Origin of the sequence: Roseburia sp. AF22-2LB, from assembly GCF_003461125.1 — a bacterium.
GTDB classification, from domain to species: Bacteria; Bacillota; Clostridia; order Lachnospirales; family Lachnospiraceae; genus Roseburia_C; species Roseburia_C amylophila.
The window spans coordinates 1-42789 of sequence record NZ_QTWM01000013.1 but is presented as its reverse complement, the minus strand read 5'-3'; the positions used below and the strand labels follow the sequence as shown (position 1 = coordinate 42789).

The 42789-nt window shown below is 38.8% G+C and carries 46 protein-coding genes, 2 tRNA genes and 2 pseudogenes; 14 read left to right on the top strand and 36 right to left on the bottom strand.

The window, feature by feature from the left end:
* Positions 1–222: 222 nt before the first annotated feature.
* From DWX96_RS13695 to DWX96_RS13645, 12 genes are all read right to left on the bottom strand, one after another.
* Positions 223–768, bottom strand: a complete 546-nt coding sequence (locus DWX96_RS13695; protein WP_118057764.1) for a hypothetical protein — start codon at positions 766–768, stop codon at positions 223–225.
* A gap of 156 nt (positions 769–924) precedes the next feature.
* Positions 925–1308 (bottom strand): hypothetical protein, encoded by a 384-nt coding sequence (locus DWX96_RS13690; protein WP_242986232.1) that lies wholly within the window; start codon positions 1306–1308, stop codon positions 925–927.
* Positions 1268–1915 carry a hypothetical protein gene (locus DWX96_RS13685; protein ID WP_117698920.1) on the bottom strand — a complete coding sequence of 216 codons (648 nt, stop codon included), beginning with the start codon at positions 1913–1915 and terminating at the stop codon, positions 1268–1270. The genes DWX96_RS13690 and DWX96_RS13685 overlap by 41 nt, the downstream gene beginning before the upstream one ends.
* Before the next feature lie 120 nt (positions 1916–2035).
* Positions 2036–2413 (bottom strand): hypothetical protein, encoded by a 378-nt coding sequence (locus tag DWX96_RS13680; protein ID WP_117698921.1) that lies wholly within the window; start codon positions 2411–2413, stop codon positions 2036–2038.
* Between the two features lie 66 nt (positions 2414–2479).
* Complete coding sequence (locus DWX96_RS13675) at positions 2480–3307, bottom strand: hypothetical protein (protein ID WP_118057765.1); 828 nt, start codon at positions 3305–3307, stop codon at positions 2480–2482.
* Between the two features lie 16 nt (positions 3308–3323).
* On the bottom strand, positions 3324–3482 hold the full coding sequence (locus DWX96_RS14315) for a hypothetical protein (RefSeq protein ID WP_154267374.1): 159 nt from the start codon (positions 3480–3482) through the stop codon (positions 3324–3326).
* An 85-nt stretch (positions 3483–3567) separates the two neighbouring features.
* Positions 3568–3684: an AgrD family cyclic lactone autoinducer peptide gene (locus DWX96_RS14925; protein WP_243142571.1), complete on the bottom strand. Its 117-nt coding sequence runs from the start codon at positions 3682–3684 to the stop codon at positions 3568–3570.
* A 47-nt stretch (positions 3685–3731) separates the two neighbouring features.
* Entirely contained in the window at positions 3732–4280 is a 549-nt protein-coding gene (locus DWX96_RS13665) for a hypothetical protein (protein WP_117698923.1), read from the bottom strand.
* 45 nt (positions 4281–4325) lie between these two features.
* Positions 4326–5099 carry a hypothetical protein gene (locus DWX96_RS13660; protein ID WP_117698924.1) on the bottom strand — a complete coding sequence of 258 codons (774 nt, stop codon included), beginning with the start codon at positions 5097–5099 and terminating at the stop codon, positions 4326–4328.
* 95 nt (positions 5100–5194) lie between these two features.
* Positions 5195–6451: a sensor histidine kinase gene (locus DWX96_RS13655; protein WP_118083016.1), complete on the bottom strand. Its 1257-nt coding sequence runs from the start codon at positions 6449–6451 to the stop codon at positions 5195–5197.
* Position 6452: 1 nt separating this feature from the next.
* Positions 6453–7160, bottom strand: a complete 708-nt coding sequence (locus tag DWX96_RS13650; protein ID WP_242986234.1) for a LytR/AlgR family response regulator transcription factor — start codon at positions 7158–7160, stop codon at positions 6453–6455.
* Between the two features lie 394 nt (positions 7161–7554).
* The gene (locus DWX96_RS13645) at positions 7555–8073 is read right to left on the bottom strand and encodes a nitroreductase family protein (RefSeq protein WP_118057767.1); all 519 of its coding nucleotides are present in this window, start codon (positions 8071–8073) and stop codon (positions 7555–7557) included.
* Between the two features lie 161 nt (positions 8074–8234).
* Between DWX96_RS13645 and DWX96_RS13640 the strand changes: the two are divergent.
* Positions 8235–8474: pseudogene (locus DWX96_RS13640) on the top strand (winged helix-turn-helix transcriptional regulator); the annotation flags it as partial.
* A gap of 21 nt (positions 8475–8495) precedes the next feature.
* On the opposite strand, the gene DWX96_RS14990 reads toward DWX96_RS13640, so the two are convergent.
* The 16 genes and pseudogenes from DWX96_RS14990 to DWX96_RS13555 all read right to left on the bottom strand — a co-directional run bounded on the left by DWX96_RS14990 (position 8496) and on the right by DWX96_RS13555 (position 21852).
* On the bottom strand, positions 8496–8618 hold the full coding sequence (locus DWX96_RS14990; RefSeq protein WP_118612385.1) for a transposon-encoded TnpW family protein: 123 nt from the start codon (positions 8616–8618) through the stop codon (positions 8496–8498).
* A gap of 200 nt (positions 8619–8818) precedes the next feature.
* Positions 8819–10696: an AAA family ATPase gene (locus tag DWX96_RS13630; RefSeq protein ID WP_118057768.1), complete on the bottom strand. Its 1878-nt coding sequence runs from the start codon at positions 10694–10696 to the stop codon at positions 8819–8821.
* 16 nt (positions 10697–10712) lie between these two features.
* Positions 10713–12227 (bottom strand): MobQ family relaxase, encoded by a 1515-nt coding sequence (gene mobQ / locus DWX96_RS13625; protein WP_117465448.1) that lies wholly within the window; start codon positions 12225–12227, stop codon positions 10713–10715.
* Between the two features lie 231 nt (positions 12228–12458).
* Entirely contained in the window at positions 12459–12755 is a 297-nt protein-coding gene (locus tag DWX96_RS13620; RefSeq protein ID WP_117465423.1) for a DUF3847 domain-containing protein, read from the bottom strand.
* 82 nt (positions 12756–12837) lie between these two features.
* On the bottom strand, positions 12838–13668 hold the full coding sequence (locus DWX96_RS14675; protein WP_227194785.1) for a hypothetical protein: 831 nt from the start codon (positions 13666–13668) through the stop codon (positions 12838–12840).
* A 105-nt stretch (positions 13669–13773) separates the two neighbouring features.
* The gene (locus DWX96_RS13610) at positions 13774–14148 is read right to left on the bottom strand and encodes a hypothetical protein (RefSeq protein ID WP_330416213.1); all 375 of its coding nucleotides are present in this window, start codon (positions 14146–14148) and stop codon (positions 13774–13776) included.
* Positions 14141–14467, bottom strand: coding sequence for a TnpV protein (locus tag DWX96_RS13605; RefSeq protein WP_118057769.1), 327 nt, complete (start codon positions 14465–14467; stop codon positions 14141–14143). The genes DWX96_RS13610 and DWX96_RS13605 overlap by 8 nt, the downstream gene beginning before the upstream one ends.
* A 2-nt stretch (positions 14468–14469) precedes the next feature.
* A pseudogene (locus DWX96_RS13600) lies at positions 14470–14889 on the bottom strand (ParA family protein); the annotation flags it as partial.
* 14 nt (positions 14890–14903) lie between these two features.
* Positions 14904–15770 carry a ParB/RepB/Spo0J family partition protein gene (locus tag DWX96_RS13595; RefSeq protein ID WP_118057770.1) on the bottom strand — a complete coding sequence of 289 codons (867 nt, stop codon included), beginning with the start codon at positions 15768–15770 and terminating at the stop codon, positions 14904–14906.
* A gap of 335 nt (positions 15771–16105) precedes the next feature.
* Positions 16106–16177, bottom strand: a tRNA-Arg gene (locus DWX96_RS13590).
* A gap of 441 nt (positions 16178–16618) precedes the next feature.
* Positions 16619–17491 (bottom strand): DUF3881 family protein, encoded by an 873-nt coding sequence (locus DWX96_RS13580; RefSeq protein ID WP_118057771.1) that lies wholly within the window; start codon positions 17489–17491, stop codon positions 16619–16621.
* A gap of 114 nt (positions 17492–17605) precedes the next feature.
* On the bottom strand, positions 17606–18106 hold the full coding sequence (locus DWX96_RS13575; RefSeq protein WP_117699147.1) for a DUF4446 family protein: 501 nt from the start codon (positions 18104–18106) through the stop codon (positions 17606–17608).
* A 39-nt stretch (positions 18107–18145) separates the two neighbouring features.
* The gene (locus DWX96_RS13570) at positions 18146–19033 is read right to left on the bottom strand and encodes a ParB/RepB/Spo0J family partition protein (protein WP_117699143.1); all 888 of its coding nucleotides are present in this window, start codon (positions 19031–19033) and stop codon (positions 18146–18148) included.
* Entirely contained in the window at positions 19034–19801 is a 768-nt protein-coding gene (locus DWX96_RS13565) for a ParA family protein (protein WP_022242306.1), read from the bottom strand.
* A 382-nt stretch (positions 19802–20183) separates the two neighbouring features.
* The gene (locus DWX96_RS13560; RefSeq protein WP_118057772.1) at positions 20184–20837 is read right to left on the bottom strand and encodes a response regulator; all 654 of its coding nucleotides are present in this window, start codon (positions 20835–20837) and stop codon (positions 20184–20186) included.
* Positions 20830–21852: a sensor histidine kinase gene (locus DWX96_RS13555; RefSeq protein WP_118057773.1), complete on the bottom strand. Its 1023-nt coding sequence runs from the start codon at positions 21850–21852 to the stop codon at positions 20830–20832. Before DWX96_RS13555 ends, DWX96_RS13560 begins: the two co-directional genes overlap by 8 nt.
* A 152-nt stretch (positions 21853–22004) precedes the next feature.
* On the opposite strand from DWX96_RS13555, the gene DWX96_RS13550 reads away from it, so the two are divergent.
* Positions 22005–22949, top strand: a complete 945-nt coding sequence (locus DWX96_RS13550; protein WP_118057774.1) for an alpha/beta fold hydrolase — start codon at positions 22005–22007, stop codon at positions 22947–22949.
* 150 nt (positions 22950–23099) lie between these two features.
* Here the strand turns inward: DWX96_RS13550 and rsmG are convergent, their stop codons facing one another.
* From rsmG to rpmH, 8 genes are all read right to left on the bottom strand, one after another.
* Positions 23100–23822 (bottom strand): 16S rRNA (guanine(527)-N(7))-methyltransferase RsmG, encoded by a 723-nt coding sequence (rsmG, locus tag DWX96_RS13545; RefSeq protein ID WP_118057775.1) that lies wholly within the window; start codon positions 23820–23822, stop codon positions 23100–23102.
* 30 nt (positions 23823–23852) lie between these two features.
* Positions 23853–25730: a tRNA uridine-5-carboxymethylaminomethyl(34) synthesis enzyme MnmG gene (gene mnmG, locus DWX96_RS13540; protein ID WP_118057776.1), complete on the bottom strand. Its 1878-nt coding sequence runs from the start codon at positions 25728–25730 to the stop codon at positions 23853–23855.
* Positions 25731–25760: 30 nt separating this feature from the next.
* Positions 25761–27146, bottom strand: a complete 1386-nt coding sequence (mnmE, locus tag DWX96_RS13535; protein WP_118057777.1) for a tRNA uridine-5-carboxymethylaminomethyl(34) synthesis GTPase MnmE — start codon at positions 27144–27146, stop codon at positions 25761–25763.
* 119 nt (positions 27147–27265) lie between these two features.
* Positions 27266–27889: an RNA-binding cell elongation regulator Jag/EloR gene (gene jag / locus DWX96_RS13530; RefSeq protein ID WP_022242299.1), complete on the bottom strand. Its 624-nt coding sequence runs from the start codon at positions 27887–27889 to the stop codon at positions 27266–27268.
* Between the two features lie 15 nt (positions 27890–27904).
* Positions 27905–29176 (bottom strand): YidC/Oxa1 family membrane protein insertase, encoded by a 1272-nt coding sequence (locus DWX96_RS13525; RefSeq protein ID WP_199534384.1) that lies wholly within the window; start codon positions 29174–29176, stop codon positions 27905–27907.
* Between the two features lie 16 nt (positions 29177–29192).
* A complete protein-coding gene (gene yidD / locus DWX96_RS13520; RefSeq protein WP_022242297.1) occupies positions 29193–29408 on the bottom strand; it encodes a membrane protein insertion efficiency factor YidD in 216 nt (71 codons plus the stop codon).
* 24 nt (positions 29409–29432) lie between these two features.
* Complete coding sequence (gene rnpA, locus DWX96_RS13515; protein WP_022242296.1) at positions 29433–29756, bottom strand: ribonuclease P protein component; 324 nt, start codon at positions 29754–29756, stop codon at positions 29433–29435.
* Between the two features lie 57 nt (positions 29757–29813).
* Complete coding sequence (rpmH, locus tag DWX96_RS13510; protein WP_022242295.1) at positions 29814–29957, bottom strand: 50S ribosomal protein L34; 144 nt, start codon at positions 29955–29957, stop codon at positions 29814–29816.
* Positions 29958–30435: 478 nt separating this feature from the next.
* Between rpmH and dnaA the strand changes: the two genes are divergently transcribed.
* The 12 genes from dnaA to DWX96_RS13450 all read left to right on the top strand — a co-directional run bounded on the left by dnaA (position 30436) and on the right by DWX96_RS13450 (position 42636).
* On the top strand, positions 30436–31785 hold the full coding sequence (gene dnaA, locus DWX96_RS13505) for a chromosomal replication initiator protein DnaA (RefSeq protein WP_117699376.1): 1350 nt from the start codon (positions 30436–30438) through the stop codon (positions 31783–31785).
* A 272-nt stretch (positions 31786–32057) separates the two neighbouring features.
* Entirely contained in the window at positions 32058–33170 is a 1113-nt protein-coding gene (dnaN, locus tag DWX96_RS13500) for a DNA polymerase III subunit beta (RefSeq protein ID WP_117699187.1), read from the top strand.
* A 29-nt stretch (positions 33171–33199) separates the two neighbouring features.
* The gene (locus DWX96_RS13495) at positions 33200–33409 is read left to right on the top strand and encodes an RNA-binding S4 domain-containing protein (RefSeq protein WP_022242292.1); all 210 of its coding nucleotides are present in this window, start codon (positions 33200–33202) and stop codon (positions 33407–33409) included.
* Entirely contained in the window at positions 33406–34497 is a 1092-nt protein-coding gene (gene recF / locus DWX96_RS13490; protein WP_118057778.1) for a DNA replication/repair protein RecF, read from the top strand. Before DWX96_RS13495 ends, recF begins: the two co-directional genes overlap by 4 nt.
* A gap of 27 nt (positions 34498–34524) precedes the next feature.
* Positions 34525–36441 (top strand): DNA topoisomerase (ATP-hydrolyzing) subunit B, encoded by a 1917-nt coding sequence (gene gyrB / locus DWX96_RS13485; protein WP_118057779.1) that lies wholly within the window; start codon positions 34525–34527, stop codon positions 36439–36441.
* A gap of 12 nt (positions 36442–36453) precedes the next feature.
* A complete protein-coding gene (gene gyrA, locus DWX96_RS13480) occupies positions 36454–39048 on the top strand; it encodes a DNA gyrase subunit A (RefSeq protein ID WP_118057780.1) in 2595 nt (864 codons plus the stop codon).
* A 74-nt stretch (positions 39049–39122) separates the two neighbouring features.
* The gene (locus DWX96_RS13475) at positions 39123–39926 is read left to right on the top strand and encodes a putative ABC transporter permease (protein ID WP_118057781.1); all 804 of its coding nucleotides are present in this window, start codon (positions 39123–39125) and stop codon (positions 39924–39926) included.
* A 42-nt stretch (positions 39927–39968) separates the two neighbouring features.
* Entirely contained in the window at positions 39969–40433 is a 465-nt protein-coding gene (locus DWX96_RS13470; RefSeq protein WP_147404729.1) for a hypothetical protein, read from the top strand.
* A gap of 11 nt (positions 40434–40444) precedes the next feature.
* Positions 40445–41290, top strand: a complete 846-nt coding sequence (locus DWX96_RS13465) for a fumarate hydratase (RefSeq protein ID WP_118057783.1) — start codon at positions 40445–40447, stop codon at positions 41288–41290.
* 1 nt (position 41291) lies between these two features.
* On the top strand, positions 41292–41804 hold the full coding sequence (locus DWX96_RS13460; protein ID WP_118057784.1) for a GNAT family N-acetyltransferase: 513 nt from the start codon (positions 41292–41294) through the stop codon (positions 41802–41804).
* A 60-nt stretch (positions 41805–41864) separates the two neighbouring features.
* Positions 41865–42422, top strand: coding sequence for a Fe-S-containing hydro-lyase (locus tag DWX96_RS13455; RefSeq protein WP_117842284.1), 558 nt, complete (start codon positions 41865–41867; stop codon positions 42420–42422).
* Between the two features lie 126 nt (positions 42423–42548).
* Positions 42549–42636 (top strand) — tRNA-Ser (locus DWX96_RS13450).
* The last annotated feature ends 153 nt before the right edge of the window (positions 42637–42789 follow it).

The window sequence follows — 42789 nt, the reverse complement described above, 5'->3', positions numbered from 1 at the left end:
TTTACAGTAACCATATTATCCCCCTGCCTTATATAAGTCTTATAATCTGTATCATGTAAATCATACTGGAACCTTATCGATAAACTTTTTTCATTTTATTTTCCACATTTTTTCTTCATTATTCGGAGTTCTTCCGACTATGTCACCTATTAGATTTCTCTCAGCCTCAATATGATATGTAATCCAAGTTCTCTTTTTTTCCTATGTTCAAATGACTAAGCACTATTTATACTTACTATTTGCATTTGGCAAATTAAGATATGTATCCATACTTTTCGTCCAAAGCAACGATAAGTCAAACCTTCCCAATTTGTTTAAATCTTCTATGCTTTTTTTGAACATTGCGATAAAATCTCTTCTGTCGTTAAGTCCCATATTACCAGCTTCAAGCGGCAGAGACGTGAAACCTCCCTGCTTTTCCACTTTGTAATGTGCCTCTAATGCACGCATTTCGACTACTGTAGCATTTGATGGATTAACGTCATTTATATATATTCTTTGTTCAAACTCTTTTCCATTTTCATCCACACCTTTCGCTAACACCACTGGATTTTCATCCGTCGAATCATCCGCATATTTAAGGCAATAAGAAAGACCTGTACCATTACCTCCTGTCCACAACATATTATCTGTTGTAAATATCTGATATACCTTTGGTGTTTCTGCCGTATAAAATGTCTTTTCCCCAGATGCAGGAGTTTTCATTTGATTACCTTTTTGTTGACCGTACAATGAAGATACGGTATTCAGACCAGAACCAATGTGCATACTTCTATTCCTCCAATCAGTTTATCTGAATTGTACCGTCTGCTATAACAAACTGTACATTTAACTCAGACATAATATCTTTGTGCTGTGTCCGATTATATGCTAAAATTTCCCGGATATCGCTTGCGTAAATGTCCCTCCTATTTACCATTGCATCTACCCATTTATCACATTCATTCCTTTTGAAATGCTTTCAACTTTCACCGAATCCTCAAATGTGACTGTCATCTGTGTATCGTAAGTTTTCCATTCAAACTGCGACCAGCTTACACCGTTACCGGTATGATCATAAGCCTTGATTGCATCGTTATATTGCTTTTTTTGTTTTTCTGAATATTCCGGCACATTTTCAGTATTATTTATTTCCAACAACATTCTTAAACTATCTGGCACTCCATCTAACGCTTTTCTCCACGCTTCACTCTGTTGCTTTGCAACCGCCATCTCATACTGCATAACATAATCCTGATATGCCTTTTCTCTCGCGGCACTTGCTTCTTTATCTACCTTTAACAACTGCCGTTTGGTATCTTGCTTCATAAGCATTAGACGCTTTTGACAACAGCCTTTCATTGTTCCACGACCGTAATAATCGGCTTCTTTCCTGTTCCTGCTTTGCAATCTTTTCATTCAACATTTCCTGCTGCTGTTTTTTAACCTGCGCCCGTTTTTCCAGATATTCTTCCAAAAGCTCTTTTTGTCTATCTTTCTTGTTGCTTGTCTTTTTATAAAAACTGTTTTGTGAACGAGCAAAAAATTCCGATTGATTATTAACACCAGACCATGAATCGCCCCTATAATCTTTAGCAGTAGCTCCTACAGTGAGCACCATAGAAGCTTCCAACGGTGCAAAGGACGAAGTTAAGTCACGTTTAAGTGCTGATAATATCTTTTGCCTGTACTCCGGATCATCTTTCATATTCTTAAATGCTTCCTCTGATATGTTGATAGCCACATTGGTTATAGTTCTATTTCTGGGTATCTTATCAATTTCAGCATAAAATTCCTTTTTGAAAATCGCCATTTCTTCCGCTTCTGATAATTCCTTTGTATTGCCCGTTTCTCCCGTGCTGTTTACGCTCTTTGTACTTTTCGTTGTTGCAACATTGTTCTGATAATAGCTCTGTCCTATTCCACTAATAGCCATTTTTAATCCTCCTTTATCAGCACTTTTTCATGCCTTTATATCAAATAGGCGTTTGCGAAACGCCAAAAGCCGCATAAATACGGCATTTTTTGTTGTTAAAATAAAATATCTCCTCAAGATTTATGGTAAAATAGAGTTGCGAGAAACTATCAACCAATCCTGATATGCCTTTTCTCTCGCAGCACTTGCTTCTTTGTCTGTCTTTAACAACTGCTGCTTGATATCTTCCGTCAATTCCACCTCTTTACCATTGACCGTAACATATCCTCTTGCAACTGCCCTGCTGACCATTGCAGAATCAGAGAAATGCACAATATAAGAATTTTCTTTATCTCCTTTTGTGATACCCAATACATCCTTTCCAGATGTTGCTGTGATTTTTTCTTGTTCGCATACCTTTTTACTTTCTGCATTCTGTTGGCTATAATGCGGATATTTACTATATAAATTTTTCTGTCGGTCATAGATGGAATCAATCTGTTTATTTAAAATGTTCATAGTCCACTGCCCTCCCTTGCTTTTTCCTTATTATTTCAATATTTCTCAAACATTTTAATACCCGCATTAAACAATAAAACCAATTTTTTCAAACAGAAATTCACAATATTTATGCATATCCTGATTTCCGCTTCTTAAAACAGAAGAAAACAAAGACTTTATATCTATATTTCCTCCCGTTCTTTCATATTGCTCCAGATAAAGTGAACGGAACTCTAAATAAGAATCTTGAATATAGTCACATGCCTGATTTATATCAAAGGCATCAAACGATTCATCCAATTTTGTATTCTGAAATTTCTGCTTATTTTCTGCATTTTGCTTTTGACTTTTGGCAACCATTTTGTCCCATTTTATCAGTTCCTCAAAACCTTTATTTAGCTTTTCCAATTCTTCATCCATTGACAACAGACGTCTTTTCCCACTCTCTGGATTATCGCATACATACACTTCTCTTGTTCCATTCCTATATCCTTCTACAATTTTTTGATACATAGTAGAATAGGCATATGCAGCTCCCATTCCAATATCATCGAAACCATACCCATTTTTACTTTCACGGATACTTTTTAAATATTTAGCATTTTCATCCCATAATTCTCGAAGATAATCATTTGACCAAACAGTTTTAGGCACCGTTTCTCTGATATAATTTGCGTAACTAGCGTCTAAGGCAAAACTATCATGTATATATGTGTTTTCCTGATTTTCCCCATCGACTTCATCTGAATGTTCTATCTTCCGGCATACGTCCTTGCCGGATGTTACGGTCATTTTTTCTTGCGATTCATTTGCCTTATGCTTTTTATGAGAAAACCCTATAGTTTTCATATGATCGCCTTTTTGATGACCGTACAATGAAGATACGGTATTCTGACCAAAACCGATGTGCATACTTCTATTCCTCCAATCAGTTTATCTGAATTGTACCGTCTACTATCACAAACTGTACGTTTAACTCAGACATAATATCTTTGTGCTGTGTCCGGTTATATGCTAAAATTTCCCAGATATCGCTTGCGTAATCCTGATAGGTCAGATTCCCGCCCGGATTTAACTGAATTTTCAACGCCTAATCCCATATTAACTCCTTTTGTTTTGCCATTACGATAATCACAACCGCAACACTCCACAAAATATTTCATTATTCTGACCTAGTTTTCCCTTTTCTTCGGTCTTTTCGGCTGGTGATAAATCGCTGAACACTCTGCCGTCCTGCCAAGAACTGTTTTTTCCACTTCATTCCGGGCAATTCTCTCCACTACCTTCAATACCTTGTTTGTAATCTTTTCTTTCTTCAAAATTATAGAAATTGATACTATGCATATATATCAAAACCTACCTTATTTTTAGTTGTCGCTTCTATAGCAATCATATTTTCTGTTTTTTTATCTTCTTTTTCTTTATCCTCTTTCATTCTCTCCAGCCATTTGTCAATTTCTGAATCCGTACCAGTCTCTCCAAAAATGCCACAGGTTGTCATTTCGGTTCCATTATTCGTAAACTTAAACTCCACTGATATCAGTTTACTACCATGACTTATTGCCGCCTTCTGTGCATTTCGTATAACATCTGGCATAATTGCTAAATTTTCCTCAAGCCATTTCGCAGTTTTTTCATCTCCACATGCCTTTTGCATTACACTTCTGTCAATCAATACAGAAGCATTTTTGCATGGAGTCAAACATTTATACTTGTTAGTCAAATACTTTGAATAGTCTGATACATTTTTAAACTTATTGGCTGAATTCATAGTGTATCCTGCATAATAATTCTTTTCACTATTCTTTGATGGCTTTACATTTTCATTTTTTACATTTCCGTATGTGTATGTATTGGCATACGATGATACTCCATTAATTCCCATACTGCATCTCTCCTTTCTATTTAGCCTTGATTTTTTATTTGCAGGCTATTGGGTTTTGTTCGATACGCTTACTGCCATTGTAAAATTTGCCTCATAAGAAGCTACTGCCTGACTTATTGTGACAGTCTTAGCAGACGAACTACTCTCAGCCACCAATCGAGTTCTGGCATCCTGAGCTGATAACCTTTTATTTTGCACATATTCTTCATAAGCTGTTCTTTCCGCTTGTTTTTTCTGAATCCGCTTTTTTTTCTGTTGTTGCTTTACTTGATTTTCTATTCTATTTTTATTTTCTATTCTGCGCTCCCAAAAACTATTTTTTGACTTATCATTAAAAATCTTCCCACCATTCCCATTGTTATAACCAGCACTCCACATCTCAGCATGACATTCTTCTTTTGATGCTCCATAATATATTGTAGAAAACGCTCCTCCGCATATACCGGACCATTTATCTGGTTGTGACCAACCCACTTGCAAATCATTTAATACCCATGCTTCATACTCTGGATCATTCTTCATTGCTTCAAAACCCGCCTCTGAAATTGTAACAGATATTGACTCGCCTGCTCTTGTGGGGTGCATTGGAATTTGAGATATTTTATTGTAAATGTACTGCTTGTATTCCACCATCGTCATATCTTTAGCAGACACAGAACCTATTTTTGAATTGCCCACTATACTTCCACTAGCTTCGCTCTTTTCTCTTACACTATCCGCAAACCTTGTATCTTCCTTCTCCTGATCTTTAGCCGCATTTTTCTGTTGGTACTGATTGTAAGCCCGTGTCATATAGTTCACATTAATTGTATTACTCATAGTAACCTCCTTTGCTTTCTTTATCGGATAAAATAACCTGTTCTCCTAGTCCCATATCATCAAACGACCATATTACGCACACAAAGACCATCTCTTTACAAGATGACCACTGCCTTAAATTCATTTTCATCGCAGGAAAGCACCATATCACCGCCATATTTATCCACAACTGCTTTTACATTTAACAGCCCAATGCCGTGATGATCCCCTCTTTTGCTCTTTATCGTGTCATTTTCAATTTCCACCTTTTCTGTCACCGGATTTCTCACCGCAAATATCAGTTTATGATCTTCGCACTCTAATTTCAGATGAATGACCGCTTTTCCGGTATTTTTCAGTACCTTTTCACTCTCCCGGATTGCATTATCCAATAAATTAGAGAGCAGAATCACAATCTCTTCCTCCTCCAGACAGATCTCCTGCAAATCCCCTACTTTTAGGATCACTGCTATGTGTTTTTCCTGCATACTGCGGTATTTCTGGTTTAAAATAGCATTCACCACCGGATGGTTCGTGTTGATTGCCGACATCTCGACAGCTATGCTCTCTGTCAGCTTCTGCGTAAAGGAAAGTGCCTCATCTGTGTGTCCATTCTTTATCAATGTCTGGATCGTGGAAAGCTGATTTTTATAATCGTGCATTTTTCTTCGCTGACGCTCATAGATTTCTTCCCGGTCCTGATAATTTGCAATACGATTTTTCTGATTTTGTTCCGTAAGTACCGTAATTTTTATTCTCTCTTCTTTTTCAATGGTATTCTGCATGAACTCCATAAGGATAAGGTTAATCACAACCAGTCCCACCGAAAGAAATAAAAATACATTCTGCATATCATCGTTTTCTGAATAAAACATAAGAATGAAACCGACCACCGTAAATACAGGAACACAGAAAAACTGTAACCATTCTTTTCCTGTAATCAGACCGTAGCTTTTTCTTGTCTTGCTAAATCTTCTGATAAACAACATCAGAATGATAAAAGCCGTCTTTGATATCAGTGCCTGTAAAAACCATTTTTCTTGGATTGAACCTCCTCTTCCCAGCAAAACAGTCACATAATCAATCAATACAAGCATTGTATAGTTGATGATTGAAAATAAAAAACTCTGCCGGAAGGAGACCTCATAATAAGCCAGATTTAGTAAAGACATAACCAGTATAATCAGGATACATTTTAACATTCCGATCCATATCCCTGTGACTGCTGCCAGATAAAGCACTCCGCAATAAACAAAAAATCTGTATCTGTTCCTATATCCGCCATCTCTTTTTTCCATAAAAGTATCAAAAAAGTATAGCGTTCCTTTTACTTCCAGCATTTCCGCAATAAATACCAATACCCAGAATGTCATATTATTCTTCTCCTTTATACAGCATATATTCCCTCTTCACCTGTGCATATCGTGCCTTGGGAACCGGAATCTTTTTTCCCGTGGTAAGTGTCATCACATATCCGCTGATCTTTGTAATGTACCTCATATTTACAAGAAAACTTAAATGCGCCCGCACAAATCCCATATTCTTTAATTCGTTTTCCAGTTCATCCAGTTTTTTATAAATCTGAAACGTACCTTTTTCAGTATAAAATACATTTTTGTGAAGTTCTGTTTCTATATAAATGATGTCATCTGCATAAAGTTTTATCGTTCCCTCCACAAAACGAAATTCGAGAATTCTACGGTTTTTATTAATTTCTGCTATCAAATCATCCATACATTCTTCTATGGTGTCTGCAAGGTTATCTTTCAGCAGAAATCGGCTTGCTTTCACCTTATATCCATCCAGTGCGTAATTCATGTATGCCGTCACCAGCACAACTGGAAGTTTTGGATATTTTTCTTTAATCCTCATAGCTGTTTTCAGCCCATCCATCCCCTGCATATTGATGTCCAGAAATAATAGCTGACACGCTTCCAAAGCCGATTGTTCTTCGCATAACTGTTCTCCAGAATCATATTCTGTAATAGCAAACTCATAATTCTTTTTTTCACCATAGTCTGACAGCAAATCTGACAGATTTTTTCTGTCATCTATCCTGTCATCACAAATAATAATGTTCATATTTTTCATTCCTGTCTTTAATTGCTCTCATGCCTATAAACCATACAAGTCTCACCTAGCACTCTTTATTATATCAAACAAATCTTTCACTCGATCATTCTCTGCATCAAATGACTATTTTCCGCATAGAACGACTATCTCCTATAGAAACGCAGAAGCACTGTATCTCAAACTCTTTGAAATACAATGCTTCCCTGCATTTTCTATATCGTCATGTTGATATTATTACTTTACTATCCTGCACACTCTCTGGGAGTGACTGTATCTATCAAAAAAGAAGCCAGCAGTTTATTCACACACTACTGACTTCCTATATTATTCATTTTATTTACTTCGCTGTGTCTCAGACAAGTTTTCCATCTTTAAACACAATCTCTTTTATTTCTTAATATGCTTAAAAAGTTTCGTAACAAACAAGGCTTTCAAGCGCTTTTCTATCCTTTGAATGTCTGTCTGGTGATGCCTTTTCTGTGTCAGCATATCCCACCGCAATAATTGCTATTGGTTCAAGGTTACTTGGAATATTAAACTTATTTCTGATAATCTCAGGATCAAAATATGTAAGCCAACAAGAACTAAGTCCTAAATCCTCTGCTTCTAATACTATATGATCCGCAACTATTGTTGCATCAACACTTACCATATCCTTTTTATCAAACGGACGCACAAAAACATCTGAATGATCCCCACATACAATGATAGCCAACGGGGCGCCATGATAATTTACTCCTTTAGACAATTTTTCTTTTGCTTCTTGGCTACTAATTACTAACAGTCTCTGCGACTGAGCATTTGCTGCTGTTGGAGCAATTCTAGCAGCCTCCAGAATTTTGTCCAATTTTTCCTTTTCAATCTCATCAGTTTTATACTTTCTTACAGAACATCTCTGTTTTGCTAAAGATAAAAACTCCATAAAAATATTCCTCACTTTCATTTTTAATACATTTTTGTTGTGCCTGCTCAACAAGTACGCTATAATGCTATCACAGTATTTCTTTTTTACAAGTACGCACTTTTAAGTGCCATACTACCCAAAATGATACTATGGATTCAAATTTCAAGAGGTCGTATATAATGAAACCATGTCAATCTTTCCAATGTCCAGTAGAAGCAACCCTTCAGCTTATAGGTGGTAAATATAAGTCACTTATCCTATGGCATCTCATTGGAAAAACACTTAGATTTAATGAATTAGGAAAGCTCATTAAATCTGCAACTCCCAAAATGCTTACCCAGCAACTTAGAGAATTAGAAAATGACGGATTAATCAACAGGGTCGTTTATCCTGTAGTTCCTCCCAAAACCGAATACTCTGATACATTTTGTCAAGGGTGTTTAAGAACTTTTTTCGCTGTCATTCAAAATCAGACGCTTGATTTTGTCGCTCATGGTTTCTTTGCTCGTTTCACTGAAATGGATTTTGACGCGGTAGGTGGTCTTTCCGATTTTCTTTATCATTACAGGTGGCGCGGCTTCCTTTACGGTCAGAGGGGAAGCGGTTGCGGGGGTGCTGCGGTTGCTGGTGTCGTTGTTCATAGGCTCTCCTTTCCATGAGAAAAGCCCCATGCGGTCATACATGGGGCGGTGGTTTTGAGGTTGAAGTGGCGAAGTGGCAAAGTGGCAAGGTATCTGGGTTTTGCCACTTGGATTTTGCCGTTTCACTTTTTAAGAGCGTGATACCATGCCGCGCCAATGCGCTTTGAGGTAATGCGCCCGTCAAGGTTTCTCTTTGCCGCCCGGACGGTACGGGCGGATATGCCCGCTTCTGTAGCGGCTTTCTCTATGTCCTCGCTGGCAAGCTCTTTCCCGTCTGCCAGTAAATCCAGTATCAGCCGTTCCGCCTGTTCGGTTTTGGTGGCGGTGTTGCCGCCCGCGCCGGACAGCAGCTCGTCGGCGGTGATGTCGTATTCGCCTATCCATGAAAAGCCCGTTTCCGGGTCAAGGCAAAAGGCAACGGGCTTGCCCTCCGGCGCAAGGGAAGATTTGTCATGGACGATAACGCGCACATTCGGTTCTCGCTTCACGCGCCCGATCAGCAGGACGCTCCTTGCTGCGGCGCGGAAGTCGATAGAACCTAAGCCCCGGTATGCGCTCTGCCCTCCGGCAGCTTTGTTGAGATGTCCGATAAGGATAACGGCGCACCCGGTACGCTCGGCAACATCGGCAAGGCGGCGGAACATGGGGCGCACTTCGTTTGCCCGGTTCATGTCGGTTTTTTCGCCCATGTACGCCTGTATGGGGTCAAGGATAATCAGCCGCGCCCCGTTCTGCGTGATTGCCTTTTCTATGCGCTCATCGGACAGGGTAAGCTCCCGCTTGGCTTCATCAATCACAAGCACCCGGTCAAGGTCTGCGGCGGCTTCTATCAAGCGTGGCTTGACGGTATCGCCCAGCCCGTCCTCGGCGGTCTGGTAAATTACTTGGAATGGCGGCAAGGGCTTCATTCCCGGCAGCGTTCCCCCGGTGGTGCAGGCGGCGGCAAGGCGTAGGGCAAAAGTGGTCTTGCCCTCGCCGGGATTGCCCTGCACAATGGTTACTTTCCCAAAGGGAATATACGGCTCCCATAGCCATTCAACGGTCTGTGTGTCAACCTCGCTCATGCGGATAATCTCAACGGTTTCTTCCTGCGGCGGCTCTTTCAAGCCGTAGATTGCTTCCCGCAAATACTTCCCGTCTGTGATTTCTGCCCGGTGCTGCAATACCTCGTTCCAGTCCTTGAAAAGAGGGATAAGCCGATGGACGGTCAAGCCCTCCGGCACAAGCTCCGCAAGGCGGCTGCAAGCGTCGCTTCCGGCTTGGTCGCTGTCAAGGCAGAGAAAAACGGTCTTGATGTTCGGACGGTCAGAGAGAAAGCGCAACAGGGCTTTTTCTCCCACGCCGCCCAACGCCAGATAGCTTTGCTTCTGCCAGTCCTTTTTGAACAGGCAGAGGAAAGATAAGAGGTCTATCGGGGCTTCAAAGACAAACAACCTTTCGCCCTCGCCACGGTAGCAGAAGTTAAAGGCTTTGTCGCTGCCTTTCACATCAAGCCGAAAACTCCCGGCTGTGCCGCGCTGATGGGCGTATCGCGGTATGCCGCTTTCATCTCTGCCGACGAATACGGCGTTATGGTGGGCGGCTTCCTCGTAAATATCCCCGGTGGAAAAGAAAAAGCCCGTCACATCTTCATCAATGCGGCGGGCTGCTGTGAGGTAGTTCCTCGCTATGCGGTTGTCGGTGCTGCGGGGTGGTAGCCGGAAGTCGGATAGGGGCGCGGGGCTTGGTCTGTCCAGCGGCGGGGCGGCTCCTTTTTCGCCTGTCAGCAGTTCAACGGCTTCGGTGAAGCTCTTGCCGAAAAACTCCATGACAAAATCAATGGGTGCACCGCCCTTGCTCTGGCTGTGCCTGTACCATTTGTTTCCCCGGACGGTCAGGCTGTCGTGCCGCTTCCAGCGGTATTCCTGTCCGGCGCGGGTAAGCTGCTCGCCCTGTGATTGCAGGAAAGAAACAAGGTCGGCTTGGTTGGCGCGGTCTATCTGTTCTTGGGTGTAATACATAAAAGTTCAACTCCTTTCAGCGGTCTATATCATGCCGTTTGGTGCGGCTCTGCGTCTGCTCCGCTTGGTCGGCGCGGAGTGCAATATCCACGCATTTGCGGATTTTTTGAAGCTCTGAAACATTGGTGCGGGTATCTTTCAGTTTGGTATAATCGCTGTCCCTCTGTGTTTTGAGGTCAGCATATTCCTGTTCCCATTCCGCAATAGGCAAGGTCTTTGTTCCTTTCTGCAGATTTGCATGGAGATAGCGACTTGCTGCGTTCCATAGGGTCAGCTCGGCGCGGTGGGCTTCCTCGTACTTGTCGCGCTTGTTTGTCCAGCCGTTTTGCAGCTTTTTCAGTTCATCGTGAATGGGCTTGTACTCTGTGTAGTTCTTCCCGTATTCAATTAGCTTTTGTAGCTTCTTCATGCGTTCCTCGGCGGTTTTCATTCCTGCCCGGATTGAATAGGCTCTATCACTGACAGAGGAAAGGGAAGCGTCAAGCTCATCAAGATTAGAGATACCATGCTCGGAGAGATAGTTGACCGCTGCCGCTATGGTTTTCAGTTCATCGGCTGTGTGCTGTTGTTGCCAACGCTGCGAATACTTCCGGCTCTTTTCTCTCTGAACGCTCAAATACTTCATCAACAGATTTGCAAGGTTGGGAGATTGCGGCGGCGGCTTCGGGGCGGTTTCCCACACTTTGAACAGGTCGGCAATCCATTCTTTGAGCTTGCTAACCTGCGCCCGGATTTCCCGTATAAGGCGGTTTGCTTTTTGGATATTTCGGTTCAGTTCGCCTTTCTCGGTGGCTACACCTTTCTTCTCCATTTGACAGGCGGCTACGCCCATATGGACGGTCGGTATTTCGTCAATGCCGCGCTCGGCGTTGCTGCGGTGGTCGATACGCTCCGGGCTTCCGTTTCTCTCCAAAAAGTCGTTGGTATAGTCAGCCCATGCCTTGCGCCACAAGAGGGTGTTGTCCTTGTCGTTCCAGCCTGTAAGGTCAATTTTGTGCGTCTTGTATCTGCCACTTGGCAAGCGGATACGCTCGCCGTTTTCGTCAAGGTCATATTCCTTTTTGGATTTCGCCGCCCATGCTCCGCGCTCGTCAAGGGGGCGCATGGTAAGCATAATATGACAATGGGGGTTGCCGCTGTTGGTGTCGTGGATAACAAAATCCACACACATTCCTCTGGAAACAAATTGAGAGGAACAGTATTCCCGGACAAGCCGGATCTGTTCCTCTCTGGATAATTCTATGGGGAGTGCTGCGTCAATCTCACGCGCAAGCTGGGCGTTCCCGGCTTTCTCGTAAAGCTCCACGCTGTTCCACAAGGTTGAACGGTCAGCGAATGAGGGCGGTGCGTGGGGCGGCAACATGATTTCTGTATGGACAACGCCGCCTTTGCGAGTGTAGTCATGAGTCATTCCGTCCCATTCGTTTGTCAGCTTTTCGCCGCTTCGGTAGGCGGCTGCGGCAACGGCTGATTTGCCTTTTCCTCGGCTCACAATGCCGATGTTCCAATGGTAAATGGCTATGGGTATCACCTCCCGGATAGGATAATAAAACCCGCAAAAATGGTACAGACGCCAACGGCGGGTGTACTGTTTTTGTGGGTGTGCAGGGATAGCCGCGAAGCGGCGCAAGGGGTGCAGCCCCTTGTTGCGGCAAAGCCGCCATATCGGAGCGCGGGGAAATCTCCCTGTGCGAAGATAAGCCCTCGGCAGAGCGCACACGCCCGTAAGGGTGTATAAGTGCGCCCTTAGTTCCTAAGGGATTTATTCGGCGTTCCTGCTTTCGGCTCGTTTTTTCAGATATTCCCGCGCTGGTTCACTCGTCAAGGCAAGCCTAAGAAGTGCTGCGGCTTCCTCGTCGGTCATGTTCTTTGCTTCCGGCACAATGCTTTCAAAGACCGCGCCCCGGACAATAAGGCGGTGGCTGCGTGTTCTGCGTTCCTCTTTGGATAGCTTCTGACGCAGCATCTTTTCCCGATTTTCAAACTGCCGGATTTTCTTCTTCCCGTCCTCAATCTCGGCAGTCAATTCCTCGCGGGTTTTCTCTCTTGGCTTTGTCATGGGTGGTCGCTCCTTTCTGCCTGTCGGCATAGAAAAAGGACAGTCGATTTTCTCGGCTGCCCTTGTGGGTGGCTATTCAATTTTAGTCTGCTGTTTTCAAATATATAAAATAGCTTGCTGTTCCGCCATAGCCATTTTCAGTATTCCATTCAGCTGTTACTTCATAAATATATCCGCCCAGTTTAAGAGTGAGTACGTTTCCAACAATAGTTACATCTTCGCTGTTTGTAGCAGGCTCTCCCCAATGTTCGTCACTCCAGCACTGCACACTTAAAATTGTATCTGGGTCTTCTGTAAATCTTAATGTAGCTGTTGTTTCTGTTGTTTCAAATGGCGGGGACAACAGATCCTTGCACTCTAACGGGTGTGGGCTATCAGCTATTGTGCTTTCAGCAGTTCCGTCAATATTTGTTTTTTGCCACGAATAAGTTCCTAATACTGCACCGATAGCGGTTTCGTCACTCACAACGCTTAATGTGGGCGGTTCTTCCAAAATTATATTGGCAGTCCCAGAGTTTAGTAATTCATTTGCATAGCTGTTGAGTGCTTCACATGGCTCATATTTTGTCTTATAACCGATACCGTCAATGACAATAAATGGGTTATACGCCATAATATCTGTTTGTGTACCGTCTACCATAGTCAAGGTAAAAACAACGCCTTGTCCATCATACTCTGTGTAAGAATTATCCTCATTATAGACAACAACATCATTCAAATATTCAACTAATTCTTGGATATTTTCAATCTCAATCGTTTTGTCTGGCGGTGTTAATAACACTTTAGCGGAAACAATCTGCGCTGCGTCCAAATCCTTATACGGTTTTTTCCCCTGTTGTGAAAAAAATACGATTACCGCGATACCTACTAAAATGATACAAGCTATTGCAATCATCAATCTCTTTTTTCTCATGGAACAAGCCTCCTGTTCTTCTCTGTTACTTGTATAGACGAAAAAATTGAAAGGAAGTTTCACTATCTATAAATATCATAGCACATGGTTATGAATAAATCCACCTCATTTCAGCCTGTCAGTGGCCTTGTTTTCTCTGGCAGACCGCCGCGCAGCTTCCCGCCGTTCCTCGTTGTATGGGGCGGTCAGACGGAAAGAGAAGCGCCCCTTTGCAATCTCAAACTCCATGCAGCCCGTTTCGGGGTCTGCGTCGGTCTGGCGGCACTGGTCGGGGTACTGTCCGGAGTAGGCGGCAAGCCGCTTCTTTAAGTCGGTGTTGTGGGTGCGGATATGGATAATCGGGTTTTTCTCGTCAAACCAAATATCGGTGGTCTTTTCCTGCTTCGTAAGCCCTGTTCTCATAAACTCTCCTTTCTGCGCCCCTGTTACGCAATAGGGGCATTTTTCGGGTGTTTTTTCCGGCTCTTGACCGTCAAACATAGACTAGCTCAAACTTGGCAATTTCCTCCGCTTGCGCCCTGCAAGCGTTCATCAGTCCCACCCATTTCATGGGGTCGGTAGCTTTGAGTGCTTCGGTAGCTTCCGCGCTCCTTGCAAGCTGCGGCATGATAAGGTCAATCCGGCTCCGGGCGGCTTCGTCAATCTCGGCGCAATGCTCATGCAGCTTCTCATTTGCGACAAGGGCGGTGTAGAGGTCGGGGCGGTACTGTTCAAGGTAGGCTTTCCGCAACCGCCCGTAATGCCCGATATACGGGCGCGGGGCGGCGGGGGTGTTGCCATTGTCAATGAGTATTCTCATGCTATAGATTTCATACTTATCCAGGTTATACAATCGATTATGATGTAATCATAAAATTCTCTCAGCCTGTCTACCATAGATCTCAGAATCAGTTCCCTGCTCATGGCATTTACCAAAGACACCTCTATTGCTGATAATTCAATGTTGGCTGGGATAAGGTCTACGCCTTCTTTATGGTGTAAGATTGTCTTTTCTATATTCAGTTTTTCATCATTCACAATGTTCATCATCAGTGTTGCAAGAGAATACTCCATTTCATCCGGCTCCTCATATCCCAGGCTGATTGTAAGACTTCCCTGTGGATCAGCGTCTATCAGAAGTACTTTTTTTCCTTCCTGTGCCAATCCAATTCCAAGATTCACACATGATACTGTTTTACCTACTCCACCCTTTTGATTTGATACTGCTATTACTCTGCACATAATCCGTTCCTCCTTTATGCATCCCAATATTTGTTCATATTTAATTTCAACATTTCCAAAATTTCACGCCTCATCTGCTCTGCCGTGTAACTGACAGGAAAAAATCTGTGAAGCTGCTCCGTTTTGAATACTACGCGGTCTATCTCTTTTTGCTTAATTTCACTTAGGATATCTTCCATATCCCTTACTGTAAGGTTCCCATCCGAACTTAATTTCTTTATACGGAGTGCCTGGGAAAGTGATGGTGTGCACTGAGCAAATTCCATTGCATCCAGCATTTCCTTTTGCTCCTTCTTTTTCAGAAATGACAACTGAACTGCCGGGGTAAATCCCATGCTTCCGTCATCCACCTTTTCAAGCATTTCAGGAATAAGTTCCGTTATTTTGATATACCTCTGAACCTGCTTGGGGCTGTCTCCGCATTCTTCTCCAATGAGCTCAATGCTTTTCTTTCCCAAATTATGGTCTACCTGACCACATTTTCTTCTTCCTGCCTTCCTTTTGATTGCTTCATACTTCATTTTGTAAGCAAATGCTTTTTCGCTTGGACTAATCATTTCCCGTTGTAAATTTGAATCAACCATAGATACAACCGCTTCGTCATCTTTTAATACACGAATGATCACAGGTACCTTACGATAACCTATCTTTTCAGCTGCAAATTTTCTTCTGTGACCCGATATGATCTCATAAGTTCCATCCTGCCTCGGTCTGACTATCAGAGGATTTAATATTCCATACTTCTTAATACTCTCCTGCAATTCAATCATCTGACTGTCCGCCTGAACCTTGAATGGATGGTTTACAAATCCCCGAAGTCTTTCCAGCTCAATCTCTACAACTCTTTCATCCTGATTCTGCAATTCCTTCTTTTCTTCCATAGGCAATTTCCTTTCCCTGAACGCAAAAAAGCCCGTCCAGAATAGATTGTATTTCTCTAATCTGAACGGACTCTTCCGACAGGCCTGATATCACAGACAAGAATATCGTGTTTTGTTTCACTGCTTTTCCTAATTTTACACCCCAAAGTTCATCCTACACTGTAGTTAATCCGTCCGGGTGACAGACTAGAAAATGTGAATCAGTGACAAGCATCCATCCCCGCTGACAAAATCAGTATATTTAACCCTGTTTCGCTGACAAATTTGTCACTGAAATTGCAATTCTGCATGAAAAAAGCGGCAATGAAACTATCTTCATTACCGCTAAAAATGAGCGTCTCCTATAGGAATCGAACCTACAATAGAGTCTTAGGAGGACCCCGTTATATCCATTTAACTAAGGAGACAAATGCCGTATTTTCGGGCTTTTCAGCTCTTTTGGCTCCGGCTGCCATATCTATGAATTCAATCACTCTTGTGATGAATTTCCATTGTATCTTATTTTGACATTCAGGTCAATCCCTGTTGAAATCGAACTCTGACTTATCACTTCTCAACTTCCATAAGTCTCAACCATGATTGAACCTTAGGAGGACCCCGTTATATCCATTTAACTAAGGAGACAAATGCCGTATTTTCGGGCTTTTCAGCTCTTTTGGCTCCGGCTGCCATATCTATGAATTCAACACTTAGTGATGAATTTCCATTGTATCTTATTTTGACATTCAGGTCAATCCCTGTTGGAATCGAACTCTGACTTATCACTTTCCAACTTCCATAAGTCTCAACCATGATTGAACCTTAGGAGGCACTTGTTATATCCATTTAACTATGAGAACTAATATTACCTAATAATTTACTTTTCCCTGCATCCAGATGACTCCCTTAAATCTTCTGCCAATTGCAGGTTCCCCCAGAAGGTCTTTTTCATTGATGCAGACATCATATATCAAATCGTTACAGTCCAGTGTAAGCAAACAGATTTTATCACCTGTCATCTTATTATTCTCCATCCTGTAATCTACAATTTCACCTAAAATGGAATACTGGTCACTTTCGATTCCGTATGGCATAAAATAGGAATCTACAATACTTAAGATATCCTCGTTAGCTATTCGTCTTGACAACATGGAATACGTATCAATATCTTCCAGTGTAAGATTTTCAATGGCATCTTCGTCTCCCTCTCTTGCAGCTGCAATGAGATAATTACGGTCCTGACTGTTTTTCTTTGTATTCTGGATCTGCTTTTCATTTTTGCTGATTGGCATAATGATTTTTCCATTTAATGACAATGCACTTAATGTAGCGGACATTGGATGCATCTTCGGATTTCTATGATGCTCGGATAAATATTCTGCAACATTCTGTAAATAGAAAATCAATGTAACGCCCAGCTTCATCTCGTCACAGACACCGGCATAAGATTCTTTTTCGGAATGCTTCTCTATCTCTATCTGCTCCTGGGTCGTAATTCCGTCACCCTCTACATACGGGTAATAGTATTCGGTATGAAAGGTTCCATCTTCTGCATATTCTCCGCAAACACGGATTCCAGCTCCCGGTGCAATCTCTTTCGTCATTTCTACAAATTCATTTCCCATGGAATCTTCTGAAACTTCAATTCTATCCGGGGATGAAACGATTTTATCCGTGAGTTTCTCTATATCAGATTTTTTCATATTGTTCTGAAATCCAATTGCTCTTAAATAGCTATGCACGAATCTGTTCTTCCTTCCTTGAAATACCATCTGAAAACCTAAAACAGGCATACCCTATTATATAGTATGCCTGTCATTTTTACAATCTGCTTTCTGCAAATTTATTCATTAAATTTATTCATCTTTTGATTTCATTGCCATTTCTAAAGCTTCTTTTTCTTCTTCGGAAAGTGCAATAATAGAATTTCCATCAATAATTTCCTTAATATACGTATAGCAGCCTTCTCTGCTATGCATTGCATTGATGATATATCCGTCATTGCGCTCATTCAACATTGCAAGGGAAAAGCTCAGCTTTCCACCCATCTCATTAAAAGCATCATATTTTACAAGTCCAAGCTTCTGGAATGTAAAACGTAAAGTAGCAAATATATCTTCGATATTTTTCTTATTTGCCTTGTTAGATGCAACCAGATCATCTATTTCATCTAAACGCTCTTTCAATACATCTTCCAGCGTCCTGGCATCTTTTCCAGACATGAACTTTTTATATTTCTTTTTTAACTTACTCATCTGGACGATATTTACAATGGTAACTATAAAAAGTATCAATACCAGTGCTGCCAGTCCTACTATTACATAATCGGAATCAATTCCTAAATATTCTGAAAAAATCATGTTGTTATCCTCTTCTCTTAATTACAAACAAATGTTCTATTTTTTAATACTTTCGATTAATTCATATATTCTTGTTAATTCATCCGGGGAATAATATTCGATTTCAATTTTTCCCTTCATAGAATCCTTCTGATTAATGATAACCTTTGTTCCAAGTATTGTTTTCATTTTTTCTTCTGCTTCCTGGTAAACAGCATCCAGTTTTTTCTTTTCCGGATTCACCTCTTTTGCAGGTGCATTCTTCTGTTTCTGCATTTTCTTTACCAGCTTTTCAGTATCTCTTACACTGATTTTCTCATCGAAGATTTTCTGTGCAAGTGTATACTGTTTTTCTTCATCAGTGATTCCAAGTAAAGCTCTCGCATGCCCGGTAGAGATCATATCGTCAATTACCATTTGCTGCACTTTATCACAAAGTTTTAAAAGCCGCATGGAATTAGTAACTGCAGTTCTGCTCTTTGATACTCTCTCCGCAACTTCATCCTGTTTCAGATTGAATTCATTTAAAAGGCGTTTATATGCAATTGCCTCTTCAATTGGATTTAAGTTTTCTCTCTGGATATTCTCAATCAGTGAAATCTCTACGATTTCCTGTTCAGTTAAATCTTTGATGATTACAGGAACTTTCTTTAATCCTGCCATCTTTGCTGCTCTCCATCTTCGCTCACCGGCAATGATTTCGTAGTAGTCTTTCCGGTCTACTACCAGAAGTGGCTGCAAGACACCAAACTGTTTGATAGACTCTGATAATTCTAATAATGCATCTTCATCAAAATTCTTTCTCGGCTGTTCTTTATTTGGTTCTACTTTATTGATATTTACCATAACTTCATTTTTTGCATCTGTCTTCTCATTGGATGTTCCAACTTTATCTGCAATCAATGAATCCAAACCTTTTCCCAATCCACCTTTTCTTGTTGCCATTTAGATATCCTCCCTGTCAATTACTTCTTTTGCAAGAAGTCTGTAGCTTTCTGCTCCCGCTGACCTGCTGTCGTATAGATTAATTGGAAGGCCGTGACTTGGTGCTTCTGCTAATCTTACATTTCTTGGAATGATTGTTTTATAAATTGTTGTATGTAAATTATTTTTTACATTATCTACTACTTCATTAGAAAGATTTGTTCTGGAATCATACATAGTAAATACAACTCCTTCCATCTTTAAATCTGGATTCAGTCTTTCCTGTACCAGGTCGATGGTGTGAATCAACTGGCTGATTCCTTCCAATGCATAATACTCACACTGAATTGGTACCAATACGGTATCTGCTGTTGTCATAGCATTTACTGTCAGCATATTCAAAGATGGCGGACAATCAATAATAATAAAATCATAATCGTCCCGGATATAATCTACTGCATTTTTTAAAATATACTCTTTATCATTGATTCCCAAAAGTTCAATCTCTGCTCCGGACAAGTTTACATTAGATGGAATCAAAGTCAGATTTTCAATTTCTGTTTTATGAATACTTTCACGAATTGTACATTCATCCAGCATTAATTCGTAAACAGTATTTTCTAAATCATCTTTATCAACTCCCAATCCACTGGTAGTATTTCCCTGCGGATCCAAATCTATTGCCAATATTTTTTTTCCGGCTTCTGCCAGACATGATGACAAATTAATAGACGTTGTGGTTTTACCAACTCCGCCTTTCTGATTTGCTATTGCTATTATTCTTCCCATATTATTTTCCTTTCTGTCTCTTTCATCATTGAAACATAAATTTCAGTTTTCTATTATTTTATCTGTACCGAACTTGTTTTATTATAACACTATAACACTTTCATTTCCAGTAAATCCATGTAGAAATGAAAGTAATTTTTTCTATTATTTTCTCTGTTTTTACTTTTGTTTTTTGCTTTACAGGAAAACAATTTTCTGTAAAGAAAAAAATGTTTCACGTGAAACATGAAACATTTCCTTTCATAATATAGTAGACTTATTTTTTTATTTATACTAAATCTTGTATCTATTTTATGTTTCACGGACGTTCTTTTACTAATGTTTCACGTGAAACATTTTATCAAAATACCTCTATTATATTGTATATCAATTACTATTTATTCTAACTTATCTTATTTCGAATAGCGAATACAGCAGCCTGTGTTCTGTCTTGCACATCTATTTTTCTAAATATATGGGAAATATGATTTTTTACTGTTCGTTCACTAATTGTCAACTCATCAGATATTTTCTTATTGCTACATCCTTCTGAAATCAATCGAAGTACATCTAGTTCTCTCTTAGTCAGCCATTCAATTTTTTCTTTATCTAAAGCATAATCTTCCATACTTTCATTTAGTGCAGGAAGAAGACTTGGCTGAATATAAGTATTTCCAGAAATAACCACATCAATTGCTTCTTTTAATTCATCATAACTGGAATCCTTTAATAAATATCCATCAATGCCGATATCAACAGCTTTCAATAAATATTCGACTTCATTGTGAACTGTTAATATCAATACCTTTACTGGGATTTTATTCTGTTTAATATATTCTAATACTTCAATACCATTTTTCTTAGGCATATTTATATCTAATAAAAGTATATCTGGATGAATCTTCTTATTTAATAAATTCAGACATTCTTCACCATCATTTGCCTCCGCAATTACTTTCATCGTACCATCCAGTTCCAGTAATTGTTTCAAGCCTTCCCGAATCATCATATGATCATCTGCTATGATTATTTCTATTTTATCTTTCACTTTACTCATTTTCTTCCTCCTCGACAAAATTTGGTACACGAATACTTATTGTAGTACCCTTTCCTTCTTCACTTTTTATCTGAATCTCACCTGATAAAAGATGAACTCTTTCTTTCATAATAGATAAACCAAAACCGGAATTTTTTGTTTTTGCAACTTTCTTTTTTGTATTAAATCCAATACCATCATCTTCAATTACAAGTGAAATATCATTTTCAGTATATTCTAATACAACACATATTTCTTTTGCATCAGCATACTTCAATGCATTCGTGCATGCCTCCTGCATAATTCTTAATAAAGACAATGCAACAACAGGTTTAACGTGAAACGGTTTTCCTATTATAATATATTCTATCTTCCGGTTCCACTCCTGCTCAATTTTTGCAATAGCATGTTTCAGTGTTACATCTATTCCTATATCATCTACTGACATTGGTCTGAGGTTATATATCATTTTCCTTGTATTGCTTATCACATTGCGAATATTATCAAGTACATTTGATAATTCCATTTTACAACGCTGCGAATCCATATCCATTACACGCATAGAAAGTTCTATCTTATGAAGCATACTGGTAAGATCCTGTACTGTAGAATCATGTAAATCTCTCGCAATGCGCTGTCGCTCCATTTCCTGTGCTTCTAATAACTGAATCTTATATTCTGCATTATCTTCTTCCTGATATTGCTGAGCAATTGTCTCCTTTTCCCTCTCACATTGAATAATAGATTGACACTCTTCCAAACGACGTTGTACATCATATAACTTGTTCTGTAATTCAGACTTTTCTTTGATAATATTTTTCTGCTGTACTTTCAGCTCATTAATTTTTTCCTTATTACGGGCATTCACTGTTCTTGGAGTAAACGCTTCATAATTTGGATCATTTATTTCATCCAGAAGTTCAATAAATTTTATATTTTCTTTTTCTATATTTTCTAAAGAAATAATTTTCTTTTCTGTCTCTCTCTTTTGATCTATCAGTTCCTTCTGAATTTTCTCCAGATATTCTCTAATCATAGCCCCTCCTAGAACATATGTTCTTATGTGGTATACATAATAATTGTAAACTATTTTTTTCTATCTGAAAAGTCTTATTCTATGATTTTAATTGTAAAGCAGCATATTTTTGTTTATAATAAAAGTATCATAAACTTTAGGGAGGAATTACGATGAACAGGAATCTGAAAAAAGTAATCGGCATCACTACTACTGCTGTTGCCGGCATGTATATTATAAATAGAATTGTAGATTATACTGCAGGACAAAAAAATCTTTTAACTACCGAAGAAGGAAATATATATCACTGGAAAAATGGTGACGTCTTCTATACTGTTTCCGGTAAAGGAACTCCGGTTGTTCTGATTCATGAACTGAATCCTGCTTCTTCCGCCAAAGAATGGAGTAAGATTGTACACCGCCTGGAAAAGAAACATACCGTCTACACTATCGACCTGCTTGGCTGCGGCCGTTCTGAGAAACCAGGTATTACCTATACCAACTTCCTATACGTACAGTTAATTAATAATTTTATCCACGACATTGTAAAAGAAGCGGCAAATATAGTCGTAACTGGTATTTCTTCTTCTTTCGTCATTATGGCACAGGCAATGGAGCCGCATAACTTTAAAAAAATTATTCTGGTTAATCCATCTGACATCAATATCATCAGGGAGATGCCTACAAAAGAAACAAAGGCTGCCAAAACTATTTTAGAGATTCCAATTCTTGGTACCTTTATCTATAACCTGATTATGCATCACAAGAGAATCCGCAATTACATTGAAAGTAAGTATATCTTCAAGAAAACATTCCTTTCATCCAAATTAGAAGATACTTACTTTGAATCTGCACACAAAGGAAACAGTGCCGGAAAATATCTGCTTGCCAGCACCAAAGGAAATTATGTCAATATTGATATCACCAATGCTGTGAAAAAAGCAGACAATCTCTACATCATTTCCAGTAGAGAAAGAAATAATGCCGTAGCTATTACAGAAAAATATCTTCACTTAAATAAGAATATTGAAGCAACCTACATTTCCAATTCCAGATATCTTCCCCAGCTTGAAACGCCGGATAAATTTAAAGATATTGTTTTAATGTTCTTACAATAATAAAACCAGTCATTGAAAACAACGTATAAATCTTTAAAGGATAACAAACGAAAATTTGTTATCCTTTTTATTTACTCAAATATCGAGAAAAATTGTAATAGAAAAGAAGAAACCAATCATGTTTCCCGTAGTTTAATCTAATTTTAATTTTTACTTTAAAGGGCTTTTTGATGGAGTTCCAGCCTTACGTGGATATGCTTTTGGTGTCGCATGAACCTTATGAATTACAACAAAAGAACGTTTAATGTCACTATCCGGCAGTGTAAAGTGAATTACATCCTCTATCTCGCCGCCCAGCACGAAAACTGCCTTCTTTGCATCCTTCAGCTCATCTTCCACCTCTCCAGACTTATAAGAGATAAATTTGCCGCTTGTGTGGATAAATGGTAGGCAATATTCACTTAACGTGGATAAATTTGCAACTGCTCTGGAAACACATAAATCAAAGGATTCCCGATAATCTTTTCTTTTAGAAAGCTCCTCTGCTCTTCCATGAACCGTTTCAATATCCTTCAGATTAAGTGCTTCCATAACTTCATTTAAGAATAATAACCTTTTATTCAAGGAATCCGCCAGAGTAATCTTAAGCTCCGGAAACATAATCTTAAGTGGGATTCCAGGAAAACCGGCTCCGGTTCCCAAATCCAATAAAGTAAGCGGCTTCTTTAAGTTCATCACCTGGCAAAGAGAAATACTGTCTAAAAAATGTTTCTCCACAACATCCTCAAATTCTGTGATTGCAGTAAGATTCATTACTTTATTCTTTTCTACCAGCATTTCATAAAAAGTCAGGAACTGCTGCTCTTTCTCTGCAGTAAGTTCTAAATTCCACTCCGATAGAATATTTCTCATTTTTGTAAAATCATATGCCATAAAATATCCTCATTCTTCTCATTATTCTTCCTATTTTTTTATCTGTTCCATATAGACTAACAACATCGTAATATCTGCAGGTGATACACCGGAAATTCTTGAAGCCTGTCCAATGGAAACCGGACGATAAAGCTTTAACTTCTGTCTTGCTTCGATACGAAGGCTGTCTACTGCATCATAATCGAAATCATCCGGAATTTTCTTATTCTCTAATTTTTTAAAATGCTCCACCTGTTTAATCTGACGTTTGATATATCCATCATACTTAATATTAATATTAACCTGTTCCTGTACTTCTTCCGGAAGTTCTGGTCTGTCTTCATCAATTGGAGCAAGTTTTTCATAATCCAGTTCCGGTCTGCGAATCAGTTCGGTAAGACGGGTTCCGGTATTCAAAGGAGTACTTCCATATTCCTCTAAAAGTTTCTGCACATTCTCTTTAGCACCGATTGTTACTGACTCTACCCGGTTTATTTCATCCTGAATTAATTTTTCTTTTTTTACTACCCAGTCATATCTTTCCTGAGAAATGAGTCCGACCTGATAACCATATTTACTAAGACGAAGGTCTGCATTATCCTGACGCAGTAACAGACGATACTCGGCACGGGATGTCATCATCCGATATGGTTCATGATTCTCCTTTGTAACCAAATCATCGATTAACACTCCGATATAGGACTCGGAACGATGCAATACAAGCTGCTCCTTCTCTTTTACATATAAAGCTGCATTGATTCCGGCAACAATACCCTGGGCTGCAGCTTCTTCATAGCCGGAACTTCCGTTAAACTGGCCGCCGCTGAACAATCCCTTGATATTCTTAAACTCCAGAGTAGGTAACAACTGGTTTGGATTGATACAGTCGTACTCAATAGCATATGCATTTCTTACAATCTTCGCATGCTCCAGTCCCGGAACCGTATGATACATTTCATATTGAACATCCTCTGGCAGGGAACTGCTCATTCCACCGACATACATTTCATTGGTATTTAAGCCTTCCGGCTCCAAAAATACCTGATGTCTTTCCTTATCGGCGAATTTTACCACTTTATCCTCAATGGAGGGGCAATATCTAGGACCCGTTCCTTCAATAACACCAGCATAGATTGGTGAACGGTCGAGATTTGCACGGATAATCTCATGAGTTTTCGGATTTGTATAGGTAAGCCAGCAGGATGCCTGCTCTATCTGAACACTTTCCGGGTTTGTAGTAAAGGAAAATGGTACTACTCTCTCATCGCCGGTCTGCTCGGTCATTTTACTGAAATCAATACTATTTTTATCCATTCTTGCCGGAGTTCCTGTCTTAAAGCGGAACATTTCTACTCCATGGGCTTTTAAGGAATCTGTAAGATGATTAGCAGGTTGCAAACCATTCGGTCCCGTGTAATTAATCACATCTCCGTAGAGACATCTTGCCCGAAGATAAGTTCCGGTACACAATACAACAGCCTTACTGTGATAAATTGCTCCGGAAAATGTCTTAACACCGGCAATCTTATTATCTTCCGTGATAATTTCAGATACTTCTGCCTGTCTTATAGTAAGATGTTCGGTAGACTGCAGCGTTTTCCGCATTTCCATGCTATAAGCTGCCTTATCTGCCTGAGCACGAAGAGAATGTACTGCAGGACCTTTTGATTTATTTAACATCTTTGACTGGATAAATGTTTTATCAATATTAATTCCCATTTGTCCACCCAGAGCATCAATTTCACGAACCAGATGTCCCTTGGAGCTTCCACCAATGTTAGGATTACAAGGCATCATCGCAATACTGTCTACACTTACTGTAAATATAATGGTTTCAAGTCCCATTCTGGCACAGGCAAGTGCTGCTTCACAACCTGCATGGCCTGCTCCAACCACACACACATCATATGTCTCTTCGATTACCGACATTTCATTATCCTTCTTTCTATCTAAATATAATTATTTACCCATACAGAATTTACTGAAAATCTCATTAACCAGATCATCTTCTACTGCTTCTCCGATAATAGTACCCAGTTCTTCATAAGCATTCATAAGGTCAATGGAATAAAAATCTTCCGGCATTCCATTTTCTACACTCTGTTTTACTAACTTTAAGCTCTCTACTGCCTGAATCAATGCGTTTTTATGTCTAATGTTAGTAATATAAACTTCATCGTTAAATGAAATCGTTCCATGGAAAAACATTTCCGTAATGGTCTCTTCTAATACATCAATTCCAATATTTTCTTTTGCAGAAATAGCTATCATCTTATGATCTGCACCGGATAATTTTTCTTTGATCTCATCTTCTCCGGTTACCTGGATTAAATCAGATTTGTTCAATAAAATAATGGCCTTCTTTTCCCGGATGGCATCTATAATCTTTTCGTCATTTTCATCCAATGCAGTAGAAGTATCCACTACATAGATAATAAAATCAGCTTTATCCACAAGGGACAGTGCTTTATCCACACCAATCTTCTCTACCACATCCTCAGTACTTCTGATTCCTGCCGTATCCATAATATTAAGTGTTATGCCATTTAAATTAATCTGCTCTTCCAATACATCTCTGGTAGTTCCGGCAATATCCGTTACAATTGCCCTCTCTCTTCCCACCAGCACATTTAATAAAGAAGATTTTCCGGCATTTGGCTTTCCGACGATCACCGTATTAATGCCTTCTTTTAAAAGACTGCCATTTTCCGAAGATGCAATCATCTGATTCATCTTATGCATCAGTTCATCTATTATAATAAGAAGATTCTCTCCATATCCATCAATACTGATATGCTCCGGATCGTCTAAAGCAGACTCAATAAATGCAATCTCATGTATGATTTTACCACGAATTTCTTTGATTTTTCCTGTAAGAGCTCCGTTTAACTGCTGCATGGAACTTTTCAATGCAAAATCATTCTTTGAAGAAATGACATCCATGACAGATTCTGCCTGGCTTAAATCAATACGCCCATTCAAAAATGCACGCTTGGTAAACTCTCCCGGTTCTGCCGGTCTTGCTCCATTCTTCAGCACAACTTCTAAAATACGCCGCATCACAAGTGTTCCACCATGGCAGTCAATTTCTACCGTATCTTCTCTGGTATAACTGTTCGGTGCCCGCATCAGAAGAACCATTACTTCATCTATTATTTCATCTTCATCATAAATATGGCCATAATGAATCGTATGACTCTTGCACTGTGATAAAAGCTTGTTTCCTTTTTTTGGCCGGTATATCTTATCAATTACATCAAAAGCATCTTCTCCACTAATACGGATGATTCCAATTCCTGAATTCGTCATGGCGGAAGCAATTGCTGCAATAGTCTCTGTTTTCATAGAAATCTCCTTAATATAAGAATTCTTATATTATCTGTGTAATATATAAGAGTTATAAAACGGTATAATTATATCATTTTATAACTCTTATGAAATCATTTTCTTATAAAATTTTTAAATTATTTTTTTAATGTAACAACTACATGACGGAAAGGTTCTTCTCCCTCGCTGTGGGTTTCTACATATCTGTCACCCTGCAATGCAGAATGAATCACTCTTCTTTCAAATGGATTCATTGGCTCTAAAGATACTGGACGTTTTGTTCTCTTAACCTTATATGCAATATTCTTTGCAAGATTTTCCAGAGTATCTTTTCTTCTCTGGCGGTAATCTTCGGTATCAAGCTTAACTTTGATATATCCATCCGAATGTTTATTAACAGCAAGATTTGTAAGATACTGAAGAGAATCTAAAGTCTGTCCTCTCTTGCCAATCAGCAGTCCCATTTCTTTACCGCTTAATTCTACTTCATAGACCTTATCATCTTCTGCTTTCTTAATATCAATGGTAACTTCCATATTCATAGCAGAAAATACATTTTCCAAAAACTCACGGATATTATCTACCGTATCATTCTTCTTCCGTGCCTTGATGATTGCAGGTTTACTCTTGATACCAAGAAATCCGGTAGAACCCTTCTCAATAACTTCTACCTCAATCTTGTCACTGGTAGTTCCAAGCTTAATCGAAGCCTCTGTAATTGCATCATCCACTGTTTTTGCTGAAACTTCAATAAATTCCATTGTATATTACCCCCTCTATTTATTGTTTCTTTCATTGAATTCACGTACTCTGTTAGCTTTAGAAGCAAGACTTCCTGCTTTTGCATTACTTCTTACCTCTGCTGCATGCTCTAAAGCTTCTTCCTTTTCTTCTTTTGTCATAGTACCTGATTCAATAACATTTGCTTTTGTACTCATCTTTGCTGCATTAGCAATCTGATTTTCAATCAGACCCATTTTCTTTTCACGCTTTGCTTTTGCTTTTTCCTGATTAGCTTTCATAATAGCATCCCAGTCCATCTTATCAAGACGTTTGTTGATACCCCACTGCTGGATACTACGAACAAGAGCACTTGCAATCCAGTAAATACCAAGACCAACCGGTACAGTGAAACACATTACAAATGAGAATAATGGCATCATAAGATTCATGGTTTTCATCTGCTGTGCCATTGCATCATTTTCACCGGTAGAAGCGGTAGGCATTAATTTAATATTTAATCTCTGTGTCAGGAAAGAAATAACCGGAATCAGTAATGCACCGATTGCAAGTAAATAAGCTCCTGACTTAAAGCCTGTTGTCATAATATTCCATGGGCTGTTTGAAATGTTAAGTCCAAGGAAATAGTTTAACTTCTCTAAGGATTTCTCAGTTGCATCCAGATTGGTAAGATTACCAAATACTTTTGTTAACTCACTCCATCCGGAAGTATTCATCTTATATAAAACATCAACAATATAATTATGAAGAACATTTGTATCCGTAGCAGTAAAATCAACAGATAAACCTGCAATTTTAATTTTATCAACAAAGCTTGTCATCTTATCCGCAAAGCCGTCAATAGACATAATCTCTGTAACAAGAGCAGAAAACTTCTCTTTTACAGCTGGTACATATGCCGGTACATTTAAGAATACACGATATAAAGCAAACAGAATCGGCATCTGGATTAACATCTGGATACAGCTTCCGGTCGGTGAAACACCATATTTCTGGTAAACCATCTGTGTCTCTTCCTGCATCTTCTGCATGGAAACCTGGTCTCTTTTGCCATTATATTTCTTCTGGATAGCCTGAAGCTCCGGATTCATCTTCTGTGAAAGCTTTGAGAACTTCTGCTGTTTATAGGTTAATGGAAAAAGACATGCATAAATAATCAAAGTTAAGATAATAATGCAAAGTCCTATATTTTCTATTCCAAACAAACTGTTCAGCACATAATAGATTCCATTCATAATCCATCCTAAGACCTTCGCAATCGGTCCGAGAATCTTACCATTGTACTGAGTTAAAATGATTTCTGACACTTAACGTACCTCCTAATCATGGAACCGGGTCATATCCGCCTTTTGAAAAAGGATTACATCTTAATATCCTCCAGAGAGCCAGTGCTCCCCCCTTTACTGCACCATACTTTTCCACGGCAATCAGACCATAAGTAGAACAGGTCGGGCAATAAGGGCACTTTGTTGTTTTCATTGGTGAAAGATATTTTCTATAAAATTTAATGATTGCAATTAAAATTTTTTTCAAAATCATTCCATCTTCTTTTCGATATTATCTTTAAATAATTCCATGAAGATTCGAAAGATGCAGCAATGAACTCTTTAACTTGTGATAACCTTCATTTTTTGCTGACACCCTTACGATGACTACAATGTCCCAACCACTATGAAACATCTCTTCGTGCAGTCTGTAACTTTCTCTTAATAATCTCGTCAGATGATGTCTTACTACACTATTTCCTACTTTTTTACTGACGGAGATTCCAATTCGATTCGATTCCAAACCATTTTCCAGAACATACATCACCAGATACTTGTCCGCATAAGACTTACCATTGCGATATACATTCTGGAAATCTTTGTTTTTCTTCAATGAGTCCATTTTTCAATCCTTAAAAAAGTCTTGTAATAAGAAGAAAAAGACCACAAAAGTTGTGGCCTATGCTGATAATTTCTTTCTTCCTTTTAATCTTCTTGCAGCCAATACTTTTCTTCCGCCTGCTGTACTCATTCTTTTACGAAAACCATGAACTTTATTTCTCTGTCTGTTTTTTGGCTGAAATGTCATCTTACCTTTATGCATAATAATCCACCTCCTCTATGCTAGAAAACATCAGTACAATTATAACAAAAAAACCTGTCAAGTCAAGTAAAACCTGCATTTTTCGGTAATTAATTTTTATACTACTATATATATAAGGAAGAAACTATTTTTAATCTATATCTAGTATCCATTTTCTTCCTTCCATACCATAAAATTTATATATAAAAATTTTATGCACAGGTTATCCACAATTGTTCATAACCTGTGCATAACCTGTAGATAATTTAAGGATAACTTGTTGTTAAAATGACCCTGCCTTAATTTTGAATAGCTTTTTCCGCTAAAATAAAGGCTTTTTTATCCACTTTATTCACATTAGGCTTATCACCTATACCTTTAAAAGTTCTCATTGATAATTTGCCCCATTTAGTTTATTATTAAAAGAGTAGGATTCTATATAATGCTATAAATATGAGAAGCTTTAAAAAGCTTAAATAATAGAAACATGGAGATTTTTATGGAACAGATCATTGAAAAATGGGAAGAAATTTTAAGAACTGTCAAGGAAGAGCATGAACTTACTGACATTTCTTTTAAAACCTGGTTGGAACCACTTAAGGTATTTGATGTCAAAGACAATACTTTATACATACTGGTACCGGACGAACAGATGGGGCTTAACTACATTACCAAGAAATACACTCTTCCTATTAAAGTAGCAGTCGCTGAAATTATTGGAAAGGATTACGAAATCGAATTTGTACTGCCGGAGCAGGCAAAATCCATGCGTACACCGAAACCAATGGCTTTCGTAAATACAGAAAGTATTGACAAATCCAGTTTGAATCCAAACTATACCTTCGATACTTTTGTTGTTGGAAATAATAACAAACTGGCTCATGCAGCTTCACTGGCTGTTGCAGAATCTCCGGGAGAAGTCTATAACCCACTCTTTTTATATGGAGGCGTAGGACTTGGTAAAACACATTTGATGCATTCCATCGCACATTTTATCCAGTCCAATAACCCAGATGTGAAGATTTTATATGTTTCTTCGGAAACTTTTACCAATGAACTGATTGAAGCCATCCGAAATGGCAATAATACAGCTATGACAAAATTCCGTGAGAAATATCGTAATATCGATGTACTTTTAATCGACGATATCCAGTTTATTATAGGAAAAGAAAGTACACAGGAAGAATTTTTCCATACCTTTAATGAGCTTTATCTTGCTAAGAAACAGATTGTTATTTCTTCTGATAAGCCGCCAAAGGATATGGAAACATTAGAAGAACGTATCCGCTCCCGTTTTGAATGCGGTCTGACTGCTGACATCGGTTCTCCGGATTATGAAACCAGAATGGCAATTCTGCGAAGAAAAGAAGAAATGGATAATTTCCATTTAGATGATGAAATTTTAAAATACATTGCTACTAATATTAAGTCTAATATCAGGGAACTGGAAGGTGCTTTAAATAAACTGCTTGCCTACTCCAATCTTGAACAGACTGAGATTACCATGGAAGTAGCCATGAAAGAGCTTCAGAATATTATTTCTCCGGACAAGCCGAGGGAGATTACTCCACAGCTTATTATTGATGTGGTATGCGAACATTTCCATATTACAAAAGAGCAGATGATTTCTAAAAGCCGCAGCAACGATATTGCAAAGCCGAGACAGATTGCCATGTATCTTTGCAAAAATATGACTGGGGTTTCCTTAGAAAATATTGGAGAACTCTTAGGAGGAAGAGATCATTCTACCGTAATTCATGGTATTAATAAGGTAGAAGCTGAATTACAGACTAATGAAGCAACCGTAAATCTCTTAAATACCATTAAGAAAAAAATTAACCCAAATTAATTTATGCACAGGGTTCTGTTTATAATTTGTGAACTAGCTGTGGAATGGCTTTGGATAACTAATTATGTTAACTTTACATAAAAATTTATTCACTTTTTATTAAGACACAATCCTCAGTCATTTAAACAGGTTATACAGTAACAAAATTCTTTTAAATGCTTATGAATTAAGGGTTGCAGAGGTTATTCACTTATTAACATCCCCTAAGAATAAGACGTTTAATTTCTTTTTAAATATTATATTTATATATGTCGAAAGGAGTTATGAACAACATGAAAATCATCTGTTCAAAATCAAATTTACTTTATGGTGTAAACATTGTTTCCAAAGCCGTACCAACCAGAACGACCATGGCTATCTTAGAATGTATCTTAATAGATGCTTCTGCCGGTGAGATTAAATTAACTGCCAATGATATGGAACTTGGAATCGAAACAAAAATAGAAGGAGAGATTGAAGAAAGAGGAATTATCGCATTAGATGCAAAAGTTTTTTCTGATATCGTAAGAAAGCTTCCTGACAATGAAGTTGTAATCGAAACAGACTCTTCCTTTAAGACAACCATTACCTGTGAAAAAGCAAAATTCAATATCATTGGAAAATCCGGTGAAGATTTTTCTTATATTCCATATATTGAAAGAAATGAAGAAATCAGCATTTCACAGTTTACTTTAAAAGAAGTAATCCGCCAGACAATCTTTTCTATTGCAGATAATGATAATAATAAGCTGATGACAGGAGAATTATTTGAAATCAATGAGAACAGCTTAAAGGTTGTATCACTGGATGGCCACCGTATTTCAATCCGTAATATAGAACTGAAAAATAATTATGAGCATAAGAAAGTGGTTGTTCCTGGAAAGACTTTACAGGAAATCAGCAAGATTCTCCCGGGAAATGCTGACGAAGATGTCAGCATGTATTTATCAGACAACCATATTGTATTTGAATTTGGCAATACCACCGTTGTTTCCCGTCTGATTGAAGGCGAGTATTTTAAGATTGAACAGATGCTTTCTTCTGATTATGAGACAAAGGTTAAGATTAACAAACGTGAATTATTAGACTGTATCGACCGTGCTACCCTTTTAGTAAAAGAGGGAGATAAGAAGCCGATTATCATGAATATAACAGATGATAAGATGGAATTAAAAATCAATTCTTTCATTGGTTCCATGAATGAAGAAATTGATATTACCAAAGATGGAAAAGATATTTTAATTGGATTCAATCCGAAATTCTTTATCGATGCCCTTCGTGTCATTGATGAAGAAGAAGTAACCCTTTATATGGTAAATCCAAAGGCACCATGTTTTATCCGGGATGAAAATGAGACCTTTATCTATCTGATTCTTCCGGTAAACTTTAATGCAGCTGCAAACTAGGATTTGCAGAGGCAGGAAGAGAGGCAATCATGCAGGAAATTAAGCTGCGGGATGAATATATTAAGCTGGGACAGGCGTTAAAAGCTGCCGGAGTCGTAGACTCCGGAGTCACTGCCAAGCTTGTAATATTAGATGAAAAAGTTAAGGTAAATGGCGAAGTTGAAGTACAGCGTGGCAAGAAATTATATGATGGAGATGTAGTGGAAGCTTTGGGCGAAACCATAAAGATTGTAAAATGATAATAAAGTCCATTGAACTTAAGAATTTCCGTAATTATGAAGAGTTAAATCTGAATCTTGACGGTGGAACCAATATTTTATATGGGGACAATGCCCAGGGAAAGACCAATATATTAGAATCCATTTATGTCAGCGGAACAACGAAATCCCATAAGGGAAGCCGCGATAAAGAAATGATTCGTTTTGGTGAAAATGAGGCACATATCCGTACTATGGTGGAAAAAAATCAGATGAGTTATCAGATTGATATGCATCTGAAGAAGAACCGTTCCAAGGGAATTGCCATTAATGGTGTGCCAATCCGCAAGGCAAGTGAGCTTTTCGGTGTGCTGAATATGGTATTTTTCTCACCGGAGGATTTAAATATTATCAAAAATGGTCCTTCCGAGCGCAGAAGATTTTTAGATTCGGAAATCTGCCAGCTGGATAAAATTTATCTTTCTGATTTAACCAAGTATAATAAAGTTTTAAATCAGCGCAATAAGCTGTTAAAAGATATGGTATTTCATCCGGATTTGGAAAATACGTTATCCGTGTGGGATATGCAGCTCATTTCTTACGGCAGGCGGATTATCAGCCGACGCCGGAGATTTGTAGAAGAATTAAATGAAATTGTCCGGGGCATCCATGAAAGCATTTCCGGTGGCAGGGAGCAGCTGACGCTGACGTATGAGCCGGATATCGAAGAAACTTTTTTTGAAGATGAATTGAACCGGGCGAAGGAAAAGGACAGAAAATACTGCAGTACCTCCGTGGGACCCCACAGAGATGATATTTCCTTTTTTATCGGAGATATCGATATCCGTAAATTCGGTTCCCAGGGACAGCAGAGAACTTCTGCTTTATCACTGAAATTATCAGAGATAGAGCTGGTGAAAAGATGTATTCATGATACACCGGTACTTCTTTTAGATGATGTACTTTCCGAACTGGACAGTAACAGGCAGAATTATCTGCTTAACAGTATACATGATATTCAGACGGTCATTACCTGTACCGGTCTGGATGAATTTGTAAAAAACCGCTTCCAGATTGATAAAATATTTGAAGTCATAAGCGGAACAGTAAGTGAAAAAAATGAAATGTAAAATAATCCGTGAATAGGAGGAATACAGATGAGTACGGAATACGGAGCAGACCAAATTCAGATTTTGGAAGGTTTGGAAGCAGTAAGAAAGAGACCTGGAATGTATATTGGAAGTACCTCTGTGAGAGGACTTCACCATCTGGTATATGAAATTGTGGATAATTCTGTCGACGAAGCACTGGCAGGTTATTGTACCCATATTATCGTTACGATTAATAAAGACAATTCCATTACCGTAGAAGATGATGGACGTGGAATTCCGGTAGGAATTAACCACAAAGCAGGTATTCCTGCGGTAGAAGTAGTATTTACTGTATTGCATGCCGGCGGAAAATTCGGCGGTGGAGGATATAAGGTATCAGGTGGATTACATGGTGTAGGAGCATCCGTTGTAAATGCACTTTCTAACTGGCTGGAAGTACAGATTTTCCACGATGGAAAGATTTATAAACAACGTTATGAACGTGGACATACCATGTATCCACTGAAGGAAGTCGGAAAATGTGATATAAATAAAACCGGTACTACTGTAACCTTTTCTCCGGACGGAAGCATTTTCGAAGAAACCGTATATGATTTTGATACATTAAAGCAGCGTTTAAGAGAGACTGCATTCCTGACAAAGAATCTTAGGATTACACTTCGTGATGACAGGGAAGAGCCTGTAAAAGAACGGGTATTCCATTATGAAGGCGGTATTAAGGAATTTGTAACTTACTTAAATAAGAGCAAGGAAGCATTGTATCCGGAGGTTATTTATTGTGAAGGTGAGAAAAACGGGGTTCTTGTTGAAGTTGCTATGCAGCATAACGATGCATATAACGAAGCTACGTACAGCTTTGTCAATAACATCATCACGCCGGAGGGTGGAACACATCTGGCAGGTTTCCGTAATGCGCTTACCAAAACTTTTAATGAATATGCGCGGGCAAATAAGATTTTAAAGGATTCTGAGCCGCCACTTTCCGGTGATGATATCCGTGAAGGTTTAACTGCTATTGTAAGTATTAAGATTGAAGAGCCTCAGTTTGAGGGACAGACCAAGCAGAAGCTTGGTAACAGTGAAGCAAGAGGAGCCGTAGACAGCGTAGTAAGTGAGCAGCTTACATACTTTTTAGAGCAGAATCCTCAGGTTGCAAAGACCATTTGTGAAAAATCACTTCTGGCACAGCGTGCAAGAGAGGCAGCGAGAAAAGCAAGAGATTTAACCAGAAGAAAGACTGCATTAGAAGGAACCTCACTTCCTGGAAAATTAGCAGACTGTTCTGATAAAGATCCGAAAAACTGCGAAATTTTCATCGTCGAGGGAGATTCCGCTGGCGGTTCCGCAAAGACTGCAAGAAGCCGTGCAACCCAGGCAATTCTTCCACTTCGTGGAAAGATTTTGAATGTAGAGAAAGCAAGACTTGATAAAATTTACGGAAATGCTGAGATTAAAGCCATGATTACAGCATTTGGTACCGGTATTCATGAAGATTTTGATATCAGTAAATTAAGATATCATAAGATTATTATTATGACCGATGCCGATGTGGATGGTGCCCATATCAGTACCCTGATGCTTACTTTTATTTATCGCTTCATGCCGGAATTAATCAAACAGGGCTATGTATATCTGGCACAGCCGCCACTTTATAAGATTGAGAAAAATAAAAATGTCTGGTATGCCTACAGCGATGAACAGCTCAACAATATCTTAAAAGAGATTGGACGAGACGGTAATAATAAGATTCAGCGATACAAAGGATTAGGAGAAATGGATGCCGAGCAGCTTTGGGAGACAACCATGGATCCTGAGAAGAGAATCTTACGTCGTGTTGTAATGGATGAAGAAGAAGCATCTGAAATTGATGTAACATTCAACACCTTAATGGGTGATAAAGTAGAACCAAGACGTGATTTTATTGAAGCAAATGCGAAGTATGTCCAGAACCTGGATATCTAGGAGGAAAAATAGATGGATGACAAGATATTTGACCAGATACATGACGTAGACTTAAAGAAAACGATGGAAACATCTTATATAGACTATGCCATGAGTGTAATTGCAGCCCGGGCTTTGCCGGATGTAAGGGATGGTCTGAAACCGGTACAGAGACGTGTACTGTTTTCCATGATAGAGTTGAATAACGGTCCGGATAAGCCACATAGAAAATGTGCCCGTATCGTCGGAGATACCATGGGTAAATATCACCCACACGGAGACAGTTCAATCTATGGAGCATTGGTAAATATGGCACAGGACTGGTCTACCAGATATCCATTGGTAGATGGTCATGGTAACTTCGGTTCTGTAGACGGTGATGGAGCTGCGGCAATGCGATATACCGAAGCAAGACTTTCTAAGATTTCCATGGAAATGCTTGCTGATATTAATAAAGATACCGTTGATTTCATGCCAAACTTTGATGAGACCGAGAAAGAGCCTGTTGTACTGCCATCAAGATTTCCAAATCTTTTAGTAAATGGTACAACTGGTATTGCGGTAGGTATGGCAACCAATATTCCGCCACATAACTTAAGAGAAGTTATCAATGCAGTAGTAAAAATCATTGATAATGAAGTAGAGCAGGATCGTGGAACCGATATTGAAGAGTTATTAGATATTGTAAAAGGACCTGATTTTCCAACCGGTGGAATGATTCTTGGTACAACCGGAATCAACGAAGCATACCGTACCGGTCGTGGAAAGATTCGTGTTCGTGCAGTTACCAATATTGAGCCGATGAATAATGGAAAGAACCGTATTATTGTAACGGAACTTCCATATATGGTAAATAAAGCCCGCCTCATCGAAAAGATTGCAGAATTAGTAAGAGATAAAAAAATTGACGGAATCACCGATTTACGTGATGAATCAGATCGTCAGGGTATGAGAATATGTATTGAGCTGCGTCGTGATGTAAATCCAAACGTAGTCTTAAACCTTTTATATAAGCATACCCAGTTACAGGATACCTTTGGTGTTATTATGCTGGCATTGGTAAACAATCAGCCGAAAGTCTTAAATCTTCTTGATATGTTAAACTACTATCTGATGCATCAGAAGGAAGTTGTTACAAGAAGAACGAAATATGATTTAAACAAGGCAGAAGAAAGAGCTCATCTGTTAGAGGGTTTACTGATTGCCTTAGACCATATTGATGAAGTAATTTCCATTATCCGTGGAAGTAAGACAACACCGGAAGCAAAAGAAAAATTAATGAACCGCTTCGGACTCAGCGATGCACAGGCACAGGCTATTGTAGATATGCGTCTGCGTGCACTGACTGGTCTGGAACGTGAGAAGATTGAAAATGAATATAAGGAATTAGTAGCAAGAATCGCAGAATTAAAAGCAATCCTTGCAGATGAGAAGAAACTTCTTGGTGTTATCAGAGAAGAAATTCTTCTGATTGCAGATAAGTATGGAGACGAAAGAAGAACATCTATCGGATTTGACGAATATGACATTTCCATGGAAGATCTGATTCCGGTAACCAATACGGTAATCACCATGACAAAATTAGGATATATCAAGCGCATGAGCGTAGATAATTTCCGCAGCCAGCATCGTGGTGGTAAAGGAATTAAGGGAATGGAGACCATTGAGAACGATTATATCGAAGAACTTCTCATGACAACTTCCCATCATTATTTGATGTTCTTTACCAACAGCGGAAAAGTATATCGTATGAAAGCATACGAAATTCCGGAGGCAGGAAGAACAGCCAGAGGAACCGCAATTATCAATCTGCTTCAGCTTCAGCCGGGTGAGAAAATTACCGCAGTTATTCCGATTAAGGAATACAAAGAAGGTGAATACCTCTTTATGGCAACCAAGAATGGTATTGTGAAGAAGACACCAATCTGCGAATATGCAAATGTCCGTAAGACAGGTCTTGCAGCAATTAACCTTCGTGATGATGATGAACTGATTGAAGTAAAGAAGACAGATAACAATAAAGATATCATCTTAGTAACCAAATATGGCCAGTGTATCCGTTTCCATGAAACAGATGTAAGAAGCACCGGTCGTGTATCCATGGGTGTTATCGGTATGAATTTAGCAGACAGCGACAAAGTCGTAGGAATGCAGTTAAATACCCAGGGTGATGCACTGATGATTGTATCTGAAAAAGGTCTTGGAAAATGTACCCTGATGTCTGAATTCTCACCACAGAACCGTGGCGGTAAAGGCGTGAAGTGCTACAAGATTACCGAGAAGACCGGTAATATCATCGGTGTCAAAGCCGTAAATCAGGATAACGAAATAATGCTGATTACCACAGAAGGAATCATCATTCGGATTCCGGTAAATGGAACAGCACTTTTAGGTAGAGTAACATCCGGAGTAAAACTGATTAATGTAAATGACGGAGTAACTGTAGCCAGCATGGCTAAGGTAAAAGAAGATAAATCCATTATGGAAAATGATATTCCAGAGCCGGAGCAGCCAGAAGGTGTTATTGTAGAAGAAGATGAAGATGCATCAGCATCGGAGGAAGAGCTGATATCCAAGGAGCTTGGTGAATTAATTAACCGCGCAGAGCAGGATAGCGAAGAAGAATAAAAAACTTTATAAAAAAGAGGGCGGAATCACTGTATCATGATTTCGCCCTTTCAAAAAATAATGGGGGATTAAAGATGCCACAGACATTTTATGAAGTACTATGGATTTTTATTATTTATGCATTTATTGGATGGTGCAGCGAAGTATCATATGCAGCATTGGATAGGGGAATCTTTGTAAACAGAGGATTTTTGAACGGACCATACTGTCCAATTTACGGATGTGGAGTATTAATCGTGGTTGTGTTACTGACACCATTAAAGAAAAATTTACTGATATTATATTTAGGTTCCTTCCTATTGACATCAGTTCTGGAATTTATAACAGGATTCGTAATGGAAAAAGTATTTCATAATAAATGGTGGGATTACTCGGATAAACCCTTTAATATAATGGGATATGTATGTCTGAAATTTTCAATTTTCTGGGGATTGGCATGTACCTTTATTATGCTGATTATTCATCCGATTATTTACGGATTCATTCATCTGATACCGCATATTGTGGGGGTGGTATTACTTATAATTATAATGACCGGATTTGCCATTGACGTAGTAGTAACGGTATCTACTATTGTGAAGTTCAACCGCAGGTTAAAGGTAATGGATGATATTGCAGCAAAAATTAAAGTATTGTCCAACCAGATTGGTGAAAATATTTATGAAAATGTAGAAGAAGCACTGGAAAAATCTGCAGAATTTAAAGAAGGGCATGCAGAAAAGATAGAAAAACTCGAAAATTTGCGTCATAAATATGATGAACTTTTATCCAAAAAGAATGCAGTATCCAGCCGTCTGATGAAAGCATTCCCGGATATGAAATCAAAACATCATAACGAGATTTTGCAGAAATTAAAGAAAATCAATATAAGAAAGTAGGAAAATATGAAACCGAAAATAAAAACAGGGATAAGCGCAATCATGATAATAGGATGGATATTTGCAGGGCTGGGTTCTGTCTTTTTAATAATGGGAATCCTTTTTCTGACACAGTCCGGTAAAGAGGAAGCCTTTAAAATGTTAGGACTCATCTTTGGCGGAACCGGACTATTCTTTTTCCTGATTGGTGTCATTTTTTTGATATTGCATTACAATAATAAAAGCAGCTTAAAGAAAATTGTAGATAACGGCTATTACATTATGGCAGAAATTTCAAATATAGATATGAATTATAATGTAAACGTAAATGGCAGATGCCCTTATGTGATATATGCCAGATATCAGGATATGAATGGCTGCATCCATACATTTCACAGCCGCAACATTTTCTTTTATCCGGCGGGAATGATGAAAAATAATATGGTAAAAATTTATACAAGACCGGATAATTTTAAAAAATACTATATGGATATCGATGAGATTTTACCGGAAGTACAGATGCATTAAAGGAGACAGAAATGATAAGAACAGTAAAAACAAGTGAAATAACAGAAAATATCAAAGAAATGTGCATTGAAGCAAATTATTATTTATCCAGGGATATGGATGCAGCAATGAAAAATGCGGCTGCAACGGAAGAATCTGAACTAGGACAGAAAATATTAAATCAGTTACAGGATAATCTTGAAATTGCAGATAAAGAGCAGATTCCGATTTGTCAGGATACCGGAATGGCAGTGGTATTTATTGAAGTTGGACAGGATGTTCATTTTGAAGGTGATGCTATAGAAGATGCCATTAATGAAGGAGTGCGTCAGGGATATGTGGAAGGATATCTTCGGAAATCCGTCGTAAAAGACCCACTGATTCGTGAAAATACCAAAGATAATACTCCGGCAGTTATACATTATTCCATTGTGCCAGGCGATAAAGTGAAAATGACTGTTGCACCAAAGGGATTCGGCAGTGAAAATATGAGCCGCGTCTTCATGTTGAAGCCTGCAGAAGGAATCGAAGGTGTTAAAAATGCCATCATGACTGCAGTAGCTGATGCAGGTCCAAATGCCTGCCCGCCAATGGTAGTAGGCGTTGGAATCGGAGGCACCTTTGAAAAATGTGCGATTCTTGCAAAAAAAGCATTAACCAGAAGTGTAGATTCCTATTCTGAAATACCTTATGTAAAAAATCTGGAAATAGAAATGTTAGATAAAATTAATAAGTTAGGCATCGGACCGGGCGGATTAGGCGGAACAACTACAGCTTTAAAGGTAAACATCAATACATACCCGACACATATCGCAGGACTTCCGGTGGCAGTGAACATCTGCTGTCATGTAAACAGACATGTGGTAAGGGAGATTTAAAATGAACACAATTGTAATAGAAGGAAAAGAATATCATTTTAAAATGGCACATCCGGAAAATACAGAAGAAATACTGTCTTTATATCAGAGTGCCATGGGAACAGAAGGCTGCACCTGGGATGAAACATATCCAAGCCGGGAGACCATTGCAAAAGATTTTGCAAATCAGGCATTATTTATAATAGAAGATAATGCCCATAAAATAGCCGGAGCAATTTCAATTGATGAAGATACGGAAGTAAATGCATTAACCTGCTGGTCGAAGCAGTTAGAGCCATCCGCTGAGCTGGCTCGTCTTGTCATAAGAGAGACAGAACAGAATCATGGACTGGCACGCATTATGATTCAAAAGACCATGGAAGAATTAAAAAAAAGTGGCATGAAAGGTGTGCATTTTCTGGTAAGTAAGACAAATGAAAGGGCAATGCGTTCCTATCAGAAATTGAATTTTACAAAATGTGGTGAATCGGATCTTTATGGAGAAGACTGGTGGTGCTACGAAAAGGCATTATAATAGATTTATTATAAAAGCTGGTAAATATCATTATTTATTATAGAAAGAACAGGTGATAGAATGGATAAATATATTACAACACCGATAACAGAAGAAAAGACAGCAGAGCTTCATGCAGGAGATTATGTATACATAACAGGAACGATTTATGTGGCAAGAGATGCAGCCCACAAGAGAATGATGGAAGTCTTAGAAAGAGGAGAAGAACTTCCGATAGACATTTTAGATTCCACAATCTATTATATGGGACCATCACCGGCAAGAGAGGGAAGACCAATCGGTTCCGCAGGTCCGACCACTGCAACCCGTATGGATAAGTATGCACCAACCCTATTGGATTTGGGTGAAAAGGCAATGATTGGAAAAGGAAAACGTTCCAAAGAAGTCATAGATGCCATCATCCGTAATAAAGCAGTATACTTTGCAGCAATCGGCGGGGCAGGCGCACTTCTTTCTAAATGTATTACCAAATCAGAAATTGTCTGTTATGAAGATTTGGGAGCGGAAGCCATCCGCAAGCTGGAAGTAAAAGACTTCCCGGTAATAGTTGTGATAGACAGAGATGGCAACAACCTCTATGAAACAGCAATAGAAAAATATAAGAAAATCCAGCTTTAAAATGCTCTAAAAAAATAAGTGAAAAATAATTTGAATTTGTGATTGACAAAGTGAAATAGTTTTAGTATTATTATCTATGCGTCATGTACGCAGACAACATCATATTTATTTGGAAAGTTCAGATATGGAGAAATACTCAAGAGGCTGAAGAGGCGCCCCTGCTAAGGGTGTAGGTCGGGCAACCGGCGCGAGGGTTCAAATCCCTCTTTCTCCGCTTTTTCCAAAGATAAAGAAATTTATTTTTTTTGGAAAAAGTTGTTGACAGATAAGAAATAAGATGTTATACTAAATGAGTTGTGTCTGAGAGATACAATAAAGAACCTTGATAACTGAACAGTGAAATAACCTTGAAAGATTTTGAGAAAAA

Coding starts and splice junctions, on each gene's coding strand:
- DWX96_RS13695 (WP_118057764.1), bottom strand. CDS start 768: ATGCACATTGGTTCTGGTCTGAATACCGTATCTTCATTGTACGGTCAA.
- DWX96_RS13690 (WP_242986232.1), bottom strand. CDS start 1,308: ATGAAGCAAGATACCAAACGGCAGTTGTTAAAGGTAGATAAAGAAGCA.
- DWX96_RS13685 (WP_117698920.1), bottom strand. CDS start 1,915: ATGGCTATTAGTGGAATAGGACAGAGCTATTATCAGAACAATGTTGCA.
- DWX96_RS13680 (WP_117698921.1), bottom strand. CDS start 2,413: ATGAACATTTTAAATAAACAGATTGATTCCATCTATGACCGACAGAAA.
- DWX96_RS13675 (WP_118057765.1), bottom strand. CDS start 3,307: ATGCACATCGGTTTTGGTCAGAATACCGTATCTTCATTGTACGGTCAT.
- DWX96_RS13665 (WP_117698923.1), bottom strand. CDS start 4,280: ATGGGAATTAATGGAGTATCATCGTATGCCAATACATACACATACGGA.
- DWX96_RS13660 (WP_117698924.1), bottom strand. CDS start 5,099: ATGAGTAATACAATTAATGTGAACTATATGACACGGGCTTACAATCAG.
- DWX96_RS13655 (WP_118083016.1), bottom strand. CDS start 6,451: ATGACATTCTGGGTATTGGTATTTATTGCGGAAATGCTGGAAGTAAAA.
- DWX96_RS13650 (WP_242986234.1), bottom strand. CDS start 7,160: ATGAACATTATTATTTGTGATGACAGGATAGATGACAGAAAAAATCTG.
- DWX96_RS13645 (WP_118057767.1), bottom strand. CDS start 8,073: ATGGAGTTTTTATCTTTAGCAAAACAGAGATGTTCTGTAAGAAAGTAT.
- DWX96_RS14990 (WP_118612385.1), bottom strand. CDS start 8,618: ATGATAAAGAAAATCGGAAAGACCACCTACCGCGTCAAAATCCATTTC.
- DWX96_RS13630 (WP_118057768.1), bottom strand. CDS start 10,696: ATGTATTACACCCAAGAACAGATAGACCGCGCCAACCAAGCCGACCTT.
- DWX96_RS13620 (WP_117465423.1), bottom strand. CDS start 12,755: ATGACAAAGCCAAGAGAGAAAACCCGCGAGGAATTGACTGCCGAGATT.
- DWX96_RS14675 (WP_227194785.1), bottom strand. CDS start 13,668: ATGAGAAAAAAGAGATTGATGATTGCAATAGCTTGTATCATTTTAGTA.
- DWX96_RS13610 (WP_330416213.1), bottom strand. CDS start 14,148: ATGTTTGACGGTCAAGAGCCGGAAAAAACACCCGAAAAATGCCCCTAT.
- DWX96_RS13605 (WP_118057769.1), bottom strand. CDS start 14,467: ATGAGAATACTCATTGACAATGGCAACACCCCCGCCGCCCCGCGCCCG.
- DWX96_RS13595 (WP_118057770.1), bottom strand. CDS start 15,770: ATGGAAGAAAAGAAGGAATTGCAGAATCAGGATGAAAGAGTTGTAGAG.
- DWX96_RS13570 (WP_117699143.1), bottom strand. CDS start 19,033: ATGGCAACAAGAAAAGGTGGATTGGGAAAAGGTTTGGATTCATTGATT.
- DWX96_RS13565 (WP_022242306.1), bottom strand. CDS start 19,801: ATGGGAAGAATAATAGCAATAGCAAATCAGAAAGGCGGAGTTGGTAAA.
- DWX96_RS13560 (WP_118057772.1), bottom strand. CDS start 20,837: ATGAGTAAAGTGAAAGATAAAATAGAAATAATCATAGCAGATGATCAT.
- DWX96_RS13555 (WP_118057773.1), bottom strand. CDS start 21,852: ATGATTAGAGAATATCTGGAGAAAATTCAGAAGGAACTGATAGATCAA.
- DWX96_RS13550 (WP_118057774.1), top strand. CDS start 22,005: ATGAACAGGAATCTGAAAAAAGTAATCGGCATCACTACTACTGCTGTT.
- rsmG (WP_118057775.1), bottom strand. CDS start 23,822: ATGGCATATGATTTTACAAAAATGAGAAATATTCTATCGGAGTGGAAT.
- mnmG (WP_118057776.1), bottom strand. CDS start 25,730: ATGTCGGTAATCGAAGAGACATATGATGTGTGTGTGGTTGGAGCAGGC.
- mnmE (WP_118057777.1), bottom strand. CDS start 27,146: ATGAAAACAGAGACTATTGCAGCAATTGCTTCCGCCATGACGAATTCA.
- jag (WP_022242299.1), bottom strand. CDS start 27,889: ATGGAATTTATTGAAGTTTCAGCAAAAACAGTGGATGATGCAATTACA.
- yidD (WP_022242297.1), bottom strand. CDS start 29,408: ATGATTTTGAAAAAAATTTTAATTGCAATCATTAAATTTTATAGAAAA.
- rnpA (WP_022242296.1), bottom strand. CDS start 29,756: ATGGACTCATTGAAGAAAAACAAAGATTTCCAGAATGTATATCGCAAT.
- rpmH (WP_022242295.1), bottom strand. CDS start 29,957: ATGCATAAAGGTAAGATGACATTTCAGCCAAAAAACAGACAGAGAAAT.
- dnaA (WP_117699376.1), top strand. CDS start 30,436: ATGGAACAGATCATTGAAAAATGGGAAGAAATTTTAAGAACTGTCAAG.
- dnaN (WP_117699187.1), top strand. CDS start 32,058: ATGAAAATCATCTGTTCAAAATCAAATTTACTTTATGGTGTAAACATT.
- DWX96_RS13495 (WP_022242292.1), top strand. CDS start 33,200: ATGCAGGAAATTAAGCTGCGGGATGAATATATTAAGCTGGGACAGGCG.
- recF (WP_118057778.1), top strand. CDS start 33,406: ATGATAATAAAGTCCATTGAACTTAAGAATTTCCGTAATTATGAAGAG.
- gyrB (WP_118057779.1), top strand. CDS start 34,525: ATGAGTACGGAATACGGAGCAGACCAAATTCAGATTTTGGAAGGTTTG.
- gyrA (WP_118057780.1), top strand. CDS start 36,454: ATGGATGACAAGATATTTGACCAGATACATGACGTAGACTTAAAGAAA.
- DWX96_RS13475 (WP_118057781.1), top strand. CDS start 39,123: ATGCCACAGACATTTTATGAAGTACTATGGATTTTTATTATTTATGCA.
- DWX96_RS13470 (WP_147404729.1), top strand. CDS start 39,969: ATGATAATAGGATGGATATTTGCAGGGCTGGGTTCTGTCTTTTTAATA.
- DWX96_RS13465 (WP_118057783.1), top strand. CDS start 40,445: ATGATAAGAACAGTAAAAACAAGTGAAATAACAGAAAATATCAAAGAA.
- DWX96_RS13460 (WP_118057784.1), top strand. CDS start 41,292: ATGAACACAATTGTAATAGAAGGAAAAGAATATCATTTTAAAATGGCA.
- DWX96_RS13455 (WP_117842284.1), top strand. CDS start 41,865: ATGGATAAATATATTACAACACCGATAACAGAAGAAAAGACAGCAGAG.